A 57117-nucleotide genomic window follows, 5' to 3' on the forward strand; every position below is an offset into this window, starting at 1 on the left:
CTTACGTTGACATAAACCGTTTGTGGGTTAGAGATGTTTGTATAAGGTATTGGTAACGGATTTACTTGCGCATCGGCATCAGCTTGTGTTAAGTAATACGTTACGGAGTAGTTGGGATTACCTCCTGAGATTTCATTATTCTTGATACTTAAATCAATTTCTGTAAAACCATCTGGAGTTCCATCGTCACAAACACCTAATACTGTTGGCGCTACCACCGTTGGCAATGGATATGTTGTTAAACTGTAAATCTGAGTTGCTGGACAAGCACCATTAGTGGTATACTCTACACCATAGGTTGTGTCTGGCTGACCTCCTGTTACGGTTCCTGTTGTTGCATCTATCGTAGCACCATCGGTTGGCACAGGGTTTAAAGCATAAGTTCCTCCTGGTACCACTTCTGAATCTACAATTCCGCCGTCGCATGTTGGAGTCATTGTAATCGTTGGGTCATCTACTGATAATACTGTAAGATCGAAAGTAGAAGACGCTGGGCACGTACCATTTGTTGTGTATTCTATAGTATACGTTGTTCCCGATGTACCTCCCGTTACAGCTCCTGTTGAAGGGTCTATTACTGCAGCATCTGTTGGTACAGGGTTAAACGTATATGTTCCTCCTGCCATAGCAAAAGAATCTACAGTACCTCCGTCGCAGGTAGCCATCATAGAGAATGATGGGTCGTCAAGCTGGTTTACAACTAAATTAAAAACAGGAGTAGGTGAAACCACAAAACAACCTAAACCAGAAACACCATCTACACGAACATAAATAGGCTCTGGGTTCGTAACATTATTATATGGACTTACTAAAGCATTCGCACCTGCATTAGCATCAGCTAGTGTTAAATAATAGGTTACTAGATAATCAGTATTGGACTGAGCTCCTAGGATAATTGCATTTTGAGTCTCCAAATCAAATGGTTCAGTTCCATCATTAGAAGGGTCATCACAGGTTACCATATCCGGAGCTGGGTTAATAATAGGAGGTGCAATAACATTCAAGGTAAATGTTTCTGTTTCAAAACAACCTGAAGTTAGATATTCTATTCTTACATATATAGTTTGCGGTGTCCCTATTACAGCACTAGATGTGTAAGTATCTGGGTTAGGAATTGCATTAGTATTGGCATCTGCATCTGCTTGAGACTCAAAATAAGTTATAATTTGCTCAGTAGGATTCGCTGCTGGAGCATTAATAACCGTATCATTTTCTGTTAGGTCAAAAACATAAGGAGGCGTTCCTAAATCACAAGCATATAAATCATTGGGCTCATCGGTTACAATTTCCGGTAAAACGTCTATACAAACTACTTCTGTATATTCACATCCAAAATTGTCAGTTGTTCTATACGTATAACAGAACTGCCCAGCTGTTGGCGGTGTCACAGTAATGGTATTTCCAGCTGTAGCCGTAATTGTAGGATCTGGATCCCAAGCTTCAGTTACGGTTTGTGGTGTAAAAGATAACTCGGGTGGTTGTAATGCTGGATCAAATTGAATACTCCAAGAAAAGATATAACCATTATCAATGGACATATTATCAATTATTTGAATAGTCCAATCTCCATTTAAAGGACTTCCTAACAAGGATCCAAAACCACCTTCTGGCAAATACGTTCCAGGTGTTATAGAATTATTTGGTGGATTACTCCCTGCGGTAATAGTTGGTCCATTTTCTAAAGTAACTGTACCCGTCGTGGAAAAGCAATAGTCTGCTCCGATCCCTGGTGTTGCAGACCCATCATCGTTAGCTCCTCCTAAATAAGTTCCACCACCACCAGGATAGCCTTTTAACACGGCTATTTGTCCAGAAGGGCTAATTATATTAATATCTAAATCTCCCAAAAATGAATGCTCCATATTGACACAAATCGCGACTATTTGATTAACGTCAGTAAGTGTCTGAGCTGAATCATAACAGTCCACAGTAACAGAGGTTTCATAAGCAGCACCACTACCATCTGGTAAAAATGTAGTTCCACTTACAGGAGGCGTACAATCATTAAGAAACTCGGTAGGTGTTACCACACCGTTTAAGGTAGTAGACTCACCAAAACAAATGGTGGCGTCAACGGCTTCCGTACCCGTAAAATCGGGTTCAGTACCCACTTGAATAACTTGGTTAATTAAATTGGTATTAGTACAACCTGTTCCCGGATCAGGATCTGTATTTGAATCGGTAATATTTAAATTCACTAAATAAACACCTGGATTAGAGTAGGAAAAAGTTGCTGTTTGGCCAGGTACCGTATTACCATCGCCTAAATCCCATTCATAAGTCGCTCCCGTTCCATCGGCAGAAAAAACACCACTACCAGTAAACGTAACTTCTTCCCCAGGACAAAGCCATATATACCCATCTCCATTAGGCGTAACACTTGTACTGTCTAATTGGGATGTTATAGTTTGACAAGGAGCAAAACAAGAAATATCTGCTGCCCAACCTGATGTAGTAGCACCATCTCCATTAGATGTAAAAACAATAGTTATACACCCTGTAGGATTACTTGGTGTTGCAGAAACAAAACCTGGATTAGCAGCGGCTCCTCCTCCTGAAAAGCTACCAAAGGCATTTGCTGTAGTATCATCACCGTCATAAATGATAATAGAATCTAAATTTTGCTGGGTACTAAATGCAGTAAAATCTAGCTGGATTTGATTACCCGGTTCATCAGGACAAAGAGTTAGAGTAAAATCTTCATTATCACTGTAATTTGCGGCCGGACCACCAGAATCGTAAAAAGTTCCTGAACAAATACTTACAGTCCCATTTTGCATTAAAACATCTTGAGAAAACACAACAGTGCTTATAAAAATAAATGTGAGTAAAAAGGTGATTTTTTTCATTGTGTTATCTATTATTGATGTTGAGACTTAATATGAATAAAATAATTGGTGTTGTCTATACGATAAACACTAGACCTTTTTCCAAAAAATTGAAGATTATATTTCAAAACATTAAAAGAATCTTCATTATACGAGCTATCCATCGTTAAATTTGGATTATAAACTTTAATTAAACCTGTTTCACTTAATAATTTATATTTTTCAGGATAATTTACTAACGATGGCATTTGTTTAATAATCACTCTATTTCTTAGTAAGTTTTTAAAATCTTTGACGCGTTGTGGTCGACTTAAAACCTCTTTTTCTAAATTATTCCCATAAACTTCTTTCAACATTTTTAATTCTTTCGTTGTTAATGGAGCCTTAACATTGTCCTTGTATTTCACAAGCGCAAGAGGCTGCTTGGTTACCGATTGAGCCTTAACATTATAAGTGCTCAAAGTCAGCATAAACACTAAAGTGTAGAGTAATTTCATAGTTGTTTTTTATATTATAGGGTCTAAAAATAAGTAAAATATCTTTAACATTATGTTAATATAATATTCTGTTAATTATATAACAATTCAAATTTAAAAACCCCTACCTCTTATCTATGATTTTTTTATTACTTATCTTTGCTTTTTAATTATTTTACTGGATTAATGGAAATTGATAATACAACAAAAAATCACGATTCAATTGGTGAAAACCACGTAGGTACTTCAGCCGATACACCTATGAAAGCCGATGCTTTTAAATTAACAAGCGCCGAAAAAATTGAAATCATAAAAGACGATGTCCGTCATATCATGGAGACCTTAGGCCTTGATTTAACAGACGATAGTTTAAGTGGCACACCAAACCGTGTTGCAAAGATGTTTGTAAATGAGATTTTTGGTGGTTTAGACCCTCAAAAAAAACCTAGTGCATCGACTTTTGATAACAAATATAAGTATGGCGAAATGCTGGTAGAGAAAAACATTACGGTGTATTCTACTTGCGAACACCATTTATTACCTATTGTTGGTCGTGCGCATATTGCCTACATTTCTAACGGGACTGTCGTTGGTTTATCAAAAATGAATCGTATTGTAGACTATTTCGCTAAACGTCCGCAAGTACAAGAACGTCTAACAATACAAGTGGTTAAAGAATTACAAAAGGTATTAAATACCGAAGATGTCGCTTGTGTAATCGACGCTAAACACCTGTGTGTAAATTCGCGTGGTATTAGAGATATCGAAAGTAGCACTGTAACTTCAGAGTTTGGTGGTCAATTTAAAAATAAGGACATCAAAAGAGAATTCTTAGATTATATTAAATTAGACACAACCTTCTAGTTTAAACGTAACTTATTATAACGTATACCCAATGCAGCTTTATAAAAACCAAGATATTAAGATCTACAATTCGCTAAGCGGAAAAAAGGAACCTTTTCAAACTATTACCGACGGTTATGTGGGTATGTACGTTTGCGGCCCTACCGTCTATAGTCACGTACATCTTGGTAATGTAAGGACTTTTATGTCTTTCGATATGGTTTTTAGATACCTAAAACATTTAGGTTATAAAGTGCGTTATGTACGTAACATCACCGATGCTGGCCATTTAGAAAATGACGCGGACGCTGGTGAAGACAAAATAACCAAGAAAGCTCGTTTAGAGGAAATTGAACCTATGGAAGTTGTGCAACGTTACACCGTAGATTTTCATAATATTCTAAACCTTTTTAATTTTTTACCGCCAAGTATCGAGCCGACTGCTACAGGGCATATTATAGAGCAGATAGAATTAATCAAGACCATTATCGATAACGGTTTTGCTTATGAAGTTAACGGTTCGGTGTATTTTGATGTTCATAAATATAACGAGACCAATAACTACGGAATTTTAAGTAAACGTAAATTAGAAGACCTTATTCATAATACGCGTGAGTTGGACGGGCAAAGTGACAAAAAGAGCCCTCAGGATTTCGCGCTTTGGAAAAAAGCTGAACCGCAACATATTATGCGCTGGCCTTCACCATGGAGTGATGGATTTCCAGGTTGGCATTTGGAATGTACGGCGATGAGCACTAAATACTTAGGTGATCATTTTGATATTCACGGTGGTGGAATGGATTTAAAGTTCCCACATCACGAGTGTGAAATCGCACAAAACCAGGCTGCCAAAGGTCAATCGCCTGTTAATTATTGGATGCATGCCAATATGCTAGAACTTAACGGTGCTAGAATGTCTAAAAGCACAGGGAATATAATTAACCCTACCGAACTACTTACAGGTCATAACGACATCATGTCTAAAGCCTACAGTCCGAGTGTGATTCGTTTCTTTATGATGCAAGCTGGGTACCGTAGTGTTTTGGATTTAACAGATGCTGGCTTATCAGCAAGTGAAAAAGGGTTTAACCGTTTATTAGAAGCTATTTCAGAGTTAGAATCTTTAAATGCTTCAGAAAAATCAACTCTAGACATTGAAAGTTGGAAGCAGAAATGCTACGACGCCATGAACGACGATTTCAATACACCAATTTTAATCGCTCATTTATTTGATGCTGTCAAATACATAAACCAAATTAAGGAAGGGTCTCAAAGTATATCTGCTACAGATTTAAACACTTTTAAAACAACACTACACGCCTTTGTTTTTGAAGTCTTAGGACTAACTAACACAACAGAAGCTGCTGCAGATACAGATAAATTAACGGGCGCGGTAAACGTTTTAATTAAACTACGTCAAGAAGCTAGAGCCAATAAGAACTTTGCGCTTTCAGATCAAATACGTGATGAGCTTGCTGAAGCTGGTATTCAATTAAAAGACAGCCGAGACGGTACAAGTTTCTCGGTGAATTAATTGACCTCTAGTACGGCCTAAACTTCAACAACGTGAAAAAAATTCTAATCGCCCCTTTTTTATTTATAATTAAGGTGTATCAGACCTTTATTTCACCATTCACACCAGCCACTTGCCGGTACCAACCCACCTGCTCCCATTACACCAAGGAAGCTTTACAGGTGCACGGTTTATTAAAAGGTGGTACACTCGCATTAAAACGCATCTTTAGTTGTCATCCCTGGGGTGGCAGCGGGTATGATCCTGTACCTGAAAAGAAAAACGACAAGGATTAGCTGCACAACTTTTAGAAGTGATAACATCAGCCCATACTCTAGCTTGCATACACCAACAAACCAACTTATTAAACGGATAATATCTTTCACTAAAATAATTGGTGATTCCGTATTTAAAAACATAAAAAAGCACACTATATTAATGTATAGTGTGCTTTTTTTATTTGTAAAAGATTTGGGTTCTATAGTGCGAAAAAGTCGATGGTGTCCCCTACTTCAAGGTTCCATTTTTTAGACAGACCCGCATTAATTTCTAACACGTATTGTGCAGAGCCGTTAGAAGGTAAAGACGACTCATCCATTGGTTTCGCATCTTTTTGCATACTTATAATAGTGCTATTTTCATCCAAGAAAATAATATCCAGTGGTATATATGTGTTACGCATATAAAAGCCACGAGGTGCACTATTTGGAAAAACAAAAAGCATCCCTTGGTGGTCTTTTAATTCATTTCTATACATTAAACCTAGATCACGCTCTGTCTGTGATGTTGCTAACTCGATATCCAAACGTTGAATTAAAGAGTCCGTTCCTTTTTTTAACAAGCTTAACTCCCCTTCTTTAGTAAAAGGAACTTCTACTTGTTTAATAACTTGTTTCTCTTCTTTACAAGAAGTTGTTAACAAAGTAACACACATACTTAAAAGTAGAATATACATTGAATACACTTTCATAACTAACTCACTTTAGTTTTTGGCTTGTATACAAACATAAAATACAGACCGATAATTATAAAAGGAATACTTAACCATTGCCCTGTGTTTAATAACCAGTCGGCACGCTCTGCATTCTGTGGTTCTTTAACAAATTCAACAAAGAATCTTACCGACCAAAGCAGGACTAAAAAGAGACCGAATAAAAAGCCTGTTTGTTCTGATTTTTTGGTTTTTATATAGAAAAACAATAAGATTAAAAACACAAATACATAGCATGCAGCTTCGTATAATTGTGCGGGATGTCTAAACGGCACGGCTTCTAATAAACTTGCAAATTGCGGATTATCGGTTACTGCGGCATAGGCTTCCTTATAGTTTTTTATACCTGTAAGCTGAACAATTTCGCGCTTACCATAAAACTCCTGAACGAAACGCACCCCAAAAGGTGAGTCGGTAATTTTACCTATAATTTCTGAATTGATAAAGTTTCCAAAACGGATAAAAACGGCACCAGAAGCTACGGGAATCACAATGCGATCAAGAATCCACATAAGCGATTTATACTTGTATTTACGACGGTACAAGTACATACCTATAATTATACCTATTGCTGCACCGTGACTTGCTAATCCTGAGAAGCCTGAGAATTCAAACTCTGGGACGAAGTGAAACGGTAAAAACACACTAAAAAAATCTTGTGTAAACAATTCGGACTGATAAAATATAACATGCCCTAAACGCGCCCCTAGCATGGTCGCCAACACCGTATAAACAAATAACGGATCAAGATATTCGATATTTATTTTTTCTCTTATAAAAATGCGCTTCATGACCTGCCAACCTATAACAAAGGCAGCAACCCACATTAGACTGTAGAAATGAATTTTAAAATTACCTACGATATCTATTCCTGTTAAAGGATTCCAATCGAATGTTAGTAAGTACATAGATTTGTTTTTTGGTATGTAAATATAGTATTTATAGCTAATTTTTCATCGTTTCTTACCAAAGGATTAACGTTATTTATTATCTAAGCACTGTATTATTTATGTCTTATTAGTAAACCTTTTATAAACAGCTATTCGTTTTTGAGGAAGCTCGTATACTAGTTTGCTCTATAAAGTATGTACTAAATTAAGAAGTATCCATTTACTCCTGTTTTTTTTATAGGCATTCGTAGCTTATTTCGTAGTTGTAAGGTACGTTTGATCGCTCCTAATATTTTTGGGAAGCGATTAGTGAAAACCAGACTTGCATTTCGCATGGCACCCCTCTAATGTCTTAAAACTGGAGTATAAAAAAAGCCTTTCAAGATTACTCCTGAAAGGCTTTTATTTTTACAAATTGAGAATTATTAAGCGTTTACTTCAACGTCTTCTTCAGTTTCTACTACTTTATTTTTTAATGCATCTGCTGCATCTCCCTTTTTTACTGAATCGTACATGATAGGCGTTGCAATAAATAGTGATGAGTAGGTACCTACAATAACACCAACAATTAATGCGAACATAAAACCTCTAATTGATTCACCACCAAAAATAAAGATCGCTAATAACACGACTAAAGTCGTTAACGATGTATTTAAGGTTCTACTTAATGTACTACTTAAAGACCTATCGATAACATCTTCGAATTTCCATTCTGTATGCTCATTAAAGAACTCTCTAATTCTATCAAAAACAACCACGGTATCATTTAAAGAGTACCCAATAACGGTAAGAATCGCGGCAATAAATGCTTGATCGATTTCTAAAGAGAAAGGCATAAACTTGTATGTTAAAGAGAATACTCCTAATAATATTAATACATCGTGGAATACTGCTGCTACTGCACCAAGTGAGAATTGCCATCTTTTAAAACGGAATAAGATATATAAGAACACTACCACTAACGATCCTAAAACCGCCCAGAAAGAAGCCTTTTTAATATCGTCCGCAATTGTAGGACTTACTTTATATTTCTTCATTAATCCAGCAGTCTTAGACTCTTTATTTTCAATAAAGCTTTCATAATCCATACCATTCAGGTAAGGCTGTAAAGCATTAAATAAAGACACTCTAATTGCTTCGTCTGCTTCTTCAGAAGATTCGTCAATTCTAAATTTAGTTGTAATTTTTAATTGGTTATCATCACCAAAAGTTTTGGCATCGGCACTACCAAAAACAGCATCATCTGATAATACACTTGTAATTTCTGCTGCACTTACTGGTTGATCGAAACGCACTTGATAAGTTCTACCCCCAACAAAATCGACACCTTGATCTAATCCGTTGGTAAATAAAGATCCTAAACTCACTAAGATCATCACCCCTGAAATAACATAAGCCATCTTACGTTTCTTAAGGAAGCTAATATTAATACCTCTAAATAAATTTTTAGTAATTCCTGTAGAGAAATCTAATTTACCACCTCTAGTAACATACCAATCGATTAATAATCTAGTAATAAAAATCGCTGTAAATAATGACGTACCAATACCTACTAATAATGTCGTAGCAAAACCTTTAATTGGTCCTGTACCAAATAAGAATAAAATTAAAGCGGTTAAACCTGTTGTAATATTCGCATCTAAAATTGAAGATAAGGCATTACTAAATCCGTCTTTAATAGCCGACTTCTGATCTTTACCTTTACTCAATTCTTCTCGAATACGCTCGTAAATAAGTACGTTCGCATCTACCGACATACCAATAGTTAATACAATACCGGCAATTCCTGGTAAGGTTAATACCGCTCCTAATCCTGATAAGATACCAAAGATTAATAAAATGTTTAATAACATCGCGATATCTGCAAATATCCCGGCTTTACCGTAGTAGAAGAACATCCAAACTAACACTAAAGCTAATGCAATTAAGAAAGACATAGTACCACTCTCGATTGCTTCTTTACCTAATGTTGGTCCGATCTCATCCGATTGAATAATTTCTGCTTTTGCTGGTAAACGACCTGCACGTAAAACGTTTGCTAAATCGGTTGCCTCATTAAGTGTAAAGTTTCCTGAAATTTCAGAACGTCCTCCTGCAATTTTACCATTGTTAATACCCGGTGCAGAATACACTACATTGTCTAATACAATCGCAATTTGACTTCCTGTTTTAGAAGCTATATCGGTCATTTCCTCCCAAATCTTAGAACCTTGTGCATTCATTTGCATGGTTACTGTAGGCTTGTTCGTTGGGCTGTAAGACTGACGTGCATCATCTACTACTCCTCCACTTAGTGGTGGAATGTTATCTCTATTTCCTTTTAATACGTATAATTCTGTCAACTCACTATTTGGAGCTGGTTTCCCGAATACGAATTTTACATTTTTAAGCCCTGCTGGCAACAATGCTCTAACCTCACGCTTTTTTAATATTGTGTTTACTTTAGCTGTATCTGCAATATTAAACTGATAAACGATTGGTCCCCCTTGGTAACCTGGTCCTCTAATTAGATCTAATAGTGGATTTACCTCTTTAGTTGTAGCATCTTCCTCACCTGTTAGGTCACCAATTAAATCATCGGCCTCCTCTTCGGTAGTTTCTTGTGCAACAGCATCTTCTCCCTCTACTTTATTTTCTGCTTCTAACTCCGCTTTCAATAAACTGTTTACGTCGTTAAAGTACTGAAAAAACTGTTCTCCTTTTAAAGTATCCCAGAATTCTAATTCTGCTGTACTTGTAATTAATTCTTTAGCACGCTCTACATCTTTAACACCTGGTAACTCAACAAGGATACGTCCTGAAGTTCCTAAACGTTGGATGTTTGGTGACGCAACACCAAATTGGTCAATACGCGTACGTAATACTTGTAATGCAGAAGTAATAGATTCGTCTATTTTTTTAGATAAAACAACTTTTACTTCATCATCAGACATTCCTGGCTTAATTTCCTCTTCTAGAGAACGTGTCGCAAAAATATCTGGAGAGGCTAATTTAGTATCTCCTTTAATGGCATCGAAAGCGCTATAAAAATCATCAATAAAGTCATTCTGACTGTCTTTTTGAAGTTCTGATGCATCATCTAATGCTTTATTAAAGATAGGATCTTTACTATTATTAGCGAGTCCTTTTAAGATGTCTTTTACAGACACTTGTAAAATGGCTTCTAAACCTCCTTTAAGGTCTAGACCTAATTTCATTGAATTTTCTTTAACCTCAGCGTAAGTACTTCCTAAAAATACTGGCTCATTAGAGGTTGCTAACGAATCTAAATATTTAACTTCATAATCGTTAACTTTTTCTTTTCTGTCTTCTACTGAAGCATCAAATTTGCTTTCCGCAATAGCTAATGCATCACTCTCGATGGCACTATTTTTAAACGTGAAAGACAATTGGTAAAGACTTACCAATCCGAATAAAACTGCAAACAGCTTTATTAATCCTTTATTTTGCATGGTTTTGTTATTTTATTGTCGATTTTTTTTTACAACGAGCAAATATAAAATTTACGTCGATATACGACAATTATTTTAATAATTAAATAGGGTGATTTCACTTTTATAAAACGCTTATAAAAGTAATAGTGTAAGGCTTAAAAACGCAGTTGTCTTTAGGCTGTTATAAAGTTTGAGGGCCCTGCTCGAACTTCAGGAATAGTATATAGTCCCTTGCGCAAAGTGTGCACAACGGTCGAATTTACTTTATAGGCTACAGCTTCATCTTCCGATTTTAACTTGCTGTATTCTTGTTTTAAAAACGGGTTAAATGTTGGAGACTTAAAGCGATCTAAGTCGCGTTTTTCGGTTAATACCAAGGTTCCATTTAAGTCGATTTCAGAATCTACACTACTTGTAATTTCGTAAATATCAACATGGTAATGGCTTAACTTTTTCCCTAAAGGAAGCTGTGATGGCGAGGTTTTCGAACCCACACCTGCTAGTGATGGGGAGCTTGCTAAAATCGCTTTGATTTGAGAAACATCAGAGGCACTGTAATAGGTAATGCTATATTTCCCGTCGGACTCATTATGAACCTGAACCACGTGTACTCCGGCTTCTTTAAGCTGCTGCTTTACTGCCGTAATAGTATATTCTGTCTGACTTGCAGACACTTCTGTACTATCAAACTCAAGAATCAGCTCTTGATTAGGTACCACAGCATCGTCCCTAAACACACCTATACAGGTAAGGACAACTAATAAAATACTAAAGCACCATTTAGCCTTCATGCGCCAAATATATGATTTACAGTAGGAAATGCCAATATTATTACAGTTTTTTATACAAAAAAAAGAGCAACTTAAAAGTTGCTCTTTATATGATTTTATATAAACAATAAATGCTTATTGTTTCATTTCTTTATAGCCTTCTGGAGGAGTCATATTAAACTTATCACCAGAAACAGGACCTTCTTTAATATCAGTTACTGTATTTTCGATTGTGATGTTTTTACCCATTTGACTCATGTTCATTACGAAGTGCATTGGAAAACCTTCAATTTTATCACCATACATTTGTGATTGTTGAGAAAAAGCTTTGATTTTTTTAGTCGTATAAATTGTCATTTCTACTTCCTGACCTCCTGCCTTCATAGTTACATCGTAACCATCGCAGTCGTAACCTAGAACCGTTTTCTTATCATCTCTGTTTTTTACTTCAATGTTCTCTACTTGCGCTTGAGCTGGATCCATATCTATTGTCATATAGTTCTTTCCTCCCATTGGATCGTCCATAAGCATTAATAACTTTTTAGACTCATTATCAGATATAGTAACAACGTCTCCAGTCATTGGACTAGACACTTCCGATCTTGATTTCGTTCCTTTAACGTAAGTTGTAGTCACTACATCGCCAACCATTGCTAATTGCGAATTCATTGCCTCGTCATCACTAGACATTGTTTGTGTAGATACCACTTTACCCTCTTTAAATTCACCCTGTGCAAAACTGGTAAAACTTAAGGTTACCGCTAGTAATAAAAGTATTGATTTTTTCATGTTATTTTGATTTTTCACTTATTTAATTAATGTTTATAGTCTACTATTAGCAACAATAATACCAAATATTTTTTAATTTCTTTTTATGTCTTTTATAATATATTTAATAATTATTGAATTTATTGTAAAAAAAAACACCTTAAAGTTATAAAACCTTAAGGTGTTTACTATTTGTATTTGAAAGTAAATTATAGTTCTAATAAACCATTTGTAGCTTTTACACCTTCAGCACTTTCTTGCATATGTGCTTTTTCAGCATCACTTAAGTTAATTTCAACGATGCTTTCAATACCATTCTTACCTAAGATAACTGGTACTCCAATACATAAATCGTTTAAACCGTACTCTCCTTCTAATAATGTAGAACAAGGGAACATTTTCTTTTGGTCGCAAGCAATAGCTTGTACTAAACCTGAAACTGCAGCACCTGGCGCATACCAAGCAGAAGTTCCTAATAATTTTGTTAGTGTTGCTCCACCAACTTTAGTATCTTCTTTAACTTGCTCTAAACGCTCTTCAGATAAGAATTCTGATACTTTAATACTGTTTCTTGTCGCATGAGCTGTTAATGGCACCATACCTTTATCGCTATGACCACCAATTACCATTCCGTCTACATCGCTAATTGGAGCTTCTAAAGCTTCAGCTAATCTGTATTTAAAACGCGCTGAATCTAAAGCACCACCCATTCCGATAATTCTGTTTTTTGGTAATCCAGTAGTTTTATGAACTAAATACGTCATTGTATCCATTGGGTTACTTACCACAATGATTATTGTATTTGGAGAATGCTCGATTAAGCTAGCCGATACTGTTTTTACGATTCCTGCATTAATACCAATTAATTCTTCACGAGTCATACCTGGTTTTCTTGGAATTCCAGAAGTAATAACACAAATATCACTATTTGCTGTTTTAGAATAATCGCTAGTACTACCTGTTATTTTTGTATCGAAACCATTTAATGAAGCTGTTTGCATTAAATCCATTGCTTTACCTTCAGCAAAACCTTCCTTGATATCAAGAATAACAACTTCACTTGCAAAATTTTTAATGGCGATGTATTCTGCACAACTTGCACCTACTGCACCTGCTCCAACTACTGTTACTTTCATGTGTATTATATTTTAGTTTGTGTTAATTTTTATCCTACAAATTTAAGAAATTCTTAGGACCTATGTATTTTTTTAAGAAAGTTTTAAAATGAGAAATTCATACCTAAAGAGGCACTACTAAAATCGGCAATCGTATAGGCTGCATTTACACCAAAGAAACCAAGTTTAACTTGAGCTCCTACCGTAGCAACAACACCTGTTGTCTCTGATTCTACAGAAAAAGGATCTACTATTTCTTCTGTAAATAAAATCCCATCAGACACTCTATAACGTCCTAATAAATCGGTTTCATTTTGTCCATCTAAATACCCTACTGATCCGTAAACATTAAATATTTTTAAATTGGTCCCTACAATTAACTGATACAACATTGTTTTTGTTTCGGTCTCCACGCGTTGGTTTTCACCTTCCACATTACTAGTGTTAATTAAGTTATAACTACCATTAAGTTGCGTATAAGCCACCAGACCAGAAACTGCAACTGGAAAATTATTATCTGCCGGCAACCAAGAGGTAAACTCATGTTGTAATCCGAAGCCATACAAACCAACCTCTACATCTTCTTGTTCTACTTTAGGGAAGTATCGCGCTTTTATTTCTGTTCCTTTAAAAGGTGTAAAACTACCTTGTAAAAACACTGTTGGAATGAGATTAACATTGGCCGACCCTATTCCTGTAGGCAATATAATATCGGTAGTTTGTTCTCCAAAAATTGGATCGTCGTAAGTAACTTCCACAATAACATCTTCTTCATTGTGTCCTAAGGCCGTTGCCACAGGTTTCACAACACTACCATCTTTAAAGCGAATATTCTCGTAGTCATCAGTGTTCATAATAAACTGTTTATCTTCATCATTTATAAACGTCGCATTACCTACGAGTGATAACGTAAAACCAAATTTCTTTTGGGATTTCGCACTGTTAGACCAGTTATTATTAATCCCATAGGCTAAACCATCATTTGCTGGTTTAATATAATGCTCTGCAAACCGTTTGCTATCGTTTATTCCGGCTGCTAATAATTCATTTAAGTTTTCCTGAGCCGACACGTTTTGCAATGTGACTACGGCTAAAAGAAATAGAATGGCGTTTTTCATAAGGTCATTTTTTGTTTAATTATATAACAAAAGTAAGCAGCAGATATTGTCCGCAAGCGCTTTTGCCATTTTTTTTCACTTTTAAATATAAATAAAAAAACACCTTTAGCATGAGCCAAAGGTGTTTTTTCTAAAGTATATATTTATGTTTAGGCATCAATTTTTGCATAAACTGCGTTTTTCTCGATAAATTCACGACGAGGTGGCACCTCATCTCCCATTAACATTGAGAATACACGATCGGCTTCTATACCGTTATCTATTTGCACTTGACGAAGCGTTCTAAAGTTAGGATTCATTGTTGTATCCCAAAGTTGTTCGGCATTCATTTCCCCAAGACCTTTATAACGTTGAATTTTAGCACCATCGCCATATTCTTGCATTAGGGCTTTACGTTCATCATCACTCCAAGCGTATTGTTTTTTAGCGCCTTTTTTCACTAAATAAAGTGGTGGTGTTGCAATGTAAATATGTCCGTTTTCAATAAGTTCTTTCATATAACGGAAAAAGAAGGTTAAAATTAAAGTTTCAATATGCGCACCATCGATATCGGCATCACACATGATTACTACTTTATGGTATCTTAACTTAGAAAGGTTTAACGCTTTACTATCGTCCTCTGTTCCTATAGTAACTCCTAAAGCTGTGAAGATATTTTTTATCTCTTCATTTTCAAACACTTTATGCGTCATTGCTTTTTCCACGTTCAGAATCTTACCACGCAAAGGCAAAATAGCTTGAAAAGCTCTATCTCTACCTTGCTTAGCCGTTCCACCCGCCGAATCCCCCTCGACAAGGAACACTTCACATTTTGAAGGATCTTGCTCAGAACAATCCGATAATTTTCCTGGTAAACCACCAATACTCATTACGGTTTTACGCTGAACCATTTCACGTGCTTTTTGAGCAGCGTGACGTGCTTGAGCAGCTAAAATCACTTTTTGAACTATCGTTTTAGCATCGTCTGGATGCTCTTCTAAATAGTTAGAAAGCATTTCGGAAACCGCCTGACTCACAGAAGCCGACACCTCTCTGTTCCCTAATTTCGTTTTTGTTTGCCCTTCAAATTGAGGTTCTTGAACTTTTACAGAAATAATAGCTGTTAAACCTTCACGGAAATCATCTCCAGCAATATCGAATTTTAACTTATCCAACATACCAGATTCATCCGCATACTTTTTTAAAGTATGAGTTAACCCTCTTCTAAATCCTGATAAGTGCGTCCCCCCTTCGTGGGTATTAATATTATTTACATACGAGTGTAAGTTCTCGGCATAAGACGTGTTATACACCATAGCTACCTCAACAGGAACACCGTTTTTCTCTCCTTCAAAAAAGATAACATCTTTCATTAAAGGCTCTCTGTTTCCGTCTAAGAATTTTATAAATTCTTTTAAACCTTCTTCAGAATGAAAAGTTTCACCTTCAAAAGAGCCATCTTCTTTAACCGATCTTTTATCGACTAAATGAATAGTGATTCCTTTATTTAAATACGCCAATTCACGCATTCTACTAGAAAGCGTATCATAACTATACTCTAAGGTTTGAGTAAAAATTGTAGGGTCTGGCTTAAACGTTACTACAGTACCTCTTTTATCTGTTTCTCCAATACGTTTTACAGGATATAAAGCTTTACCATGTTTATACTCTTGTTCCCAGATTTCACCTTTTCTGTAAACGGTTGCTCTTAAATGATCTGATAAGGCATTCACACAACTTACACCAACTCCGTGTAATCCACCAGAAACCTTATAAGAATCTTTATCGAATTTACCTCCAGCTCCAATTTTAGTCATTACAACTTGTAAAGCTGAAACCCCTTCTTTCTTATGAAGATCTACAGGAATACCACGTCCATCATCCTCTGTGGTGATTGAGTTATCCTCGTTAATAGTCACTGTAATATTATTACAATGTCCGGCCATCGCCTCGTCAATAGAGTTATCCACAACCTCATATACTAAATGGTGAAGCCCACGGACTCCAACATCCCCAATATACATGGAAGGACGCATACGCACGTGTTCCATCCCTTCTAGGGCCTGGATACTATCCGCTGAATAATTCTCTTTGTTAAACTCTTCTTTCTTTTCGCTCATATTTATACTGTTTATGATCTCTTTTTAAACTTAATTAAAAGACATTTTTTAGTTGCTTGTTTTTTGTCATTAACCATGTGCTAATACTCAGGAACCAAAAGGTCTTAAACATAAAAAAAGATGCTTAATGCACCCTTTTGAACACTTACAAATATAAGCATTTTTAAATCTATTTTAAAGCTTTTTATTGAAAGACACTCATTTTTATTAACAATTGTTGATTTCCTTAAAACGCCTTAAACAGCCTAAAAACAGCCTTAAATCGCATTTTGACTAAATTTCAATTAATCTAAAATCACGAAAATGAAAAACGCGCTATAAAGTCAGATTTTGACGTTTTTTAAGATGAAGCCAAACGCTAAAAACGGCAAATTAACACCTCTAATACCCACAAAAAAGACAACTAGTCAAGTGGCTTTATTTCCACACTGAATTCAATTATCTTTCCAGTTAAACTATGACTCTAAATACCCAAACTTACCGCTATTAAAATCGTGTATTGCCTGCATCAGCTCTGCTTTAGTATTCATTACAAAAGGCCCTTGTGCTGCAATAGGCTCGTTTATAGGGGCTCCACTTAAAACCAAAACGACAGCATCACTTATCGCTTCTATAGTGAATTGCTCTCCTTTATTTTCAAACAGCACAAAATGATTGGTTGGCACAAGCTCCTCACTATTAACTTTTATCTGCCCTTCCAACACGAGTAACGCCGTATTAAAATGCGCTGGGAAAGAAAAATCAGTTTGTCCTCCTTCTAATAATTTAGCGTTTAACAGATGTACTTCCGAAAAGGTTGAAGCGGCTCCTTTTACCCCTTTATACTCACCCGAAATTACTTCTACAACCCCAAGATTATCTTGTAACTCGTAATTTTTAATATCTGAACTATCTAAGCCTTGATATTTTGGCGTAGTCATTTTATGTTTTTGAGGCAGATTCACCCATAATTGAACCATCTGAAAGTCACCACCAGCGGCACTAAATTCCTTATCGTGGTATTCTTTATGTAAAATACCTGAGCCTGCCGTCATCCACTGCACACCACCTTCTTGAATTACACCGCTATTCCCTGCACTATCATGATGCGCTATGCGTCCTTTATAAGCAATTGTTACGGTTTCGAAGCCGCGATGAGGATGCACACCAACACCACGGGGTTCTGGTGATGGTGGAAAATAAAACTTAGAATTATAATCCATTAAAATGAAAGGATCCATACGCTCCATATCCAAACGAAATCCGCTAGGTATAAAATTATGAACTCTAAATCCGTCACCCACAAAATGCGGAGCTCTAGGTGTCGCCACCAGCTCAATAGGCTTTATATTCATTAGTGTATGTTTTTATTGTGAAATACGGAGATCTCCTGAAATTCTGGGTGCCTATCTATATAGGATGAAATAAAAGAACATACCGGCTTCACTTTTAATTGATGCGTTTTCGCGTAATTCAAGACTCCTTTTGCTATAAAACTACCAACACCTTGACCAGACATTTCTTTTGGCACTTCGGTATGGTTAATACTTATACCTCCCTCAAACCGCTCGTAGGTTGCTAGCGCTTTACTCCCGTTAAGGTGTACTTCAAATTGATTCTCCTCGGCGTTATGAATAAGTGTATGTTCCATATAAATAGTCTGTGTTTAGTTCAAATTTAAAACATATCTGTCACAATTAAAACAAAAAGCAATAAGAAAAAATGTATTCATCAAGCGGTTAACCGTTTGTCATTTTTAAAATTAAAACCCCCCTTTTAATGATAAAAGGGGGTTTAATTATTTTGTACTATTAATACGCTGAGTCGTGGACATTGGCAATGGCCCGACCAGAAGGCTCATTCATGTTTTTAAAGGCCTCATCCCATTCTAAAGCTATTTTGGTGCTACAGGCAACACTAGGTTCTTGTGGCACACTCAGAGCAGCCGCATCGCTAGGAAAATGCTCCTCAAATATTGAGCGGTAATAAAACTCTTCTTTATTTTGTGGTGTTTGCAATGGGAATCGGTATTTTGCATTCGCCATCTGCTCATCGGTTACAGCTGTATTAACGACCTCTTTTAAAGTATCAATCCAACTGTACCCCACACCATCACTAAACTGCTCTTTCTGTCTCCACGCTACACTTTCTGGCAACATATCCTCAAACGCTTTACGAATCACCCATTTTTCCATACGCTCCCCATTAATCATTTTATCTTGCGGGTTAATACGCATTGCCACATCCATAAATTCCTTATCTAAAAACGGTACACGACCTTCAATTCCCCAAGCAGCTAGACTTTTGTTTGCTCTTAAACAGTCGTACATATGTAGCTTATCTAATTTACGTACGGTTTCTTCATGAAATTCCTTGGCGTTTGGTGCTTTATGAAAGTATAAATACCCTCCAAATATTTCATCGGCACCTTCACCAGACAACACCATTTTTATACCCATAGATTTAATTACACGCGCCATTAAATACATAGGTGTACTTGAACGAATCGTAGTAATATCATAAGTTTCTATGTTATAGATTACATCTTTTATAGCGTCTAACCCTTCTTGAATCGTGAATTTTATTTCGTGGTGAACCGTTCCAATATGATCGGCCACTTTTTGTGCTGCTGCCAAATCTGGTGAACCTTCCAATCCTACAGAAAAACTGTGTAATTGCGGATACCAAGCATCGCTAGTATCGTCACTTTCTATACGTTTTTGAGCATATTTTTTTGCAATAGCGGAAGTTACCGATGAGTCTAATCCGCCCGACAACAATACACCATAAGGCACATCGCTCATTAATTGTCTTTTTACAGCAGCTTCAAGCGCTTCTTTTATTTCAACAATACTCGTTTCGTTATCTTTTACTGCATCGTACTCACTCCAATCTCTGTGATACCATTTTACAAACTCACCATCAGTACTTGACATATAATGTCCAGGAGGAAACAATTCTATTTTTGTACAAATACCTTCGAGCGCCTTTAACTCGGATGCGACATAAAAGGTACCGTTTTGATCCCACCCAATGTATAATGGAATAATCCCCATATGATCGCGAGCAATAAAATACGTATCATTCTTTACATCATATATCGCAAAACCAAAGATACCGTTCATATCATCTATAAAATGAACACCCTTTTCTTGATACAGAGCGAGGATAACTTCACAGTCACTTTCTGTTTTAAATTCATACTTTCCTTCAAATTGCTTACGTAACTCTCTGTGGTTATATATTTCACCATTCGCAGCTAAAACAAGGGTGTTATCAGGACTTAATAAGGGCTGTTTCCCTGAAGCTGGGTCTACGATGGCCAAACGCTCATGGGCTAGGATCGCTTTATCGTCACTATAAATTCCACTCCAATCTGGTCCGCGATGTCTAATAGATTTTGACATCTCTAAAACCTGAGGTCTTAGCAAATCACTTTTTTGTTTTAAGTCGAAAGCACATACAATTCCACACATAATATATAGTATTAAAATTCTTATTCTATTTGTTCTACTAAGCAAATATTAGAATTTTGTTTCAAAATAAAAACAACAATCCTATAAACAGTTTCAGTTTATAACTTAACACCCAAAATAAACACACAAATGAAACATAACACCTTTAATTAAAGTATTCTCCTTAATAAATGTAAAGTTTAAAGATTTAATACGACCTTTATAACTAATCAATTACAAATAAACACTTAAGGATTATGAAAACAACAACTTTAATTACCACTTGCGCTTTAGCATTTACGACGTTATTCAGCCTAACAACTATTGCTCAAGACTTTCCTGACCTAGATAAAAGTCCGATGGACCGTGCTGCTTTTCCTACAAGCTATAAAGACGCTAACAAATTGGTAAAAATCACTTACAGCCGTCCGCAATTAAAAGGACGAGAAGTGTCAAAATTAGCTCCAGCAGACAAAGTATGGCGTGTCGGTGCTAACGAAGCTGCAGAAATTTCTTTTTATAAAGAAATGAAATTAGGCAATACAGTAATTAAACCAGGTACCTATACTTTTTACTTAATTCCGGGGGAAAAAGAATGGACTGCTATAATCAATACAGATATTAATGTTTGGGGAAGTTACTTTTATAATGAAGCCAATGATGTTGCTCGATTAACTATTCCTGCTCAACAAGGAGACCCTATAGTAGAAGCCTTCTCTATTGTTTTTGACGAAGCAAAAGACAAAATAAATATGCATATCGGATGGGGTAAAACGAGACTTGTGGTTCCTTTTACCAAATAGATTAAAAGGCTCCCTAATTATAAATACGTATAAAAAAAACCTTCAGAAATGAAGGTTTTTTTTATTTGATTAGGGTATATTTAAATACTTATGTGTTTGTAACGACACTTTCCACTTTGGATTTTTCATGACGTAATCTACAATTTCAGGAATCATTTTATCACTTTTACTCCATTCCGGCTGCATATATAAAATACAATCTTTTCCTACTCGTGCGGCCTGCTCTTCTGCAAACTTAAAATCGTCTTTATTATAGATAATTGTTTTTAATTCATTGGCAACATCATACACGCCTTGCGTTGGTAGCTTCAGTTTTTTAGGAGATAGGCACACCCAGTCCCAGGTCCCTGATAACTCATAAGCGCCTGAAGTTTCAATATGCACTTGCATACCTTCGGCTTTTAATTGTGTTGTTAAGGCAGTCATATCCCACATTAAAGGCTCTCCACCGGTCACCACAATTGTATCGCTATATTTTTTAGCCTGGGCAACAATGTCTTTGGTTAATGTTGGCGGATGCAATTCTGCATTCCAACTTTCTTTAACATCACACCAATGGCAACCAACATCACAGCCCCCTAAACGTATAAAATACGCCGCAGTTCCCTTGTGAAATCCTTCGCCTTGAATCGTGTAAAACTCTTCCATTAATGGAAGCATTTCACCTTTATTTACTAAATCTTTTACCTCTTCCGTCATAGCGGGCAAAGATAGTATATTTAGACCTTTTCGTTGTTAATATTTTCTAGTTTTCCAAGTCGTTTCATCTAAGATTACTATTTTTACCCAAACAAATGATATAACATGAGTAAACGCGACGCATTCTTCAACCATATTACAGAAGGAAACACTACAAAAGGCGACTATATTACTTTAGGTTCTGCTATGTTAGATGGTGAAACAATCACTAACGCCTATGTTAAATTACCTTTAAAGACCATGAATCGCCACGGCTTAATTGCCGGAGCTACTGGAACGGGTAAAACAAAAACCTTACAGGTATTAGCTGAAAATTTAAGTGAAAAAGGAGTCCCTGTATTGCTCATGGATATTAAGGGGGACCTTAGTGGTTTAGCCAAGCCCAGTCCAGGGCATGAAAAAATTGATGAGCGCCACGCGCAAATAGGGTTACCTTTCGAATCGAAAGCCTTTCCAGTTGAATTACTAACGCTTTCTGAGCAAGATGGTGTAAGGCTACGCGCTACTATTAGTGAGTTTGGCCCCGTATTACTATCCCGAATATTAGATTTAACAGAAACCCAGTCGGGTATCGTATCGGTTATTTTTAAATATTGCGATGATAATAAACTCCCCCTGTTAGACTTAAAAGATTTCAAAAAAATACTACAATACTGTACACAAGAAGGAAAAGCTGAATTTCAAGAGGAGTACGGACGGATCTCTACGGCTTCAACGGGTGCGATATTAAGAAAATTAATAGAGATTGAACAGCAGGGAGGCGACCTCTTCTTTGGAGAAAAAAGTTTTGAGGTTGAAGATTTAATGCGAACGACCCGAGATGGTAAAGGCTACATTAATATTCTTAGACTTACCGACATTCAAGACAGACCGAAACTGTTCTCTACATTTATGTTAAGCTTATTAGCAGAAATTTACGAAACGCTACCCGAACAAGGAGATTCTGGAAAACCAGAATTAGTACTCTTTATAGATGAGGCTCATTTAATTTTCAATGAAGCTTCGAAAGCATTACTTAATCAAATAGAAAGTATCGTCAAGCTTATTCGTAGTAAGGGTGTGGGTGTTTACTTTGTAACTCAAAACCCTACTGATGTTCCCGAAGGTGTACTGAGTCAGTTAGGATTAAAAATCCAGCACGCTTTAAGAGCGTTTACTGCTAAAGACCGCAAGGCAATAAAACTTACCGCTCAAAATTATCCGGACACCGAATATTATGATACGGCAGACATTTTAACTGCTTTAGGAACAGGAGAAGCTTTGGTCTCGGCACTTGACGAAAAAGGCCGTCCTACGCCACTAGCAGCAACACTAGTTCGAGCGCCAATGAGTCGCATGGATATTTTAACAGACAAAGAACTTCGTGAGGTTATTGACGATTCTAAGCTGGTACTAAAATATAACGATACTATAGATCGTGAAAGTGCATATGAAATTTTAAACAAAAAAATTGACGCTGCCGAAACAGTAAAAGCTGAACTTGAAAAACAAGAGGAAAGTCAGAAAAAATCAAGAACCTCAACACGTAGAAGTACGGCTCAAAACCCACTTATTAAAGTATTAACCAGCGCCACTTTTATTAGAAGCGTCTTTGGTATTATTAAAAAAGTAATATAATTACCCTAAAAACAAACTAAGAACAGTATACCATAATGAAGAAACTATTTATAACCCTTACCGTTGCTAGCTTACTTTTTACATCTTGTGAGAAAGAAGTCAATCCGTTTTTAATTAGCAGTCAAAACATTGGTTTGTTAACCGATTCGACACAGATTAAAGATTTAAAAACCATATTCGCAAATGACTCAATAGCGAATTTTACTACTACAGAGGCATATTTAAAAACTGGTGCGGATATTGAAATTTTTGAAAAAGGAGGAAAAAAACTCTTAGAACTAACACCAACGCATGTTATAGATTCTACAGCTACTATTGAAACCATAAAAATAGTTGACCCGAGATACAAAACAGAAAAAGGGATTAGCACCGAAAGTACATTTGGAGATATAAAGGCAAAATATAAAATTTCTAGCATTCAAAATACGATTAGAAATGTTGTGATTTTCGTTAATGAAAACAATACGTTTTTCACCATAGATAAAAAAGAACTGCCTTCCGATCTTCAGTTTAAAGTGTCTCAAAAAATTGAAGAGAGTAATATTCCTGATACAGCAAAAATTAAGTATTTCATGGTCGGTTGGAACGATTAGCGTTTCGACTACATAATAGTTCGATTTCAATAGTATTCATTTAAAAATAAAGAAGCGACATAATATATGATTCCATTTATAAAAAAAGTACTTACAAATGTTGCTAAAAAACGAATAAAAGATAGTGGTATAACCCCTAAAGACTCTAATAACCAAGTAGGGTCTATAGTAAAAAACTTAGAGATTGAATTATCTCACGGCCTAAAGGAAACCTTATTTATGGTCATTGGTGTTATCTCTGCTGGTTTTGGATTGAAAGGTTTTTTGCTACCCAATAACTTTATTGATGGAGGTGTTACAGGGATGTCTCTATTAATTCAAAATATGACAGGAATATCTTTAAGTATCTTACTTATAGTTGTAAACATTCCTTTTCTGGCTTTAGCGACACAAACCATTAGCATAAAGTTCGCTCTACGAAGCGTGCTTGCAATCACTTTATTAGCTTTAGTCGTACATTTTGTAGACTACCCTATTGTTACCGAAGACAAGCTACTCATCTCTATTTTTGGAGGGTTCTTTCTCGGTTTCGGGATTGGTATGGCTATGAGAGGTGGTAGTGTTATTGATGGTACTGAGGTTCTTGCTATTTATTTAAGTCGAAAGCTATCGTTAACTATTGGAGATGTCTTACTACTAATAAACATATTAATATTCTCTGTAGGCGCTTATATCCTATCGATAGAGACTGCGCTTTATGCGATTTTAACCTATTTAGCGGCGGCTAAAACCGTAGATTTTGTAGTCGACGGGGTTGAAGAGTATATTGGTGTGACTATTATTTCAAAGGAACACGAGGCTATTCGATTAATGCTAACCGAAAAAATGCGCCGTGCTTGTACTATATACGCAGGTAAGGGCGGGTATAAAACCGGAAAGGACGAATATGACAAACCTATTATTTTTATCATTATCACGCGTTTAGAGTTAGCACGATTTGAAACAGAAATAGACAAAATAGATCAAGAAGCTTTTATTATAATGAATGTTGTAAAGGATTTAAAAGGTGGAATGATTAAACGTAAACCCTTAAAATAATGAGTACAAAAAAGTATAAGATTCAGAACAGCCCTTTTGTAGTGCCTACTACAGATGGCAAACTTATTGAAGAGCACTTCGGACAAGCTTCGGACGGGAATTCAGAGATTAGCATAGCGCACATGGTAGCTCCAGCAAATTGGAAAGAACCGTTTCAAACTCCAGAATTTGATGAGTATACTTATATTATAAAAGGAAAAAAGCAATTTATAATAGACGGAGAAACAATAATACTAGAAGCTGGGCAATCTATTAAAATTGAAAAAAACACTAGAGTACAGTACTCTAATCCATTTACTATAGCTTGCGAATACCTATCGGTATGCACACCTGCCTTTTCTATAGATAAGGTAAACAGGGAAGACTAATTATATGTCTAAAACACTGATTAAAATAATAGGAAACACATTAAATGCAGTAAGCTACGCCTCGCAAGATTTCGCGACTTCGCAAGCATGGAAATTATTTGTTACCCCCCGAAAAGGGCGTATAAAAGACACTGAACTTCCTTTTTTAGACACAGCATCCCAAGGGGTAATTACCCATAACAGTACTGCTATTGCTACGTATCACTGGGAAGGCAGTAACAAAACGGTACTCCTTGCTCATGGATGGGAAAGCAATTCCCACCGTTGGGAGACACTTATTACAGATCTTAATACTTTAGATTATAATGTTATTGCTTTAGATGCTCCTGCTCATGGTAAGACTTCTGGGAAACATTTTAATGCTATCTTATATTCAGAATGCATTGATAAAGTCGCTCAAGTATACCAACCAGATATTATTATTGGACACTCGGTAGGTGGAATGGCATCCATGTTTTATCAATATCAGCATCAAAATCCGACAGTAGAAAAACTCATCCTTTTAGGTGCTCCATCTGAATTTACAGGTGTTTTTGAACGTTATGTAGATATGTTAGGCTTTAACAAACGTATTTCTCAAGGTTTAAATGACACCGTTTATAAAACTTTTAATAAAAGACCTGATTACTTTTCACTGGCACAATTTGTAAAAGACGTCTCGACCGAAACCCTGTTGATTCATGATAAAGAAGATAAAATCATTCCGTATAGTGATGCGGAGCTTATTATTGAAAACCTAAAAAAAGGACGCTTAATAACAACGGAAGGCTTTGGTCACAGCCTAAGAAAAAAAGAAATTAACAGTCACATTATAAAATTTATAACCCAATAAACTTTATTGTAGCTTTGCACTATGGAAGAAAAATTAACAAGACTGAATAAATACCTAAGTGAAGTGGGCTATTGCTCACGTCGAGAAGGGGACAGACTTATCGAAGCAGGACGCGTAACAATTAATGGTGAAGTCCCTGAAATGGGCACAAAAGTTAAAGAGAGTGATGTTGTAGAAGTCGACGGTAAACCCATTACAGAACGTAAAGATGATTACGTTTATTTGGCCTTTAATAAACCTGTAGGAATTGTGTGTACTACAGACACCTCGGTAGAAAAGGATAATATTGTTGATTATATAAATTACCCTAAACGTATTTTCCCTATAGGGCGATTAGATAAGCCTAGTGAAGGGCTTATTTTCATGACCGATGATGGCGATATAGTGAATAAGATTTTAAGAGGTAGTAATAACCATGATAAAGAGTACATTGTAACTGTAGACAAGCCTATTTCGCAAACCTTTGTAAAACGTATGTCTAGTGGTATCCCTTTAGAAGAATTAGGAAAAACCACAAAACCATGTGTTGTAAAACAAATCGATTCAACCACGTTTAGCATCATACTTACTCAAGGGTTAAACCGCCAGATTCGTAGAATGTGTGAATATTTAACATATGAAGTAACCTCATTAAAACGCGTTCGAATTATGAATATTAAATTGGACGTACCCGTGGGAAAATATCGCGAATTCACAAAAGAAGAACTTAAAACATTAAATATGCTTTTAGAAAATTCTGATAAAGACTATCATGAAGAGGCTAAGAGTAGTATACCTAAAAGAAGCAGACGATAGCTTGGGGTTAAACCTATAGAAGCGGTACTTTTCAAGTTCCGCTTTTTTTTATACCTGCTTTTCAATGTTTTTACTTTGCGATTTTTTATGCCTATTAGCTAGGTAGAACGGCAGATAGAGCAACAAAAAATACGGCAATAAAACAAGCTCAACAACTAGAATATAAAGTGGCCAATCGCCAAAATAATCCAGCACAGAGGCCGAAGTTGGTTTACGGTTTAAGTAAGAATAGTTAGAACCTAAAAGATAGTTTACGACTAGCATAATGAGCAAGTACACTTGTAAGCTTATAAAAGACTTAAAGACACTTCGCAACGTAGGACGCATATTAAGAACTAGAGAGGCATACAGCATCATTACAATAAGCCCTAAGTGAACAATCCAGTAGCGAAAGAAATCGAAACTAGGAAAACCTGTGGCTATATCTGGAGTTAACACCGCTTGAGTAGTACCGGCAAACACCCAAAATAATAATATTTCATACATCCAATACGAACGGTACTGGGTAAATACCATACTTATTAATCCCAGAAAACTACAAAGAAAGAGAGGTAAATCGGTAGTAATATTATAATCCGTTGTCAGTGCTAAATGGGTATGATACCCAATTATAGTAAAAGTAATTACCGCACCAATAAGCTTAAAAATTAAGATTTGAAATTTTAAAGACACTGTTTTAGCCCATGTAAAGAGCATAATGGATAATACAGCAGCGCATACAATAGGCAAAAAATGCTCATAACTCCCAATTTTTACCGGTGATAAAAAATATAAAAGAGGTATAAGCATTTTAAGGTATGATATAAATACGAAGTATTATTTTCTCGCTCTGTGACGTTCTCTTGCCAGCAAGGTGTTTTTAAGTAACATAGCAATCGTCATTGGTCCTACTCCACCAGGAACTGGTGTAATAAAACTTGCTTTTTTGCTTACATTTTCAAAATCCACATCACCAGTAATCACATATCCTTTTGGAGACGACTCGTCGGCTACCCTTGTAATTCCTACATCGATCACAACAGCATCTTCTTTTACCATTTCGGCTTTTAAGAAGTTAGGCACTCCAAGAGCAGATATTATAATATCGGCTTGAGAGGTGATTTGTGTAATATTTTTCGTGTGACTATGAGTTAATGTTACGGTTGAGTTTCCTGGAAAACCTTTACGCCCCATTAAAATACTCATAGGACGCCCTACAATATGAGATCGCCCGATAACTACTGTATGCTTCCCTTTTGTTGTTACATTATAGCGATCTAATAATTCTAAGATTCCAAAAGGAGTAGCTGGAATAAACGTAGACATATCTAATGCCATTTTACCAAAATTCATAGGATGAAAACCATCGACATCTTTATCGGGGTTTACTGCCATCAATACTTTTTGAGTATCAATTTGTGGTGGTAATGGTAATTGAATAATAAAGCCATCGATATCGTCATTATTATTCAACTCTTCAATTTTATCTAGGAGTTCAATTTCACTTGTAGTATTTGATAAACGCACCATAGTAGACTCGAAACCTACACGCTCACAAGCGCGTACTTTACTTCCTACATACGTTAAACTAGCGCCATCGCTACCTACAATTACAGCAGCTAAATGAGGAACTTTCTCTCCATTAGCTTTCATTTTTTTCACTTCCTCAGCAATTTCATCTTTGATGTCGTTGCTTACTTTTTTACCATCTAATAATGTCATTTTTTTGTTTTGTTGCGGTATTCTCATAAAACACAAAAACGTGGTGCTTTACTTCTAAATATCAGTTTTCATTTGTACCTATCTTTACAATAAGATAGGCTGGGTTTCAATTTATTATAAAATAAAAAACACGAGGGATTACCTCATGTTTTTCATTGCTTGCATCATACGTTTACCGCCTCCGCCTTGCATCATTTTCATCATTTTACTCATCTGGTCAAACTGTTTCAGGAGTTGGTTAACTTGTGTTACCGAAGTTCCTGAACCTTTTCCGATTCGTTTTTTGCGACTGGCATTAATTATTGAAGGGTTTGTTCTTTCTTCTACAGTCATCGAGTGTATAATAGCTTCAATATGTTTAAAAGCATCATCGTCGATATCAATATCTTTCATCATTTTTCCAGCGCCAGGAATCATTCCAACAAGGTCTTTCATGTTCCCCATTTTCTTGATTTGCTGAATTTGCTTTAAGAAATCGTCAAAACCAAATTGATTTTTAGCAATTTTCTTCTGTAGCTTTCTCGCTTCTTCTTCGTCAAATTGATCTTGTGCTCTTTCTACTAACGACACGACATCTCCCATTCCAAGAATACGATCGGCCATACGTGCCGGATAGAATATATCTATCGCTTCCATTTTTTCTCCTGTACCAATAAACTTAATTGGTTTATTAACTACAGACTTAATAGAAATCGCAGCCCCACCACGCGTATCACCATCTAGTTTTGTTAGGATAACCCCATCAAAATTTAATACATCGTTAAAGGCTTTTGCTGTATTTACTGCATCTTGCCCAGTCATAGAATCGACAACAAACAGGGTTTCTTGCGGTTCAATGGCTTTATGAATGTTCGATATCTCGGTCATCATCGCTTCATCTACAGCTAAACGACCTGCGGTATCGATAATAACAACGTTATGCCCATTCGCTTTTGCATGAGCAATACCTGCTTGCGCAATGGCAACAGGGTCGTTATTTCCTTTATCGCTATACACCTCTATGTTTAATTGATCTCCTACGACGTGTAATTGATCGATAGCTGCTGGACGGTAAACGTCACAAGCGACTAATAAAGGTTTCTTAGTTTTTTTAGTTTTTAAGAAATTGGCTAATTTACCAGAGAAGGTTGTTTTACCAGAACCTTGTAAACCAGACATTAAAATAACAGTTGGTGTTCCAGACAAGTTTAATCCTGCGGCATCACCACCCATTAATTCTGTTAATTCGTCTTTAACGATTTTAACCATTAACTGTCCTGGCTGTAACGTCGTTAAAACGTTCTGTCCTAATGCTTTTTCCTTTACTCTAACCGTAAATTCTTTAGCAATTTTAAAGTTAACATCGGCGTCTAATAAGGCACGACGTACTTCTTTTAAGGTCTCGGCAACATTTACTTCTGTAATGCTTCCGTGTCCTTTTAATACGTGTAACGCTTTATCTAACTTATCACTTAAATTATTGAACATAGTTTCTTGTCTTTTTAAGAGTTGCAAAAATAAGAATTTGACGCGTATTTTTAAAGTTTAAATACTATTTAATTAAAGCAAAAGAAAAGAGCTATCAAAAATGACAGCTCTTTTCAATCTAAAATCAACTAAAAAACTAAATAAAACTTTTATTAAGTGCTTATTAACTACAATCTTTATCTAAAACCAGTTCTATATTTGAATTGGTTTGGTCGTGAAAAATCATTTGATTTGGTGTACACTCGACTAAAATATAATTCCCTTCTAGAACCTGAACATTACCTCCTGAAATAGTCGATAAATCTAAATAAATATCACCATCTAATGAGATCATCCAGGTCATGGTATACGATTCGTTTGAAGAGGTAATCGTAGCATTGTTATTTTCCATAAAGTCGATGTTAAAAATAGCAAATCCATCATCGCCATTATAACTTGAAATGGTCCATTCACAGTCCAATAAATTATTTTCAGCTTGGTTAATATTGCACATACCATCTGGCGTACAATCGCGTTCCATAACCATAGTATTTGCTCCCATGGTCATTTCTAAACGTTCTGGATCGCAATCTATAATATGCCAGTTCCCTGTAATGGCTTGAATATTCGGCCCACTTACATTATCGAACTCTAAATACACACCATTTGCATCTTGTGTTACAGTGTATGTTGTTGTAATTGTATTCCCATTTCCTGTAATGACTACGGTGTTATTAATTTGAAATTCTAAATCGTAAATTATTAAATCGTCACTACCGTTAAAGTTTACAATATTCCACTCGCATTCTTGTAAATAATTAGTCAAATCAATTTCTGAACACCCGGTTGGATCACAATTTTCTAGAAATAATTCAAGTTCGTATATTTCATATTGATCTGGGTTGTTGTATACCTCTACCCGCACATAAATTGTAAATGGAGTGACTATTATATTGTTATAAGGGGAAATTAAAGGATTAGTACCAGCTTGGGCATCTGCCAATGTTTCGTAATAGTAAATATTATATTCTCCGTTTGCATTACAATCAGCAAAAGTGCCATTTAAATCAAACACCCCAAAACCATCGTTATCATCGTCGCAACCTATTAGTTCTCCATCAAAATCTTCAAAACAAGCAAACGGACCAGGGCTACAATCGCGATCTAGAACTAAAAACTCACCGTTATTCACCAATTCCAATTCATCATCATCACAATTTAAAATCAACCACTCCCCATTAATTACTTCTGTAAGGCTATTACCACTAATATTACTAAAGGCTACCATTAGACCCTCGTTCGTTTCTGATGTTTCCCAATTTCCATCTACATAATTGCCGTTTTCTGAAATTAAAACCGAACCATTACTATTAAATTCGAAAGTAAACACACTTAAATCAACGCTTCCTGTGTAACTAACAACACTCCAAACACATTCTACAATATTTGCATTTATGGTTTCTATATCGCAATCGTCTTCTTCATTATTATCATCGTCATCGCAAGTATCGTCTGCAGCCTCAATAGCGGCTTCTAATTCTGTGTTATTAGTCACTTCTATGGTAGATCCATCACTCAAGATCATAGTCACCGGGAAATTTAAACTCGCTAGAATACCACCTTCTAAATCCTCTATAAAATGATGTAGAGACTCATCATCTTGAATTGTGACTGTATCTGTAATTTGAAAATTAGAATTGTATACAGAAAACACTATGGGATATTGAAAATCGATACAATCAATAGCGTCTTCATAATCATCATCATTTAAGCAGGCCTCGACTAAAACGTCAAGATCTTCTTGGTTAGAGATAACCACTTCGGTATAATTATTAAATACAATAGTGATTGGAAACTGAATGCTTATGGTATCCTCTAGGACATCAAAAACAGCTTCAATAGCCTCATAATCCTCTACGCTAGTAATAACAATCACAGTGCCATTAACTTCTATGGTAACAGGTAAGGTCATCGTAAAACAGCTAGCATTATCAACACTATCATCTACAGAACCGTTTAATGCTGAGACGTTAGATAATAGGTTTGATAAGTTTGTATTTGCATTTATAGTATCCTGATTATTGGGTAGATTAACCTCTACAATTTCATTCTGACAGGAGGTGAATGTCAAGACCGTTATAAGCGATACAATTAATAATTTAGTTAAGACTGATAAGCGCAATAAAGTTTTCATGTTTTTCATGTTTTTGGGTGATCAATTTTAGAAGTATAGAACTTCTATACGGTTATTAAACAATTAAGTTATTAAAAGTCCTACCTTGTCTTTCTAAAAATAATGTTGCTACTTTGTATACAGTAACATATTAGTTATATGAATAAAAACCTTCACGAAGATATTTGCAACGAATCACTTTTTAATTCTATTTTTAAGAAGTACTCAAAAGATTTGCACGATTTTCTATACTATAAATTTGGGGCGCATTTAAATCCAAAAGACAAAGCACAAGAAGCGTTTATTAAGCTCTGGGAAAATTGTGGCAAAGTCTCTCCTGAAAAAGCAAAGAGCTATTTGTTTACGATTGGCAATAATTTAATGTTAAATGAAACCAAGCATCAAAAAGTCGTATTAAAATACCAGCAAAACAAACCACCTTCTCAGACTAACGAAACACCAGAATTTATTATGGAAGGTAATGAGTATATGGAGAAATTACAGAGAGCTATCTCTAATTTAACCGAAGCCCAACGTACTGCCTTTTTGTTAAACAGGGTTGAAGGTAAACGTTATAAAGAAATTGCGACACTTTTAGACATTAGCACTAAGGCCGTAGAAAAAAGAATTTATGGGGCCTTAAAAAAACTTCGAGAGGATCTCGACACAATTTAGAATATTACAAGGTAGGAATTTTTAGTAGGTAGTTGTTATATGAGTGAATACACAGTATGAAAAAAGAAGATTTAATATTAAAATGGTTAGATAATAATCTTAACACTGAGGAACTTGAAGCCTTTAAAAAGCTTGAAGACTATGCCGATTTGGTGAAGTTATCTCAAGCAATGACACGCTTTAAAACCGAGGAGTATGATCGTGAAGCGGCTTGGGCTGATCTACAAAGCCAATTAGAAACGAAACAAAAGGCCAAACAAAAAAAGAACTGGCTAAAACCTGTTTTACGCCTTGCAGCTGTTCTTGTAATAGGTTTAGGGACTTTATATTTTTCAATTACACAAGACACTAATTTTGAAACTTTAGCTGCTCAAAAAGACAGCATTACTTTACCCGATGAATCCGTAGTGACATTAAACGCATTATCATCAATCCGATTTAATACAAATAATTGGGACGATAAACGTGAGGTTGAATTAACCGGCGAAGGCTATTTTAAGGTTGCTAAGGGAGCTACTTTTAGTGTCCAGACCAAACACGGTCTTGTCACTGTTTTAGGTACACAGTTTAGTGTTAAACAACGCGATAACATCTTTGAAGTCTTATGTTTCGAAGGCTCGGTACGCGTTAATTACGAAACAGAATCTGTACTATTAAAACCTGGAGAAAGCTTTACTATAGTAGATGGTAAGCAACTCACAGAGCAAAGTATTACAAGCACACAACCACTGTGGTTAACTAACGAAAGTGCTTTTAAAAGTATGCCACTAAACCATGTCCTAGCTGAATTTGAAAGACAATACAACGTAAAAGTAAATGCTTCGGCAATAAATACTAAGCAATTATTTACCGGAAGCTTTACTCATGATAATATTAATATAGCATTACAAGCAATTACACTACCTTTACAACTAACATATAAAAAGGATAAAAACGTTATACTGCTAAGTAGTGATTACTAAGAGAACACTTGTTTCTTTATGGGTTTTAATTGTTTTTAATGTTTGCCATATGTTGGCTCAAAACATTACAAACGATAAGCAACCTCTTATCTCAGTTTTAGAAATTATACAAAAGCGCTATGATGTTCGTTTCTCTTATGCAGACATCACTATTGCAAATAAATCGAGTGTTGTTCCAGATATTAATTTGGAATTAAGCGAGGTTTTAAAAGCCTTAGAAGCTAGTTCACAATTAGAATTTAAAGTCTTGAATTCTAGGTTTATTGTAATACAACCAGCAAAATACACCTTTAAAGACATTCAGGAACTTGGCGAAGTACAACTTTCAGATTACCTAACATCGGGTATTTCAAAAACTAAAGCCGGGGCCATCGCCATACGAACCAAAAAATTCGGAATACTTCCGGGGTTAATAGAGCCCGACATATTACAAACTGTACAAGCACTACCGGGTGTACTTAGTACCGATGAGACGGTTTCTAATTTAAATGTCCGCGGTGGTACCCACGACCAAAACCTTATCTTATGGGACGGTATAAAAATGTATCAATCGGGACATTTTTTTGGTTTAATTTCTAGTTTCACTCCAAATTTAACTCGAAAAGTAATGGTCTCTAAAAATGGGACAAGCGCTCAATATGGAGATGCAGTTTCTAGCACCATTGCTATGGAATTGGATTCTGAATTAAATAGCGAAGCTTCCGGGGGACTCGGGTTAAACCTTATAAATTTTAGCGGGTTTGGAAAAGTCCCTATTAACAACAAACTGGAAATGCAGGTCTCGGCACGGCGCTCCATAACAGACGTATTCGAAACCTCTACCTATTCAAATTATTTTGACCGTGTCTTTCAAGACACAGATATTACAAATTCTGATAACCTTATAAAAAATGATGCGTTTTTCTTTTATGATATCAACTCAAAACTCATTTATAAACCATCAAAAAAAGACCAATTTAGCCTTAGTGCAACCACAACATACAATTCACTGAGTTATATTGAGAGTCCTCCTGAAACCATAGCAAATGTTTCCAATGGGATAGAACAAAAAAATCAAGCAGTAGGAATAACTTATCATAGAGATTGGAATTCTAAGTTCACGACAGACTTACAAGCTTATGTTACCCATTATAAATTAGATGCACGTAATTTCAGGTTTGAAAACAGTCAACAATTACAACAACAAAATCAAGTTTTAGAGACTAATTTCAAATTAAACACAACGTATTATGCACACCCTAATTTAATTTGGGTGAATGGTTTACAAGTTTTTGAAATCGGTATTTCTAATAAGGAAGAAACAACAACCCCTGCGTACCGTAGTCTTATAAAAAAGGTAGCGGTTAGTACGTCGGGATACAGTGAAGCTATTTGGAATTCTACTTCAAACGAGACGTTTATAAAAGCCGGAATCAGAGCCAATCACTACTCGCTATCGAATCACATATATTTTGAACCCCGATTAAGTTTTAGTCAGCGGTTTTTAAAGTATTTTAAAGTAGAACTATTGGGTGAATATAAAAGCCAAATTACCTCTCAGGTAATCGATAGGCAAAATGATTTTTTAGGTATTGAAAAAAGACGTTGGGTACTTGCTAATAACTCTACAATACCAACGCTAGAGAGCAAACAAGTTTCCTTAGGTCTTCAATACAAAAGAAATCAATTATTAGTGAGCGCCGAACTTTACCAGAAACAAGTTGATGGAATTACCACAAGAAGCCAAGGGATGCAAAACCAATATCAATTTATAAATGCTATAGGAAGTTATAAAGTACAGGGATTGGATGTTTTAATTCACAAGCGTATTACAAATTTAAGTATGTGGCTGAGTTATTCTTTAAGTGCTAATAATTACACTTTCCCTACTCTAAATAACGGAAACCCTTTTCCAAATACAACGGATATAACAAACGCTCTTACCTTTGCAAACACCTATACTGTAGACCAGCTAAAACTAGCCTTAGGGCTTAATTGGCGTACAGGAAACATTACTACAGCGCCAATTACCGGGAATGAAATTTTTGACAACTCCATAAACTATCAAGAGCCTAATGGAGACCATTTAGACGATTATTTTAGAGCAGACTTTTCAGCTATTTACAACTTTAAATTTACCGAAACTACTAAAGCTGACATAGGCGTTTCTATTTGGAATATTTTCAACACAAAGAATAACCTGAACACCTATTACTCCATAGAGCCTGATGATTCCATTTTAAAAATAGAAAAGAAATCGCTAGGTACCACACCTAACGTCAGTTTTAAATTAACCTTTTAATCGGTTCTGAGTTCATTAAAAATTAATATCTTCACCCTACACCAATTTGCTTTTATAATGACACGTGCTTTACTCCTTTTATCACTTTGTTTTTTAATGTTTACTAGCCACTCCACGGCACAAACCTATAATCCGTTTTATGGAGATATTGTCAATACCGTTTCTGCCTCAAACATCGTGGCCGACTTAACTACCTTTGAAAGTTTCGGCGTTAAGACAAATGGTTCGAGCGCTTTAAGCAACACACAAAATTGGATTGTTTCTAGATATCAATCTTTGGGATATACTACTATTGAAGAGCAAGCGTTTTCGTTTTCTGGAAATACAAGTCATAATATTATAATCACTAAGACTGGTAGTGTTTATCCGAATACATTTATAGTCATCGATGCACATTACGACACTATAAACGGACCAGGAACCAACGATAATGGTAGTGGGACTGTATTGCTTTTAGAGATGGCGCGTCTTTTAAAAAATGTCGATACGGAGTACTCTATAAAGTTCATTCATTTTAGTGGTGAAGAAGCCGGATTAATTGGTAGTAATTATTATGTCAACACTACAGTTATACCTCAAAATATGGATATCGCTTTAGTATTTAATATTGATCAAGTTGGTGGAGTTAGCGGGACTATAAACGACACTATTATCTGTGAATATGACACTACAGCACCAATTGAAAACAATGCTGAGTCATTAGCAGCCACAAACACGTTAGCGACCTGTATAGGTCTGTATTCTAATTTAGGTACTGAATTATCTAATGCGTATGGTTCAGATTACGTACCCTTTGAAAATGCAGGTAAAGTAATTACAGGACTTTATGAAAAGAATGAAACGCCACACTCCCATTCCCCAACAGATGTTTTAGCTAATATGGACCCCAATTATCTTTACGAGGTAACTAAAGGCAGTGTAGGTGCAGCCTTGGAGTTTGCTATAGGCATAAGCACTTTAAGTGCTCCTGAGACGGTTCCTACTGAAAAAAAAACTTTAAACTCTACCCCAATCCTTCAAATGGATTAATAACATTAGATTTTAAATCGCTTCATGCCGAGGAAAGTTACAGTCTACTTATTACTGACATTCTCGGTAAGGTTGTTTACAAAAAAACCCTTTATAAAAAGACTCAAGTTTTAGATTTAAGTCATTTACAAAAGGGTATTTATATGTTCACTCTTAAGAATACGACACAGCGTATTTCAAAAAAACTGGTATTATATTAGTCTCTAATTAAAGGCATTGTACTGCAACGTAACAACCCTTCTTGCTTAGCGATTTCAGCATAAGGTACTTCTTCGACTGTAAATCCTTTTTCTCGCAACCACGTATTTAAACGCGTAAAATTCTTTTCTGATATAATAACATCTTCAGCAATAGAAAATATATTACTATTCATATTATACATTTCTTCTTTCGAGATGATAAAACAATTCTCTTTACCAAAAAAGTCTAACAACCAGTTAAACTCATTTTCATCTCTAAATCCTTCTTTATGAAGAATCGCTTTATCTTTCCCTATAGGTTGGAAACAACAGTCTAAATGCAGAGCATTATCGCGGGGTTCGGTTTGAGACTTTACCAAATCGAAGCTTTTTACTGTTTTATGAGGAAATGATTCTGCAATAAAATCGACACCTGCTTTATTGGTTCGTGCCACGATATAATCAGAATAATCTGCCCCGCGATACGTTCCAATAAAAATATGATCGTTCCAAACCATAACATCACCACCTTCAATGTGGGCTTCTTCTGGCGGACGAATGACTTTTTTAGGATCTATCTTATCAATTATATATTGGATAGCATCTAATTCTTTCTCTCTATCTGGTAGAATGTTAGCTTTTACTAACACGTCATCAATTACAAAAGCAATATCTCTAGCAAAAATCTGGTTGTAGTCTTCAATAAGCTCCGGTCTGTAAACCGTAACGTTATACTTTTCTAAAACGGCGGCTACAGCCTCCATTTCTTTAACCATATCTTCTTCTATAGGATAGGTTCCTGCTTTAATATGCTCTAAGGATTTTGGGTCGTAGGCATCCTCAATCTTTGGCGTATCACCGCAACTTTTAGCCGTTCCTAAAATAACTGCTCTTAAACGAGACGTTTCGTTTTTTACATTTAGTTTCAACATAATTTATGATATAAAAAAGCTCCATAAAATTATTATGAAGCTTTGTGTGTTGTAAATTTATAGACTTATCGCTTATCGATAGCTTTAAAATCTCTTTGGTTTTCACCGATATATACTTGTCTAGGTCTTCCAATTGGCTCCTTACGTAAACGCATTTCTCTCCATTGAGCGATCCATCCTGGTAAACGTCCTAAAGCAAACATAACTGTAAACATTTCGGTTGGAATATCCATTGCTCTGTAGATTATACCTGAGTAAAAATCAACATTTGGATATAGCTTACGCTTCACGAAATAATCGTCTTGTAATGCTTCTTTTTCTAATCCTTTAGCGATATCTAAAATAGGATCTTCGATTCCTAAATCTTCTAACACTTCATCAGCAGCAACCTTAATAATTTTTGCTCTTGGATCGAAGTTTTTATATACTCTATGTCCGAAGCCCATTAAACGGAAAGGATCTTCCTTATCCTTAGCTTTCCCCATGTATTTCTTAGTGTCTCCACCATCTTCCTTAATAGCTTCAAGCATTTCTAATACCGCTTGATTAGCACCTCCGTGAAGAGGTCCCCAAAGTGCAGAAATACCAGCAGATAAAGACGTGAATAATCCAGCGTGAGAAGACCCTACAATTCTAACCGTAGATGTAGAACAGTTTTGTTCGTGATCTGCGTGTAAAATTAATAGTTTGTCTAAGGCGTTTATTAAAACTGGGTTTTGTTTATACTCTTCGTTAGGTTTTTTAAACATCATTTTAAGAACGTTTTCAACATAACCTAAAGAACGATCACCATAATCTAACGGTAATCCTTTTTTCTTACGCATAGTCCAAGCTACTAACACAGGAAATTTTCCTAATATTTTAACAATAGCTCTGTACATATCCTCTTCCGATTCTGTATTTACAGACGACGGATTAAAAGCTGTTAAAGCACTTGTTAAAGAAGCTAAAACACCCATTGGATGTGCTGTTTTAGGAAAGGCATCAATAATCTTTTTGATGTCATCGTCTACAACAGACTCGTCTTTAATATCTGAATGAAATTTATCTAATTGCTCCTTCGTTGGTAATTCACCAAAAATTAAAAGATAAGCAACTTCTAAAAAGTCTGCTTTTTCTGCTAATTCTTCAATCGAGTATCCTCTGTATCGTAAAATACCTTCTTCTCCATTTAAAAAAGTAATCGCACTTTCACAAGACCCTGTATTTTTATATCCTGGATCTATAGTTGTAACACCTCCTGTTACCCCTCTTAAATTTTTAATATCTATTGCGATTTCATTTTCAGTACCTTCTATTAAAGGAAACTCATGCTTTTGGCCATTAATTTCTAACGTAGCAGTTTTTGACATATTTACTTTTTGTTTTACTTGTTTTTGCGGAACGCTAAATTACAAAAAACCTCTGAATTTATGAAACGCATTAACAAAGGATTTAACAATTATAACATCACTAAAATTTATGATAGTTATGGGAATGCATCTCTCACATAATATCTCATTGAAAATACAATTTAAAATTAGAATATAAACGCTCGAATTAATAATTATTTTTCTATGTTATATGCTCGACCAATAAGTATAAAAAAACAAAGATTAGTGTGGTAGGTAGACTTCTAATCTATCTACAATTTTAAATAAAATAGCATAAAAAAACGGACGACACACCTTAGAAAGGTCTGTGGTCCGTTAAATATACAAATGAGGTATAAACTTTTACCTACTGCTTTACTTTAAACGCTTTGTTTTTTGGGTAGTAAGCAATATTTCCTAATTCCTCTTCAATACGTAATAACTGATTGTATTTCGCCATACGATCACTTCGTGAAGCAGAACCTGTTTTTATTTGTCCGCAATTTAATGCCACTGCTAAATCGGCAATAGTATTATCTTCTGTTTCACCTGAACGGTGAGACATTACAGAAGTATACCCTGCGTTATGCGCCATATTTACAGCTGCAATAGTCTCGGTTAGTGTTCCTATTTGGTTAACTTTAATTAAAATTGAATTGGCAATTTGTTCTGAAATCCCTTTCGATAAACGCTCTACGTTAGTAACAAACAAATCATCACCTACCAACTGCACTTTATCACCAATTTTCTCTGTTAAGTATTTCCATCCTTCCCAGTCATTTTCATCCATACCATCTTCTATAGAAATAATAGGATATTTAGAAGCTAATTCCGCTAAGTAATCAGCTTGTTCTGTACTGGTTCTTACTTTACCAGAATCACCTTCAAATTTTGTGTAATCGTACTTACCATTCACATAAAACTCGGCCGCTGCACAATCAAGTGCGATCATAACATCATCACCTAAAGTATAGCCTGCATTTTTAACAGCCATAGCAATCGTATCTAGTGCATCTTCGGTACCGTCTAAAGTAGGTGCAAAACCACCTTCATCACCTACAGCCGTACTTAAATTACGATCGTGTAATACCGCTTTTAAATGGTGGAATATTTCCGTACCCATTTGTAAACCGTGAGAAAAATTATTGGCCTTTACCGGCATAACCATAAATTCCTGAAAAGCAATAGGCGCATCACTATGCGATCCCCCATTAATAATATTCATCATAGGTACCGGCAAGGTATTTGCGCTCACCCCACCAACATATCTGTACAGTGGCATACCAAGCTCGGCAGCCGCCGCTTTAGCAACCGCTAAAGACACCCCAAGAATAGCATTAGCTCCTAATTTAGATTTATTTGGCGTACCATCAATCTCGCACATTAAGGTATCTATATAGTTTTGTTCGAAAACATTAACACCTAAAAGTTCTTGAGCTAAAATAGAATTTACGTTGTCTACGGCATTTAAAACACCTTTACCCATAAAATCTTTACCGCCATCTCTAAGCTCTACCGCTTCATGCTCTCCAGTAGAAGCTCCAGATGGAACTGCCGCTCTACCAAGGAATCCGTTTTCAGTTTCTACATCGACCTCTACAGTAGGATTACCTCTTGAATCGAAAATTTGTCTAGCGTGAACGTTAATTATAATACTCATAATATTTTTTTAAGTTGAACTTGTGCTCAAATTTACTATTTAATTTTAAGCTAAAAATAGTTATTACTATAGAAATCCTAAAATTATCTTGTTATTATTAAAGCAAAAAAGACAATGAAGTTTAGTTCATTGTCTTTTTAGTTATTTTGATTTTATATTCTCAATAAATTGATCGAATAAATACCTAGCATCATTTGGTCCTGGACTAGCCTCAGGGTGATATTGCACCGAGAAAACGTTTTTAGACTTCATTCTTATACCTGCAACGGTATTATCATTTAAATGAACATGAGTAATCTCTACATCTGGATGCGCCTCTGTTTCTTCTCTATTTATAGCAAAACCGTGGTTTTGAGAAGTAATTTCCCCTTTACCCGTCACTAAGTTCATAACCGGGTGATTAATACCGCGGTGTCCATTGTGCATTTTATAAGTCGAAATACCGTTAGCTAGGGCAATAACTTGATGTCCTAAACAAATACCAAAAAGAGGTAAATCGCGTTTAATAATCTCTTTAGCTAAGGCTTGCGCTTCGACTAATGGTTCTGGATCTCCAGGACCGTTCGACAAGAAGTAACCGTCAGGATTCCAACTACTCATTTCTTCGAAAGTAGCATTGTAAGGGAACACCTTAATATAAGCATCTCTATCTGCAAAATTGCGAAGAATATTCTTTTTGATACCTATATCTAAAGCGGCAATTTTAATTGATGCGTTTTCATTACCAAAGAAATAAGGTTCTTTAGTCGATACCTTAGAAGCCAGCTCAAGACCTTTCATATCTGGCGCCTCTTCTAAAAGTTTTTTCAAACCTTCGATATTATCTACATCGGTAGAAATCACAGCATTCATGGCTCCATTATCTCTAATATAGCTTACTAAGGCTCGTGTATCAACGTCTGATATAGCTAATAGATTATTATCATTCAAGAAATCTTCTAAAGACCCTGTTGCGATATCTCGTGAATAGTCGTAACTAAAATTTTTACATATTAAACCAGAAATCTTAATAGAATCGGATTCTGAATCTTGATCGGTAACACCATAATTACCAATATGAGCATTGGTAGCTACCATTAATTGGCCATAGTATGACGGATCGGTAAAAATTTCTTGGTACCCTGTCATTCCTGTGTTAAAACACACTTCACCAACAGCGTTACCTTCTTTGCCTACAGCTTTACCGTGAAAAATAGTACCATCTGCAAGTAAAATTATAGCTTTTTTAAGTTTTTGATATTTCATTGATTCGAAAAGTTTGACAAAATTGCATAAAAAAAAGGATAAACTAAAATAGTTTATCCTTTTATTTTAAATGCTTATTAACATTTTTATTCTTCTTCTTCGTTAGATGCTTTAGTAGCAGTGTCTGCAGCCGGTTTAGCTTTTCCACCTCTTCTACTTCTACGCGTCGTTTTCTTCTCAGCTTTTCCAGCGTTATAGATTTCGTTGTAATCAACTAATTCTATCATTGCCATATCAGCGTTATCTCCTAAACGATTTCCTAACTTAATAATACGTGTGTATCCACCTGGACGATCACCTACTTTAGCAGCTACATCTCTAAATAGTTCTGTAACGGCATCTTTTTGTCTTAATTTAGAAAACACAAGACGTCTGTTGTGTGTTGTATCTTCTTTAGACTTAGTGATCATAGGTTCAACAAATTGCTTTAAAGCTTTTGCTTTAGCTACAGTTGTATTAATACGTTTGTGTTGTATTAAAGAACAAGCCATATTTGCAAGCATAGCTTTTCTATGTGCTGTTTGTCTTCCTAAGTGGTTTACTTTTTTTCCGTGTCTCATGACATTTTGTTTTAATCACCATCTTGCTACTACCCGTTATAGAGGAGCAAAATATGATGTATTAGTCTTTATCTAGTTTGTATTTTGATAAGTCCATTCCGAAGTTTAAACCTTTAACATTTACTAGTTCTTCTAGCTCAGTTAATGATTTTTTACCAAAGTTACGGAACTTCATTAAATCATTTTTATTGAACGATACTAAGTCTCCTAAAGTATCTACTTCGGCAGCTTTTAAACAGTTTAGTGCACGTACAGATAAATCCATATCCACTAATTTTGTTTTAAGCAACTGTCTCATATGAAGAGATTCTTCATCATAAGTTTCAGTTTGTGCTATTTCGTCGGCCTCTAAAGTAATTCTCTCATCTGAGAATAACATAAAGTGGTGAATTAACGTTTTTGCTGCTTCTGTTAAAGCATCTTGAGGCGTAATAGAACCATCAGATTGGATTTCGAAAACTAATTTTTCGTAATCTGTCTTTTGTTCTACACGGTAGTTCTCGATACTGTATTTTACATTCTTAATAGGCGTATAAATCGAATCCGTAAAGATTGTCCCAATAGGCGCTGAAGCTTTCTTATTTTCTTCTGCAGGAACATAACCTCTACCTTTTTCGATAGTAAGTTCCATATTAAAATTGACTTTAGACTCTAAGTTACAAATAACTAAATCTGTATTTAATACTTGGAATCCTGAGATAAATTTCTGAAAGTCACCAGCTGTTATTTGATCTTGTCCTGAAATAGAAATTGAAACAGATTCGTTATCAACATCTTCAATTTGTCTTTTAAAACGAACTTGTTTTAAGTTTAAAATAATTTCAGTCACATCTTCTACTACACCAGCAAGTGTTGAGAATTCGTGGTCTGCACCTTCGATTCTAACTGATGTAATTGCAAATCCTTCTAGAGAAGATAGTAAAACTCTTCTAAGAGCATTTCCTATTGTTAATCCGTAACCTGGTTCTAAAGGTCTAAATTCAAATTTACCTTCGAAGTCGGTAGAATCAATCATGATTACTTTGTCGGGCTTCTGAAAATTAAATACTGCCATATTTGCGATTTGTATCAGTTATTATTTAGAGTATAATTCGACTATGAATTGCTCATTGATGTTTTCTGGGATTTGGATTCTAGCAGGAACAGAAACATAAGTTCCTTCTTTCTTCTCGCTATTCCAAGTAATCCACTCGTATACGTTACTTGAGCTAGATAAAGATCTATCGATAGCTTCAAGTGATTTTGATTTTTCTCTAACAGCAACAACATCTCCAGCTTTTAAGTTGTAAGATGGAATATTAACTAACTCCCCATTAACAGTAATATGTCTGTGAGAAACTAATTGTCTTGCTGCGCTACGTGTAGGTGCAACACCCATTCTAAATACAACGTTGTCTAATCTAGACTCACATAATTGTAATAAAACTTCACCTGTAATTCCAGGAGCTGCTGTAGCTTTTTTAAACATGTTTCTGAATTGTTTTTCTAAAATACCGTAAGTATATTTAGCTTTTTGCTTTTCCATTAACTGGATAGCATATTCAGATTTCTTTCCACGTCTTCTTGCGTTTCCGTGTTGCCCTGGAGGATAATTTCTTTTCTCGAAAGATTTATCGTCTCCAAAGATAGCTTCGCCAAATTTACGAGCTATTTTAGTTTTAGGACCAGTATATCTTGCCATTTCTAATTGTTGTTTAAAGAGTGATTATGAATTAAGGTCTAAATCTTATCCTTCGATAATCGTTGATCTCTTATTAATACTTGATTGTTTTTATAATTTGCAAATTTAAACATAAAAAATTAATACCAACTATAATTTAATTATAATTGATATTAATTCTAAATTATGAGTAAATTATACTCTTCTACGCTTTGGAGGGCGACATCCATTATGAGGTAATGGAGTAACGTCGATAATTTCAGTTACTTCAATTCCAGCATTATGGATAGAACGGATAGCAGATTCTCTACCGTTTCCTGGTCCTTTTACGTAAACTTTAACTTTTTTAAGTCCGGCTTCTTTAGCAACTCCAGATGCATCTTCCGCAGCTAATTGAGCAGCGTAAGGTGTGTTCTTTTTAGAACCTCTGAATCCCATTTTACCAGCAGATGACCATGAAATAACGTCACCTTTCTTATTTGTTAAAGACACAATAATATTGTTAAAAGAAGCAGTAATATGAGCTTCCCCAACCGCGTCTATTATAACTTTACGTTTTTTTGTGCTTTTAGTATTTGTCTTTGCCATACTACTTATTATTTAGTTGCTTTTTTCTTATTAGCAACTGTTTTTCTTCTACCTTTTCTAGTTCTAGAGTTGTTTTTAGTACGTTGTCCTCTCAATGGAAGACTAGCTCTATGACGGATCCCTCTGTAACATCCTATGTCCATTAATCGCTTAATGTTCATTTGAGTTTCAGAACGTAATTCACCTTCAATAGTAAAAGTTCCAACAGCTTCACGGATTGCTCCAATTTGATCATCTGTCCAATCTTGTACTTTGATGTTTTCATCAACTTTAGCCGTTGATAAAATTTCTTGAGCTCTACTTCTACCTACACCATAGATGTAAGTTAATGAAATGACTCCTCTTTTCTGTTTCGGTATGTCTACTCCTGCAATTCTTGCCATAATTATCCTTGTCTTTGTTTGAATCTAGGATTCTTTTTGTTAATGACGTAAAGTCTACCCTTTCTACGCACGATTTTACAATCTGCACTTCTTTTTTTAACTGATGCTCTTACTTTCATCGTAATTAGTATCTATAAGTTATGCGAGCCTTACTTAAGTCGTAAGGGCTCATTTCTAATTTTACTTTATCACCTGGTAACAACTTAATGTAATGCATACGCATTTTACCAGATATATGTGCAGTCACAATGTGACCATTTTCTAATTCTACACGAAACATCGCATTAGATAATGCTTCAATAATTGTTCCGTCTTGTTCTATTGCTGCTTGTTTTGCCATAGTATAATAATTAAGCTACTGCCTTTCTATTTTTACCCGTTTTCATCAAGCCATCATAGTGTCTATTTAACAAGTATGAATTTACTTGTTGCATAGTGTCAATTGCAACTCCAACCAAAATTAATAATGATGTACCACCAAAAAATAAGGCCCATCCAGATTGTACGTTTAAGAACTTAACTATAAATGCTGGGAACACAGCTATTAGTGCTAAGAAAATAGAACCTGGTAAGGTAATTTGTGACATGATTTTATCTAGATACTCCGAAGTTTCAGATCCTGGGCGAATGCCTGGGATAAATCCTCCACTACGTTTTAAATCATCAGCCATTTTATTCGTTGGTACTGTAATCGCCGTATAAAAATAAGTAAAAACTATAATTAAGAAAGCGAATAACACATTGTACCACAGTCCGAAAATGTCTGAGAAATTAGCTTGCATCCATTGACCAGTAGAGGTACCTTCTAAGAAAGAAGAACTTCCAATAAGTCCAGGAACAAACATAATTGCCTGAGCGAAGATAATTGGCATCACTCCAGAAGCATTAAGCTTAAGAGGGATAAATTGTCTAGCACCACCAAATACATTTTTCTCATAACCACCAGTTGCAGAACGTCTTGCATACTGAACAGCTATTTTTCTAACAGCCATTACTAACATTACACATGCTAAAATAATTGCTAACCAAATTACAAATTCGAAAAGAATCATCATTACGTTATTTCCAGTTTCTATTCTAGACACTGCATTTTGTAAAAATGACTTTGGCATTGTTGCGATAATACCCACCATAATTAATAATGAGATACCGTTACCAATTCCTTTATCTGTAATTTTTTCTCCTAACCACATCGCGAAGATACACCCTGTAACTAAGATCACTATAGAAGAGAAATAGAATACCCCACCTTGACCTAATAAGAAAGCCGATTCAGGGATTCCAAACATGGTACTTAAACTTGCTAAATAACCAGGCGCTTGTACTAAACAAATTGCAATGGTTAACCATCTAGTAATTTGAGTAATTTTTTTCTGACCACTCGCTCCTTCTTTTTGTAGTTTTTGTAAATACGGAATAGCAATTCCCATTAACTGAACTACAATGGAAGCAGATATATAAGGCATAATACCTAATGCAAATACAGAAGCATTAGCAAAAGCTCCTCCTGTAAAGGCATTTAGTAACCCCATTATACCATTCTCAGTACCTGTTTGCAAGTTTTCCAACTGTGCGGCATCGATTCCTGGTAAAACGATTTGGGCTCCAAAACGGTAAACTAATAATAGACCAAGTGTTACTATGATTCTATTTCTTAGTTCTTCAATTTTCCAAACATTTTTTAAAGTCTCTATAAATTTCATACTCTAGATTGGTCTTATAAAGTTACAGCTTCTCCACCAGCAGCTTCTATTGCAGCCTTTGCTGAAGCAGTAAATTTATGAGCTGTTACATTAAGTTTTGCTTTTAATTCTCCACGTCCTAAAATTTTAACTAGTTCGTTTTTACCAACTAATCCTAAATTCACAAGAGTTTCAAAGTCTAATGTAGTTTCGATTTTTTTCTCATCAACTAATTTCTGTAACGTATCCAAGTTAACACCTTGATAGTCTACTCTGTTGATATTTGTAAAGCCAAACTTAGGTACACGTCTTTGAAGTGGCATTTGCCCTCCTTCAAATCCTACTTTCTTAGAATAACCAGAACGAGATTTAGCTCCTTTGTGACCACGTGTTGCCGTACCCCCTTTTCCAGAACCTTGTCCTCTACCTATTCTCTTACCTTGAGTTTTAACTGAACCTTCTGCAGGTTTTAAATTACTTAAATCCATTTTTCAGTATTGTTTTTTAAGCTTCCTCAACAGAAACTAAGTGATTTACTTTTCTTACCATTCCTAGTATACTAGAAGTGTTTTCGTGCTCTACAGTTTGCCCAATCTTTTTAAGACCTAAAGCTAATAAAGTTTGCTTTTGACTTTTAGTACGATTGATTGCGCTTTTAACTTTTGTTACTTTTATTTTTGCCATTGCTTTAAATATTAACCGTTAAAAACTTTTTCTAAAGAAATTCCTCGTTCACGAGCAATTGTATTCGCATCTCTTAACTGTAATAAAGCATCAAATGTTGCTTTTACTACGTTATGTGGGTTTGATGAACCTTGAGATTTAGATAAACAATCATGTACACCTACTGCCTCAAGAACTGTTCTTACAGCTCCACCAGCGATAACCCCTGTACCAGGTGCTGCAGGTATAATGTTTACTCTCGCTCCACCATACTTCCCTTTTTGTTCGTGTGGTAATGTTCTTTTCACTATTGGAATACGAACTAAGTTTTTCTTAGCGTCTTCGATACCTTTAGCAATTGCACTAGCTACATCTTTAGATTTCCCTAAACCGTGACCTACTACACCTGCCTCGTCTCCTACAACAACAATTGCTGAGAATCCGAAGGCTCTACCTCCTTTAGTTACTTTTGTTACTCTTTGTACACCAATTAAATGATCTTTAAGATCTAATCCACTTGGTTTTACTAACTCTGCACTTTTGTATTTATGATACATAATTTCTTAGAATTTAAGTCCTGCTTCTCTAGCTCCTTCAGCTAATGATTTTACTCTACCGTGATATAAATAACCACCTCTATCAAAAGTGATTGTCTCTACACCTGCTTTTAAAGCTTTTTCAGCAACTGACTTACCTACTAATGCAGCTATTTCAGATTTGCTTCCTGTTGCAGTACTAATGTCTTTATCTCTTGAAGATGCTGCACTGATAGTTTTACCAGATACGTCATCGACTAATTGAGCATAAATTTCTTTATTACTTCTAAAAACAGACAATCTTGGCTTTGATTCAGTACCAGAGACAATTTTGCGAATTCTGTTTTTAATTCTTATTCTTCTTTCGTTTTTTGTTAACGCCATAACTTAATTATTAAGCTGATTTACCTGCTTTTCTTCTTAACTCTTCACCTACAAATTTAATTCCTTTTCCTTTGTAAGGCTCTGGTGGTCTAAATCCACGGATTTTCGCCGCGATTTGTCCTACCAATTGCTTATCGTAAGAAGTTAATTTAATAATTGGGTTTTTACCTTTATCTGAAACTGTTTCAACTTGTACTTCCGGTGCTAAGCTCATAACGATGTTATGAGAAAAACCTAAAGCTAAATCTAGTTTTTGACCTTGGTGACTTGCTCTGTAACCAACACCAACTAGTTCTAGTTGTTTAGTCCAACCTTTAGATACTCCTTCTATCATATTGTTAACTAAAGATCTGTATAAACCGTGTTTAGCTTTGTGATCTTTAGACTCAGATGGACGTGTAACTATAACTTTTCCTTCTTCTACCTTAACCTCTACAGCATCGAAATTCTGAGTTAATTCTCCTAATTTCCCTTTTACTGTGATGACGTTATCTTTTACTTCTACAGTAACTCCTTCTGGAATTACTACTGGATTATTTCCTATTCTTGACATTTCTTCTCCTTTTTAGATTAGTAAACGTAACATAAAACTTCACCACCAACGTTTTCTCTTTGTGCTTGCTTACCAGTCATTACACCGTGAGATGTAGATACGATAGCAATACCAAGACCGTTAAGAATACGTGGTAATTCGCTTGAACTAGAATATTTACGTAAACCAGGTTTACTTATTCTCTGGATCTTTCTAATCACAGGTTCTTTTGTGTCTTTATTGTACTTAAGGGCTATTTTAATAGTTCCTTGTACTTTTGACTCTTCGAACTTGTAACTTAAAATATATCCTTGATCGAATAATATTTTAGTAATGTCCTTTTTTAAATTTGATGCAGGGATTTCAACTACTCTGTGGTTAGCACGCACTGCGTTTCTAACTCTAGTAAGATAATCTGCAATTGGATCTGTATACATATGTATTGATTTGCGGACTTGGTTTTTAAGCGTCGTTGCTTAAACCTTAGCCCAATTTATAATTTTACCAGCTTGCTTTTCTAACTCCTGGTATTAAACCTTGGTTCGCCATTTCTCTAAACATAACACGAGAGATACCAAAGGTACGCATGTATCCTTTTGGTCTTCCCGTTAACTTACATCTATTGTGTTGACGTACCGGAGAGGCATTTTTTGGCAACTTTTGTAATGCTTCGTAATCGCCAGCTGCTTTTAAAGCTTTACGTTTCTCTGCATACTTAGCTACTGTTTTAGCTCTTTTCACCTCGCGGGCTTTCATTGATTCTTTAGCCATAACTTAGTTTTTTTGAAAAGGTAATCCTAATTCAGTTAATAATGATTTAGCTTCTTTGTCTGTATCGGCTGTTGTTACAAATGTAATATCCATTCCTGAGATTTTATTAACTTTGTCAATATTTATCTCTGGAAAAATAATTTGCTCAGTAACTCCTAAATTGTAGTTACCTCTTCCGTCAAATCCAGTCGCTTTAATTCCATTAAAATCTCTTACACGTGGTAAGGCTGAAGTGATTAAACGGTCTAAAAAGTCGTACATTTTTTCACCACGTAAAGTTACTTTAGCGCCAATTGGCATTCCTTTACGTAATTTAAATGTTGCAACATCCTTTTTAGATAACGTTGCTATAGCTCTTTGTCCTGTTATAGTTGTTAATTCCTCAACTGCGTGATCAACTAATTTTTTATCTGCTACTGCAGCACCAACTCCTTTAGATAATACTATCTTAGTAAGTTTTGGTACTTGCATCACATTACTATAACCAAATTCTTCTGTAAGAGCTGCAATTACTTTGCTTTTATACTCTTCTTTGAGTCTAGGTGTATATGCCATAACTATATTACTTCATTAGATTTTTTAGAAAATCTTACTTTCTTGTCTCCTTCTACTCTAAAACCTACACGTGTAGCTTCTCCTTTCGAAGTAAGCAAAGATAGGTTAGAGATTTGAATTGGAGCTTCTTTTTCAACGATTCCTCCTTGCGGATTTTGTGCGCTAGGTTTGGTATGTTTTTTTACCATATTAACACCTTCAACGATCGCTTTGTTCTTATCTGTTAATACCTTTTGTACTACACCTTCAGATCCTTTGTGATCTCCAGCTATTACTTTTACAGTATCCCCTGATTTTATTTTAAGCTTTGTCATCTTTTTTATCAATTAAAGCACTTCTGGTGCTAATGATACAATTTTCATGAATTGTTTATCACGAAGTTCTCTAGCAACCGGTCCGAAAACACGTGTTCCTCTCATTTCCCCTGTTGGGTTTAAAAGTACACAAGCGTTATCATCGAATCTAATATAAGATCCATCTGGACGTCTTACTTCTTTCTTAGTACGAACAACTACTGCTGTTGAAACTGCTCCTTTTTTAATGTTTCCATTAGGAGTAGATTCTTTAACTGTAACAACAATTTTGTCTCCTACAGAAGCATATCTTCTTTTAGTACCACCTAGAACACGTATTGTTAATACTTCTTTTGCTCCAGTGTTATCTGCTACTTTTAGTCTTGATTCTTGTTGTACCATAATTACTTCGCTCTTTCAATTATTTCAACTAATCTCCAACATTTAGATTTACTTAAAGGTCGTGTTTCCATGATCTTTACCGTATCTCCAATATTACAGTCGTTTGTTTCATCGTGTGCAACATATTTCTTTGTTTTTAACACGAATTTACCGTACATAGGGTGTTTTACTTTTTTCACTTCAGCAACTACAATAGATTTTTGCATCTTGTTACTAGTAACTACTCCTATACGTTCTTTTCTTAAGTTTCTTTTTTCCATCATTAAGCAGAATTATTGTAATTCTCTTTTAGTTATTTCTGTTGCCAATCTCGCTACATCACGTCTTACAGAGCGTAATTGAATTGGGTTCTCTAAAGGAGATATTGCATGTGCCATTTTTAGGTCTGAATAACTCTTCTTTGTTTCACTAAGTTTCTCTTGTAACTCAGCTACAGATAATTCTTTAATTTCTGATTGTTTCATAATATCAAATAAATTATGCTTCGTAATCTCTAGCGATTAAAAACTTTGTTTTTACAGGTAATTTTTGAGCCGCTAAACGTAAAGCTTCTTTAGCTACGTCTAATGGTACTCCTCCTACTTCAAAAAGTATTCTACCTGGCTTAACTACTGCTGCCCAATATTCTACTGCTCCTTTACCTTTACCCATACGTACTTCTAGAGGTTTCTTTGTAATAGGCTTGTCTGGAAATATTTTAATCCAAAGTTGCCCCTCTCTTTTCATATGACGAGTAGCTGCAATACGAGCTGCTTCTATTTGACGCGACGTTAAAAAACTCGAGTCTAGTGATTTTATTCCAAAGGTTCCGTTTGAAAGTTGGTGTCCTCTACCAGAGTTCCCCTTCATACGGCCTTTTTGCATTTTACGAAATTTTGTTCTTTTAGGCTGTAACATTTTCTCTTTTCTTTAAAAAATTACTTTCTACGACGAGATTGGTTTTTATTATTTCCACCTGTTCGTCCACCTTTTCCTTGCTTCTTAGATAATCCAACAAGAGGAGAAAGCTCTCTTTTACCATATACTTCACCTTTCATGATCCACACCTTAACACCTAATCTACCATAAGTAGTATGTGCCTCAACAAGTGCATAATCAATATCGGCTCTAAAAGTTGATAAAGGAATACGTCCTTCTTTGTAGTGCTCAGAACGTGCCATTTCAGCACCATTTAAACGACCACTAATCTGGATTTTAATTCCTTCAGCGTTCATACGCATTGTTGCCGCGATAGCCATTTTTATTGCTCGTCTGTAAGAGATTCTGTTCTCAATTTGACGTGCAACACTAGTAGCTACTAAGAATGCGTCAAGCTCAGGTCTTTTGATTTCAAAAATATTAATCTGAACTTCTTTACCAGTAATTTTCTTAAGCTCTTCCTTTAACTTGTCTACCTCTTGACCGCCTTTACCAATAATGATACCTGGACGAGCCGTAGTGATAGTAACGGTTACAAGTTTAAGTGTTCTCTCGATAATTACTCTACTTACACTAGCTTTAGATAAACGCGCGTGAACGTATTTTCTGATCTTATCGTCTTCGGCAAGTTTATCACCATAATCGTTTCCTCCATACCAGTTAGATTCCCATCCTCTGATAATCCCTAAGCGATTTCCGATTGGATTTGTCTTTTGTCCCATATCTATCTTAGCTTTGTGTATTATTGTTAGCTCCTACCACGATAGTCACGTGGTTTGAACGTTTTCTTATTCTGTGTGCACGACCTTGTGGTGCTGGACGTAATCTTTTTAACATAGATCCGCCATCTACTCTGATCTCTTTAACAAAAAGTTCTGCTTCTTCGATGCTTGCGTCTTCGTTTTTAGCTTGCCAGTTAGCGATAGCTGATACTAACAAGGTCTCTAAACGATTTGAAGCTTCTTTAGAACTAAACTTTAAAATGTTAAGTGCTTTTTCTACGCGTTCACCTCTTACTAAATCGGCTACTAAACGCATTTTTCTCGGTGATGTAGGACAGTTATTAAGCTTTGCAAAAGCGATGTGCTTTTTACTTTCCTTAATAGCGTCTGCCATTTGTTTTTTACGACTTCCCATAGCTTACTACTTTTTACCTTTATTTTTAGCACCAGCGTGACCTCTAAAAGATCTTGTTGGTGAAAATTCTCCTAACTTGTGACCTACCATGTTCTCTGTTACGTAAACAGGTACGAACTGGCGACCGTTATGCACTGCGATTGTTTGTCCAACAAAATCCGGTGTAATCATACTAGCTCTAGACCAGGTTTTGATTACCGTTTTTTTGTTAGTTTCTACGTTAGCAGCAACTTTTTTCTCTAGTTTATAATGAACGTAAGGTCCTTTTTTTAGTGATCTTGACATATCTTATTTCTTTCTACGTTCTACAATATATTTATTACTCGCTTTTGTTTTAGAACGGGTTCTATAACCTTTAGCAGGTACTCCATTTCTAGAACGTGGATGTCCACCAGAAGACTTACCTTCACCACCACCCATTGGGTGATCGACAGGGTTCATCACTACTGGTCTAGTACGAGGTCTTCTACCTAACCATCTGCTTCTACCAGCTTTTCCAGAAACTAATAATTGATGATCTGAGTTAGATACCGCTCCTACTGTAGCCATACATGTAACCAAGATTAATCTTGTTTCTCCAGATGGTAATTTAATAGAGGCAAACTTTCCTTCTCTCGCCATTAACTGTGCGAATGATCCAGCACTACGAGCCATAACAGCTCCTTGACCTGGACGTAATTCTACACAAGATATAATAGTTCCTAATGGAATATTAGCTAGAGGCATAGCGTTTCCAATTTCTGGAGCAACACCTTCGCCTGAAACCACGGTTTGTCCAACTTGTAAACCATTTTGAGCAATGATATAAGCTTTCTCACCATCTTGGTAATTTAACAACGCAATAAACGCTGTTCTGTTTGGATCGTACTGAATAGATTTCACTTCCGCAGGAATTCCTGTTTTGTTTCTTTTGAAATCGATAATACGATACCTCTTCTTATGACCACCACCGATGTAGCGCATAGTCATACGACCTTGACTGTTTCTACCACCTGAACGTTTTTTCGGAGCTAATAAACTCTTCTCCGGCTTATCAGTAGTAACGGCGTCAAATCCATTTACTACTCTAAATCGCTGTCCTGGTGTGATTGGTTTTAATTTTCTTACTGACATTTGTCTTTAATTACATGTTAGTGTATAAATCAATTATCTCACCTTCCGCCAGTTGTACAATTGCTTTTTTAAGAGCATTTGTTTTACCATGTTGAATACCAGTTTTTGTAAACTTAGTTTTTCTATCTGGACGGACATTTATAGTACGAACTTTTTCAACAGAAACGCCATAAGCAGCTTCCACTGCTTTTTTAATTTCTACCTTGTTCGCCTTGGTATTCACGAAAAAACTGAAGCAGTTGTTTAACTCACTGTTTGCAGTTGCTTTTTCTGTGATTATAGGTTTAATTAAGATACTCATTGTTTCTCTATTTACTTAAATTCGTTTCAATTCCTTCTAAAGCACCTTCTAAAAGTATTACTTGATTTGCATTTAAAATCTTGTAAGTACTTAATTCTGAGCTAGTTATAACTTCAGATCCTTTTAAATTACGTGAAGACAAATATACGTTATTATTTGAATCACCCAACACAAAGAGGGCTTTTTTATTCTGTAAGTCTAAAGCTTTTAATATGTTAGTGAAGTTTTTTGTCTTTGGCGTATCGAATTTAAAATCTTCTAATACAACAATTGACTTCTCATTAGCTTTCATACTTAACGCTGATCTACGTGCTAAACGCTTCAGGTTTTTATTAAGTTTCATAGAGTAGTTTCTAGGTCTTGGTCCGAACATACGTCCACCACCTCTAAACACACCAGACTTAATACTACCTGCTCTAGCAGTACCTGTTCCTTTTTGCTTCTTAATCTTACGTGTACTTCCAGAAATCTCAGCTCTTTCTTTCGACTTGTGAGTTCCTTGTCTTTGGTTTGCTAAGTATTGTTTAACATCCAAATATACAGCGTGATTATTAGGCTCTATAGCAAAAACATCGCTAGAAAGGTTTGCCTTTCTACCTGTTTCTTTTCCGTTTATATCTAAAACTGCTATTTCCATTACTTTCTAATGATTACATAAGAATTTTTGTGTCCAGGTACACACCCTTTAACAACTAGTAGGTTCTTTTCAGCCACCACTTTTAAAACTCTTAAATTTTGAATTTTTACTGAGTCTCCACCCATTCTTCCTGCCATACGCATTCCTTTGAATACACGTGCTGGATAAGATGCAGCTCCAATTGATCCAGGTGCTCTTAAACGGTTATGTTGACCGTGAGTAGCTTGACCTACACCACCGAAACCATGACGCTTTACAACCCCTTGAAATCCTTTACCTTTTGATGTTCCTGAAACATCAACAAATTCACCTTCTGTGAAATGCTCTACAGTGATTGCATCACCTAAATTGTACTCCTTATCAAAACCTTGAAATTCTACGATTTTGCGTTTTACAGAAGTTCCTGCTTTCTTAGCGTGACCTAGGTCTGCTTTTGTAGCACTTTTTTCTGTCGCGTCATCGAAACCAAGTTGAATAGCTTCATAACCATCAACTTCTTCAGTTCTGACTTGGGTAACGATACATGGTCCAGCTTCGATTACTGTACATGGAATGTTCTTTCCATTTTCGTCGAAGATGCTGGTCATACCGATTTTTTTTCCAATTAACCCAGACATAATTATTGTTTATTATATTATGGACAACTCGCGATTTGTCCTGCTTATTTATTTGTAGACAAGTCGCGACTTGTCTTTAAAAACTCAAGGCCGAAAATACGTTTTCAGCCTTGAATTGTATTTTTACCGTTTTTCCTTAACCAGTCGTTAAGGACATGTAATTTCTGCAAAAGTAGAAATCTCTTCTTAGATAGCCTAAATAAATTTAGGTTATTTTAAAAGTACCTTACTTAAACTTTAATTTCAACTTCAACTCCACTTGGTAATTCAAGTTTCATTAACGCGTCAATTGTTTTAGAAGATGACGAGTAAATATCTAATAATCTCTTGTAAGAGCTTAATTGAAATTGTTCTCTAGACTTCTTGTTTACGTGTGGTGAACGTAATACAGTGAAAATTTTCTTGTGTGTTGGTAACGGAATTGGACCTGTTACTACAGCACCTGTACTTTTTACTGTTTTTACAATCTTTTCAGCAGACTTGTCTACTAAGCTGTGATCGTAAGACTTTAATTTTATTCTGATTTTTTGACTCATTTTCTTAAGATTTACGATTCAGTGCCTTTAGCAGCTTTGATTACTTCTTCTGATATGTTTGATGGTGTTTCAGCATAGTGTGAAAACTCCATAGTAGATGTTGCACGACCTGAAGATAATGTTCTTAATGTTGTTACATAACCAAACATTTCAGATAATGGTACTGTTGCTTTTACAGTTTTAGCACCTG

The 57117-nt window shown here is 35.6% G+C and carries 67 protein-coding genes (1 of these 67 only partly in view); 15 read left to right on the top strand and 52 right to left on the bottom strand.

Features of this window, described 5'->3' with window-relative positions:
* Nucleotides 1–2849 (bottom strand): PKD domain-containing protein (locus BLV64_RS07815; protein ID WP_143034139.1); only part of this gene is annotated, 2849 nt, incomplete at its 3' end.
* An 11-nt stretch (nt 2850–2860) separates the two neighbouring features.
* On the bottom strand, nt 2861–3325 hold the full coding sequence (locus BLV64_RS07820; RefSeq protein WP_092133758.1) for a hypothetical protein: 465 nt from the start codon (nt 3323–3325) through the stop codon (nt 2861–2863).
* A 165-nt stretch (nt 3326–3490) separates the two neighbouring features.
* Here BLV64_RS07820 and folE point away from each other — a divergent pair, with 165 nt between their 5' ends.
* From folE to yidD, 3 genes are read left to right on the top strand one after another with little or no spacing between them, the layout of a single operon-like run.
* Complete coding sequence (folE, locus tag BLV64_RS07825) at nt 3491–4168, top strand: GTP cyclohydrolase I FolE (protein ID WP_092133760.1); 678 nt, start codon at nt 3491–3493, stop codon at nt 4166–4168.
* A 31-nt stretch (nt 4169–4199) separates the two neighbouring features.
* Nucleotides 4200–5681, top strand: coding sequence for a cysteine--tRNA ligase (cysS, locus tag BLV64_RS07830; protein WP_092133762.1), 1482 nt, complete (start codon nt 4200–4202; stop codon nt 5679–5681).
* 32 nt (nt 5682–5713) lie between these two features.
* Nucleotides 5714–5956 carry a membrane protein insertion efficiency factor YidD gene (gene yidD, locus BLV64_RS07835; RefSeq protein WP_092133764.1) on the top strand — a complete coding sequence of 81 codons (243 nt, stop codon included), beginning with the start codon at nt 5714–5716 and terminating at the stop codon, nt 5954–5956.
* Nucleotides 5957–6138: 182 nt separating this feature from the next.
* Here yidD and BLV64_RS07840 read toward each other — a convergent pair whose 3' ends face one another.
* The 11 genes from BLV64_RS07840 to asnB all read right to left on the bottom strand — a co-directional run bounded on the left by BLV64_RS07840 (nt 6139) and on the right by asnB (nt 20300).
* Complete coding sequence (locus BLV64_RS07840; RefSeq protein WP_092133766.1) at nt 6139–6630, bottom strand: DUF192 domain-containing protein; 492 nt, start codon at nt 6628–6630, stop codon at nt 6139–6141.
* A gap of 2 nt (nt 6631–6632) precedes the next feature.
* Entirely contained in the window at nt 6633–7559 is a 927-nt protein-coding gene (lgt, locus tag BLV64_RS07845) for a prolipoprotein diacylglyceryl transferase (RefSeq protein WP_092133769.1), read from the bottom strand.
* A gap of 407 nt (nt 7560–7966) precedes the next feature.
* Nucleotides 7967–10993, bottom strand: a complete 3027-nt coding sequence (gene secDF, locus BLV64_RS07850) for a protein translocase subunit SecDF (protein ID WP_092133771.1) — start codon at nt 10991–10993, stop codon at nt 7967–7969.
* Nucleotides 10994–11148: 155 nt separating this feature from the next.
* Entirely contained in the window at nt 11149–11766 is a 618-nt protein-coding gene (locus tag BLV64_RS07855; RefSeq protein WP_092133773.1) for a hypothetical protein, read from the bottom strand.
* 114 nt (nt 11767–11880) lie between these two features.
* Complete coding sequence (locus tag BLV64_RS07860; protein WP_092133775.1) at nt 11881–12534, bottom strand: LolA family protein; 654 nt, start codon at nt 12532–12534, stop codon at nt 11881–11883.
* A gap of 188 nt (nt 12535–12722) precedes the next feature.
* Nucleotides 12723–13649, bottom strand: a complete 927-nt coding sequence (gene mdh / locus BLV64_RS07865) for a malate dehydrogenase (RefSeq protein ID WP_092133778.1) — start codon at nt 13647–13649, stop codon at nt 12723–12725.
* An 83-nt stretch (nt 13650–13732) separates the two neighbouring features.
* Nucleotides 13733–14746, bottom strand: coding sequence for a DUF6588 family protein (locus tag BLV64_RS07870; RefSeq protein WP_092133780.1), 1014 nt, complete (start codon nt 14744–14746; stop codon nt 13733–13735).
* Between the two features lie 149 nt (nt 14747–14895).
* Nucleotides 14896–16845 carry a DNA topoisomerase (ATP-hydrolyzing) subunit B gene (gyrB, locus tag BLV64_RS07875; RefSeq protein WP_092133782.1) on the bottom strand — a complete coding sequence of 650 codons (1950 nt, stop codon included), beginning with the start codon at nt 16843–16845 and terminating at the stop codon, nt 14896–14898.
* Between the two features lie 455 nt (nt 16846–17300).
* Nucleotides 17301–18179 (bottom strand): pirin family protein, encoded by an 879-nt coding sequence (locus BLV64_RS07880; protein WP_092133785.1) that lies wholly within the window; start codon nt 18177–18179, stop codon nt 17301–17303.
* Complete coding sequence (locus BLV64_RS07885) at nt 18179–18475, bottom strand: GNAT family N-acetyltransferase (RefSeq protein ID WP_092133787.1); 297 nt, start codon at nt 18473–18475, stop codon at nt 18179–18181. Before BLV64_RS07885 ends, BLV64_RS07880 begins: the two co-directional genes overlap by 1 nt.
* Before the next feature lie 160 nt (nt 18476–18635).
* Nucleotides 18636–20300 (bottom strand): asparagine synthase B, encoded by a 1665-nt coding sequence (gene asnB / locus BLV64_RS07890; protein WP_092133789.1) that lies wholly within the window; start codon nt 20298–20300, stop codon nt 18636–18638.
* 236 nt (nt 20301–20536) lie between these two features.
* Here asnB and BLV64_RS07895 point away from each other — a divergent pair, with 236 nt between their 5' ends.
* Nucleotides 20537–21082 carry a DUF2911 domain-containing protein gene (locus BLV64_RS07895; protein ID WP_092133791.1) on the top strand — a complete coding sequence of 182 codons (546 nt, stop codon included), beginning with the start codon at nt 20537–20539 and terminating at the stop codon, nt 21080–21082.
* Between the two features lie 69 nt (nt 21083–21151).
* On the opposite strand, the gene BLV64_RS07900 is transcribed toward BLV64_RS07895, so the two are convergent.
* The gene (locus tag BLV64_RS07900; RefSeq protein ID WP_092133793.1) at nt 21152–21781 is read right to left on the bottom strand and encodes a 7-carboxy-7-deazaguanine synthase QueE; all 630 of its coding nucleotides are present in this window, start codon (nt 21779–21781) and stop codon (nt 21152–21154) included.
* Nucleotides 21782–21886: 105 nt separating this feature from the next.
* Between BLV64_RS07900 and BLV64_RS07905 the strand changes: the two genes are divergently transcribed.
* The 6 genes from BLV64_RS07905 (at nt 21887) to rluF (ending at nt 27024) form a co-directional block, all read left to right on the top strand.
* Complete coding sequence (locus BLV64_RS07905) at nt 21887–23398, top strand: helicase HerA-like domain-containing protein (RefSeq protein WP_092133795.1); 1512 nt, start codon at nt 21887–21889, stop codon at nt 23396–23398.
* A 35-nt stretch (nt 23399–23433) separates the two neighbouring features.
* Complete coding sequence (locus BLV64_RS07910; protein WP_092133797.1) at nt 23434–23991, top strand: hypothetical protein; 558 nt, start codon at nt 23434–23436, stop codon at nt 23989–23991.
* Between the two features lie 66 nt (nt 23992–24057).
* Nucleotides 24058–25029 (top strand): YitT family protein, encoded by a 972-nt coding sequence (locus BLV64_RS07915; protein WP_092133799.1) that lies wholly within the window; start codon nt 24058–24060, stop codon nt 25027–25029.
* Nucleotides 25029–25397, top strand: coding sequence for a cupin domain-containing protein (locus tag BLV64_RS07920; RefSeq protein ID WP_092133801.1), 369 nt, complete (start codon nt 25029–25031; stop codon nt 25395–25397). Before BLV64_RS07915 ends, BLV64_RS07920 begins: the two co-directional genes overlap by 1 nt.
* A gap of 4 nt (nt 25398–25401) precedes the next feature.
* A complete protein-coding gene (locus BLV64_RS07925; protein ID WP_092133803.1) occupies nt 25402–26229 on the top strand; it encodes an alpha/beta fold hydrolase in 828 nt (275 codons plus the stop codon).
* 21 nt (nt 26230–26250) lie between these two features.
* A complete protein-coding gene (rluF, locus tag BLV64_RS07930) occupies nt 26251–27024 on the top strand; it encodes a 23S rRNA pseudouridine(2604) synthase RluF (RefSeq protein WP_092133805.1) in 774 nt (257 codons plus the stop codon).
* A 48-nt stretch (nt 27025–27072) separates the two neighbouring features.
* On the opposite strand, the gene BLV64_RS07935 is transcribed toward rluF, so the two are convergent.
* From BLV64_RS07935 to BLV64_RS07950, 4 genes are all read right to left on the bottom strand, one after another.
* Nucleotides 27073–27813: a YwaF family protein gene (locus BLV64_RS07935; protein ID WP_092133807.1), complete on the bottom strand. Its 741-nt coding sequence runs from the start codon at nt 27811–27813 to the stop codon at nt 27073–27075.
* A 27-nt stretch (nt 27814–27840) separates the two neighbouring features.
* The gene (locus tag BLV64_RS07940) at nt 27841–28725 is read right to left on the bottom strand and encodes a bifunctional 5,10-methylenetetrahydrofolate dehydrogenase/5,10-methenyltetrahydrofolate cyclohydrolase (RefSeq protein ID WP_092133809.1); all 885 of its coding nucleotides are present in this window, start codon (nt 28723–28725) and stop codon (nt 27841–27843) included.
* Between the two features lie 138 nt (nt 28726–28863).
* Nucleotides 28864–30192, bottom strand: a complete 1329-nt coding sequence (gene ffh / locus BLV64_RS07945) for a signal recognition particle protein (RefSeq protein ID WP_092133811.1) — start codon at nt 30190–30192, stop codon at nt 28864–28866.
* 163 nt (nt 30193–30355) lie between these two features.
* Nucleotides 30356–32365, bottom strand: a complete 2010-nt coding sequence (locus tag BLV64_RS07950; RefSeq protein WP_143034140.1) for a hypothetical protein — start codon at nt 32363–32365, stop codon at nt 30356–30358.
* Between the two features lie 138 nt (nt 32366–32503).
* Between BLV64_RS07950 and BLV64_RS07955 the strand changes: the two genes are divergently transcribed.
* The 5 genes from BLV64_RS07955 to BLV64_RS14885 all read left to right on the top strand — a co-directional run bounded on the left by BLV64_RS07955 (nt 32504) and on the right by BLV64_RS14885 (nt 37491).
* A complete protein-coding gene (locus tag BLV64_RS07955) occupies nt 32504–33019 on the top strand; it encodes an RNA polymerase sigma factor (RefSeq protein WP_092133815.1) in 516 nt (171 codons plus the stop codon).
* A 56-nt stretch (nt 33020–33075) separates the two neighbouring features.
* A complete protein-coding gene (locus BLV64_RS07960) occupies nt 33076–33981 on the top strand; it encodes a FecR family protein (RefSeq protein ID WP_092133817.1) in 906 nt (301 codons plus the stop codon).
* Complete coding sequence (locus tag BLV64_RS07965; protein WP_245705886.1) at nt 33971–36262, top strand: TonB-dependent receptor plug domain-containing protein; 2292 nt, start codon at nt 33971–33973, stop codon at nt 36260–36262. Before BLV64_RS07960 ends, BLV64_RS07965 begins: the two co-directional genes overlap by 11 nt.
* A 96-nt stretch (nt 36263–36358) precedes the next feature.
* Nucleotides 36359–37291, top strand: a complete 933-nt coding sequence (locus BLV64_RS07970) for a M28 family metallopeptidase (protein ID WP_177165309.1) — start codon at nt 36359–36361, stop codon at nt 37289–37291.
* The gene (locus BLV64_RS14885; protein WP_092134039.1) at nt 37291–37491 is read left to right on the top strand and encodes a T9SS type A sorting domain-containing protein; all 201 of its coding nucleotides are present in this window, start codon (nt 37291–37293) and stop codon (nt 37489–37491) included. Before BLV64_RS07970 ends, BLV64_RS14885 begins: the two co-directional genes overlap by 1 nt.
* On the opposite strand, the gene BLV64_RS07980 is transcribed toward BLV64_RS14885, so the two are convergent.
* The 34 genes from BLV64_RS07980 to fusA form a co-directional block, all read right to left on the bottom strand.
* Entirely contained in the window at nt 37488–38402 is a 915-nt protein-coding gene (locus BLV64_RS07980; protein WP_092133821.1) for a dimethylarginine dimethylaminohydrolase family protein, read from the bottom strand. The two genes, BLV64_RS14885 and BLV64_RS07980, sit on opposite strands and share 4 nt — an antisense overlap.
* Nucleotides 38403–38467: 65 nt before the next feature.
* Nucleotides 38468–39754, bottom strand: a complete 1287-nt coding sequence (locus tag BLV64_RS07985) for a citrate synthase (RefSeq protein WP_092133823.1) — start codon at nt 39752–39754, stop codon at nt 38468–38470.
* A gap of 367 nt (nt 39755–40121) precedes the next feature.
* Nucleotides 40122–41414 (bottom strand): phosphopyruvate hydratase, encoded by a 1293-nt coding sequence (gene eno, locus BLV64_RS07990; RefSeq protein WP_092133826.1) that lies wholly within the window; start codon nt 41412–41414, stop codon nt 40122–40124.
* 141 nt (nt 41415–41555) lie between these two features.
* Nucleotides 41556–42659: a glutamine-hydrolyzing carbamoyl-phosphate synthase small subunit gene (gene carA, locus BLV64_RS07995; RefSeq protein ID WP_092133828.1), complete on the bottom strand. Its 1104-nt coding sequence runs from the start codon at nt 42657–42659 to the stop codon at nt 41556–41558.
* 86 nt (nt 42660–42745) lie between these two features.
* On the bottom strand, nt 42746–43219 hold the full coding sequence (gene rplQ / locus BLV64_RS08000) for a 50S ribosomal protein L17 (RefSeq protein WP_092133830.1): 474 nt from the start codon (nt 43217–43219) through the stop codon (nt 42746–42748).
* 61 nt (nt 43220–43280) lie between these two features.
* The gene (locus BLV64_RS08005; protein ID WP_092133832.1) at nt 43281–44273 is read right to left on the bottom strand and encodes a DNA-directed RNA polymerase subunit alpha; all 993 of its coding nucleotides are present in this window, start codon (nt 44271–44273) and stop codon (nt 43281–43283) included.
* Nucleotides 44274–44294: 21 nt separating this feature from the next.
* Entirely contained in the window at nt 44295–44900 is a 606-nt protein-coding gene (gene rpsD, locus BLV64_RS08010) for a 30S ribosomal protein S4 (protein WP_092133834.1), read from the bottom strand.
* 174 nt (nt 44901–45074) lie between these two features.
* Complete coding sequence (gene rpsK / locus BLV64_RS08015; RefSeq protein ID WP_092133836.1) at nt 45075–45467, bottom strand: 30S ribosomal protein S11; 393 nt, start codon at nt 45465–45467, stop codon at nt 45075–45077.
* A gap of 8 nt (nt 45468–45475) precedes the next feature.
* On the bottom strand, nt 45476–45850 hold the full coding sequence (gene rpsM, locus BLV64_RS08020) for a 30S ribosomal protein S13 (RefSeq protein ID WP_092133838.1): 375 nt from the start codon (nt 45848–45850) through the stop codon (nt 45476–45478).
* Between the two features lie 2 nt (nt 45851–45852).
* On the bottom strand, nt 45853–45969 hold the full coding sequence (ykgO, locus tag BLV64_RS08025) for a type B 50S ribosomal protein L36 (protein ID WP_013305171.1): 117 nt from the start codon (nt 45967–45969) through the stop codon (nt 45853–45855).
* Nucleotides 45970–45974: 5 nt separating this feature from the next.
* On the bottom strand, nt 45975–46190 hold the full coding sequence (infA, locus tag BLV64_RS08030) for a translation initiation factor IF-1 (RefSeq protein WP_028289261.1): 216 nt from the start codon (nt 46188–46190) through the stop codon (nt 45975–45977).
* A 10-nt stretch (nt 46191–46200) separates the two neighbouring features.
* Nucleotides 46201–47553 carry a preprotein translocase subunit SecY gene (gene secY, locus BLV64_RS08035; RefSeq protein WP_092133840.1) on the bottom strand — a complete coding sequence of 451 codons (1353 nt, stop codon included), beginning with the start codon at nt 47551–47553 and terminating at the stop codon, nt 46201–46203.
* A gap of 14 nt (nt 47554–47567) precedes the next feature.
* A complete protein-coding gene (gene rplO / locus BLV64_RS08040) occupies nt 47568–48020 on the bottom strand; it encodes a 50S ribosomal protein L15 (protein WP_092133842.1) in 453 nt (150 codons plus the stop codon).
* 16 nt (nt 48021–48036) lie between these two features.
* Nucleotides 48037–48216 (bottom strand): 50S ribosomal protein L30, encoded by a 180-nt coding sequence (rpmD, locus tag BLV64_RS08045; protein ID WP_092133844.1) that lies wholly within the window; start codon nt 48214–48216, stop codon nt 48037–48039.
* Nucleotides 48217–48227: 11 nt separating this feature from the next.
* Complete coding sequence (gene rpsE / locus BLV64_RS08050) at nt 48228–48752, bottom strand: 30S ribosomal protein S5 (RefSeq protein ID WP_092133846.1); 525 nt, start codon at nt 48750–48752, stop codon at nt 48228–48230.
* A 6-nt stretch (nt 48753–48758) separates the two neighbouring features.
* Nucleotides 48759–49115: a 50S ribosomal protein L18 gene (gene rplR / locus BLV64_RS08055; RefSeq protein WP_092133848.1), complete on the bottom strand. Its 357-nt coding sequence runs from the start codon at nt 49113–49115 to the stop codon at nt 48759–48761.
* 10 nt (nt 49116–49125) lie between these two features.
* Nucleotides 49126–49668 (bottom strand): 50S ribosomal protein L6, encoded by a 543-nt coding sequence (gene rplF, locus BLV64_RS08060; protein WP_092133850.1) that lies wholly within the window; start codon nt 49666–49668, stop codon nt 49126–49128.
* A 17-nt stretch (nt 49669–49685) separates the two neighbouring features.
* On the bottom strand, nt 49686–50084 hold the full coding sequence (gene rpsH, locus BLV64_RS08065; protein ID WP_092133852.1) for a 30S ribosomal protein S8: 399 nt from the start codon (nt 50082–50084) through the stop codon (nt 49686–49688).
* A gap of 64 nt (nt 50085–50148) precedes the next feature.
* On the bottom strand, nt 50149–50418 hold the full coding sequence (gene rpsN, locus BLV64_RS08070) for a 30S ribosomal protein S14 (RefSeq protein ID WP_092133854.1): 270 nt from the start codon (nt 50416–50418) through the stop codon (nt 50149–50151).
* Nucleotides 50419–50421: 3 nt separating this feature from the next.
* A complete protein-coding gene (rplE, locus tag BLV64_RS08075) occupies nt 50422–50973 on the bottom strand; it encodes a 50S ribosomal protein L5 (RefSeq protein ID WP_092133856.1) in 552 nt (183 codons plus the stop codon).
* Nucleotides 50974–50975: 2 nt separating this feature from the next.
* The gene (gene rplX / locus BLV64_RS08080) at nt 50976–51287 is read right to left on the bottom strand and encodes a 50S ribosomal protein L24 (protein ID WP_092133858.1); all 312 of its coding nucleotides are present in this window, start codon (nt 51285–51287) and stop codon (nt 50976–50978) included.
* Nucleotides 51288–51299: 12 nt separating this feature from the next.
* The gene (rplN, locus tag BLV64_RS08085) at nt 51300–51668 is read right to left on the bottom strand and encodes a 50S ribosomal protein L14 (protein WP_092133859.1); all 369 of its coding nucleotides are present in this window, start codon (nt 51666–51668) and stop codon (nt 51300–51302) included.
* Between the two features lie 2 nt (nt 51669–51670).
* Complete coding sequence (gene rpsQ / locus BLV64_RS08090; protein ID WP_006988541.1) at nt 51671–51928, bottom strand: 30S ribosomal protein S17; 258 nt, start codon at nt 51926–51928, stop codon at nt 51671–51673.
* Between the two features lie 12 nt (nt 51929–51940).
* The gene (gene rpmC / locus BLV64_RS08095; protein WP_092133862.1) at nt 51941–52132 is read right to left on the bottom strand and encodes a 50S ribosomal protein L29; all 192 of its coding nucleotides are present in this window, start codon (nt 52130–52132) and stop codon (nt 51941–51943) included.
* 13 nt (nt 52133–52145) lie between these two features.
* Nucleotides 52146–52565, bottom strand: a complete 420-nt coding sequence (rplP, locus tag BLV64_RS08100; RefSeq protein ID WP_092133864.1) for a 50S ribosomal protein L16 — start codon at nt 52563–52565, stop codon at nt 52146–52148.
* Nucleotides 52566–52585: 20 nt separating this feature from the next.
* Nucleotides 52586–53308 carry a 30S ribosomal protein S3 gene (gene rpsC / locus BLV64_RS08105; protein ID WP_092133866.1) on the bottom strand — a complete coding sequence of 241 codons (723 nt, stop codon included), beginning with the start codon at nt 53306–53308 and terminating at the stop codon, nt 52586–52588.
* Nucleotides 53309–53315: 7 nt separating this feature from the next.
* Nucleotides 53316–53723 (bottom strand): 50S ribosomal protein L22, encoded by a 408-nt coding sequence (gene rplV / locus BLV64_RS08110; RefSeq protein ID WP_092133868.1) that lies wholly within the window; start codon nt 53721–53723, stop codon nt 53316–53318.
* 6 nt (nt 53724–53729) lie between these two features.
* Nucleotides 53730–54008: a 30S ribosomal protein S19 gene (gene rpsS / locus BLV64_RS08115; RefSeq protein WP_092133870.1), complete on the bottom strand. Its 279-nt coding sequence runs from the start codon at nt 54006–54008 to the stop codon at nt 53730–53732.
* 3 nt (nt 54009–54011) lie between these two features.
* A complete protein-coding gene (gene rplB, locus BLV64_RS08120) occupies nt 54012–54836 on the bottom strand; it encodes a 50S ribosomal protein L2 (protein ID WP_092133872.1) in 825 nt (274 codons plus the stop codon).
* 10 nt (nt 54837–54846) lie between these two features.
* Nucleotides 54847–55137: a 50S ribosomal protein L23 gene (gene rplW, locus BLV64_RS08125; protein ID WP_092133874.1), complete on the bottom strand. Its 291-nt coding sequence runs from the start codon at nt 55135–55137 to the stop codon at nt 54847–54849.
* A 7-nt stretch (nt 55138–55144) separates the two neighbouring features.
* Nucleotides 55145–55774 (bottom strand): 50S ribosomal protein L4, encoded by a 630-nt coding sequence (rplD, locus tag BLV64_RS08130; protein WP_092133876.1) that lies wholly within the window; start codon nt 55772–55774, stop codon nt 55145–55147.
* Nucleotides 55774–56391 (bottom strand): 50S ribosomal protein L3, encoded by a 618-nt coding sequence (gene rplC / locus BLV64_RS08135; RefSeq protein ID WP_092133878.1) that lies wholly within the window; start codon nt 56389–56391, stop codon nt 55774–55776. The genes rplD and rplC overlap by 1 nt, the downstream gene beginning before the upstream one ends.
* Nucleotides 56392–56621: 230 nt before the next feature.
* Nucleotides 56622–56927, bottom strand: coding sequence for a 30S ribosomal protein S10 (gene rpsJ, locus BLV64_RS08140; protein WP_092133880.1), 306 nt, complete (start codon nt 56925–56927; stop codon nt 56622–56624).
* An 11-nt stretch (nt 56928–56938) separates the two neighbouring features.
* Nucleotides 56939–57117, bottom strand: partial view of an elongation factor G gene (fusA, locus tag BLV64_RS08145; RefSeq protein WP_092133882.1) — the 3' portion only. It continues 1948 nt past the right edge of the window; 179 of the gene's 2127 nt are visible here — the last part of the coding sequence; its start codon lies off the right edge, out of view; it ends in the stop codon at nt 56939–56941.

The organism is Bizionia paragorgiae (assembly GCF_900107625.1).
Lineage (GTDB): Bacteria > Bacteroidota > Bacteroidia > Flavobacteriales > Flavobacteriaceae > Bizionia > Bizionia paragorgiae.

What these genes read in the sequence shown, in the direction of transcription:
- BLV64_RS07820 (WP_092133758.1), bottom strand. Translation starts at nt 3,325, where the DNA reads ATGAAATTACTCTACACTTTAGTGTTTATGCTGACTTTGAGCACTTAT.
- folE (WP_092133760.1), top strand. Translation starts at nt 3,491, where the DNA reads ATGGAAATTGATAATACAACAAAAAATCACGATTCAATTGGTGAAAAC.
- cysS (WP_092133762.1), top strand. Translation starts at nt 4,200, where the DNA reads ATGCAGCTTTATAAAAACCAAGATATTAAGATCTACAATTCGCTAAGC.
- BLV64_RS07840 (WP_092133766.1), bottom strand. Translation starts at nt 6,630, where the DNA reads ATGAAAGTGTATTCAATGTATATTCTACTTTTAAGTATGTGTGTTACT.
- lgt (WP_092133769.1), bottom strand. Translation starts at nt 7,559, where the DNA reads ATGTACTTACTAACATTCGATTGGAATCCTTTAACAGGAATAGATATC.
- secDF (WP_092133771.1), bottom strand. Translation starts at nt 10,993, where the DNA reads ATGCAAAATAAAGGATTAATAAAGCTGTTTGCAGTTTTATTCGGATTG.
- BLV64_RS07855 (WP_092133773.1), bottom strand. Translation starts at nt 11,766, where the DNA reads ATGAAGGCTAAATGGTGCTTTAGTATTTTATTAGTTGTCCTTACCTGT.
- BLV64_RS07860 (WP_092133775.1), bottom strand. Translation starts at nt 12,534, where the DNA reads ATGAAAAAATCAATACTTTTATTACTAGCGGTAACCTTAAGTTTTACC.
- mdh (WP_092133778.1), bottom strand. Translation starts at nt 13,649, where the DNA reads ATGAAAGTAACAGTAGTTGGAGCAGGTGCAGTAGGTGCAAGTTGTGCA.
- BLV64_RS07870 (WP_092133780.1), bottom strand. Translation starts at nt 14,746, where the DNA reads ATGAAAAACGCCATTCTATTTCTTTTAGCCGTAGTCACATTGCAAAAC.
- gyrB (WP_092133782.1), bottom strand. Translation starts at nt 16,845, where the DNA reads ATGAGCGAAAAGAAAGAAGAGTTTAACAAAGAGAATTATTCAGCGGAT.
- BLV64_RS07880 (WP_092133785.1), bottom strand. Translation starts at nt 18,179, where the DNA reads ATGAATATAAAGCCTATTGAGCTGGTGGCGACACCTAGAGCTCCGCAT.
- BLV64_RS07885 (WP_092133787.1), bottom strand. Translation starts at nt 18,475, where the DNA reads ATGGAACATACACTTATTCATAACGCCGAGGAGAATCAATTTGAAGTA.
- asnB (WP_092133789.1), bottom strand. Translation starts at nt 20,300, where the DNA reads ATGTGTGGAATTGTATGTGCTTTCGACTTAAAACAAAAAAGTGATTTG.
- BLV64_RS07895 (WP_092133791.1), top strand. Translation starts at nt 20,537, where the DNA reads ATGAAAACAACAACTTTAATTACCACTTGCGCTTTAGCATTTACGACG.
- BLV64_RS07900 (WP_092133793.1), bottom strand. Translation starts at nt 21,781, where the DNA reads ATGACGGAAGAGGTAAAAGATTTAGTAAATAAAGGTGAAATGCTTCCA.
- BLV64_RS07905 (WP_092133795.1), top strand. Translation starts at nt 21,887, where the DNA reads ATGAGTAAACGCGACGCATTCTTCAACCATATTACAGAAGGAAACACT.
- BLV64_RS07910 (WP_092133797.1), top strand. Translation starts at nt 23,434, where the DNA reads ATGAAGAAACTATTTATAACCCTTACCGTTGCTAGCTTACTTTTTACA.
- BLV64_RS07915 (WP_092133799.1), top strand. Translation starts at nt 24,058, where the DNA reads ATGATTCCATTTATAAAAAAAGTACTTACAAATGTTGCTAAAAAACGA.
- BLV64_RS07920 (WP_092133801.1), top strand. Translation starts at nt 25,029, where the DNA reads ATGAGTACAAAAAAGTATAAGATTCAGAACAGCCCTTTTGTAGTGCCT.
- BLV64_RS07925 (WP_092133803.1), top strand. Translation starts at nt 25,402, where the DNA reads ATGTCTAAAACACTGATTAAAATAATAGGAAACACATTAAATGCAGTA.
- rluF (WP_092133805.1), top strand. Translation starts at nt 26,251, where the DNA reads ATGGAAGAAAAATTAACAAGACTGAATAAATACCTAAGTGAAGTGGGC.
- BLV64_RS07935 (WP_092133807.1), bottom strand. Translation starts at nt 27,813, where the DNA reads ATGCTTATACCTCTTTTATATTTTTTATCACCGGTAAAAATTGGGAGT.
- BLV64_RS07940 (WP_092133809.1), bottom strand. Translation starts at nt 28,725, where the DNA reads ATGACATTATTAGATGGTAAAAAAGTAAGCAACGACATCAAAGATGAA.
- ffh (WP_092133811.1), bottom strand. Translation starts at nt 30,192, where the DNA reads ATGTTCAATAATTTAAGTGATAAGTTAGATAAAGCGTTACACGTATTA.
- BLV64_RS07950 (WP_143034140.1), bottom strand. Translation starts at nt 32,365, where the DNA reads ATGAAAACTTTATTGCGCTTATCAGTCTTAACTAAATTATTAATTGTA.
- BLV64_RS07955 (WP_092133815.1), top strand. Translation starts at nt 32,504, where the DNA reads ATGAATAAAAACCTTCACGAAGATATTTGCAACGAATCACTTTTTAAT.
- BLV64_RS07960 (WP_092133817.1), top strand. Translation starts at nt 33,076, where the DNA reads ATGAAAAAAGAAGATTTAATATTAAAATGGTTAGATAATAATCTTAAC.
- BLV64_RS07970 (WP_177165309.1), top strand. Translation starts at nt 36,359, where the DNA reads ATGTTTACTAGCCACTCCACGGCACAAACCTATAATCCGTTTTATGGA.
- BLV64_RS07980 (WP_092133821.1), bottom strand. Translation starts at nt 38,402, where the DNA reads ATGTTGAAACTAAATGTAAAAAACGAAACGTCTCGTTTAAGAGCAGTT.
- BLV64_RS07985 (WP_092133823.1), bottom strand. Translation starts at nt 39,754, where the DNA reads ATGTCAAAAACTGCTACGTTAGAAATTAATGGCCAAAAGCATGAGTTT.
- eno (WP_092133826.1), bottom strand. Translation starts at nt 41,414, where the DNA reads ATGAGTATTATAATTAACGTTCACGCTAGACAAATTTTCGATTCAAGA.
- carA (WP_092133828.1), bottom strand. Translation starts at nt 42,659, where the DNA reads ATGAAATATCAAAAACTTAAAAAAGCTATAATTTTACTTGCAGATGGT.
- rplQ (WP_092133830.1), bottom strand. Translation starts at nt 43,219, where the DNA reads ATGAGACACGGAAAAAAAGTAAACCACTTAGGAAGACAAACAGCACAT.
- BLV64_RS08005 (WP_092133832.1), bottom strand. Translation starts at nt 44,273, where the DNA reads ATGGCAGTATTTAATTTTCAGAAGCCCGACAAAGTAATCATGATTGAT.
- rpsD (WP_092133834.1), bottom strand. Translation starts at nt 44,900, where the DNA reads ATGGCAAGATATACTGGTCCTAAAACTAAAATAGCTCGTAAATTTGGC.
- rpsK (WP_092133836.1), bottom strand. Translation starts at nt 45,467, where the DNA reads ATGGCAAAGACAAATACTAAAAGCACAAAAAAACGTAAAGTTATAATA.
- rpsM (WP_092133838.1), bottom strand. Translation starts at nt 45,850, where the DNA reads ATGGCAAGAATTGCAGGAGTAGACATACCGAAACAGAAAAGAGGAGTC.
- ykgO (WP_013305171.1), bottom strand. Translation starts at nt 45,969, where the DNA reads ATGAAAGTAAGAGCATCAGTTAAAAAAAGAAGTGCAGATTGTAAAATC.
- infA (WP_028289261.1), bottom strand. Translation starts at nt 46,190, where the DNA reads ATGGCAAAACAAGCAGCAATAGAACAAGACGGAACAATTATTGAAGCA.
- secY (WP_092133840.1), bottom strand. Translation starts at nt 47,553, where the DNA reads ATGAAATTTATAGAGACTTTAAAAAATGTTTGGAAAATTGAAGAACTA.
- rplO (WP_092133842.1), bottom strand. Translation starts at nt 48,020, where the DNA reads ATGGATTTAAGTAATTTAAAACCTGCAGAAGGTTCAGTTAAAACTCAA.
- rpmD (WP_092133844.1), bottom strand. Translation starts at nt 48,216, where the DNA reads ATGGCAAAAATAAAAGTAACAAAAGTTAAAAGCGCAATCAATCGTACT.
- rpsE (WP_092133846.1), bottom strand. Translation starts at nt 48,752, where the DNA reads ATGTATCATAAATACAAAAGTGCAGAGTTAGTAAAACCAAGTGGATTA.
- rplR (WP_092133848.1), bottom strand. Translation starts at nt 49,115, where the DNA reads ATGGCGTTAACAAAAAACGAAAGAAGAATAAGAATTAAAAACAGAATT.
- rplF (WP_092133850.1), bottom strand. Translation starts at nt 49,668, where the DNA reads ATGTCAAGAATAGGAAATAATCCAGTAGTAATTCCAGAAGGAGTTACT.
- rpsH (WP_092133852.1), bottom strand. Translation starts at nt 50,084, where the DNA reads ATGTATACAGATCCAATTGCAGATTATCTTACTAGAGTTAGAAACGCA.
- rpsN (WP_092133854.1), bottom strand. Translation starts at nt 50,418, where the DNA reads ATGGCTAAAGAATCAATGAAAGCCCGCGAGGTGAAAAGAGCTAAAACA.
- rplE (WP_092133856.1), bottom strand. Translation starts at nt 50,973, where the DNA reads ATGGCATATACACCTAGACTCAAAGAAGAGTATAAAAGCAAAGTAATT.
- rplX (WP_092133858.1), bottom strand. Translation starts at nt 51,287, where the DNA reads ATGACAAAGCTTAAAATAAAATCAGGGGATACTGTAAAAGTAATAGCT.
- rplN (WP_092133859.1), bottom strand. Translation starts at nt 51,668, where the DNA reads ATGGTACAACAAGAATCAAGACTAAAAGTAGCAGATAACACTGGAGCA.
- rpsQ (WP_006988541.1), bottom strand. Translation starts at nt 51,928, where the DNA reads ATGGAAAAAAGAAACTTAAGAAAAGAACGTATAGGAGTAGTTACTAGT.
- rpmC (WP_092133862.1), bottom strand. Translation starts at nt 52,132, where the DNA reads ATGAAACAATCAGAAATTAAAGAATTATCTGTAGCTGAGTTACAAGAG.
- rplP (WP_092133864.1), bottom strand. Translation starts at nt 52,565, where the DNA reads ATGTTACAGCCTAAAAGAACAAAATTTCGTAAAATGCAAAAAGGCCGT.
- rpsC (WP_092133866.1), bottom strand. Translation starts at nt 53,308, where the DNA reads ATGGGACAAAAGACAAATCCAATCGGAAATCGCTTAGGGATTATCAGA.
- rplV (WP_092133868.1), bottom strand. Translation starts at nt 53,723, where the DNA reads ATGGGAAGTCGTAAAAAACAAATGGCAGACGCTATTAAGGAAAGTAAA.
- rpsS (WP_092133870.1), bottom strand. Translation starts at nt 54,008, where the DNA reads ATGTCAAGATCACTAAAAAAAGGACCTTACGTTCATTATAAACTAGAG.
- rplB (WP_092133872.1), bottom strand. Translation starts at nt 54,836, where the DNA reads ATGTCAGTAAGAAAATTAAAACCAATCACACCAGGACAGCGATTTAGA.
- rplW (WP_092133874.1), bottom strand. Translation starts at nt 55,137, where the DNA reads ATGAGTATCTTAATTAAACCTATAATCACAGAAAAAGCAACTGCAAAC.
- rplD (WP_092133876.1), bottom strand. Translation starts at nt 55,774, where the DNA reads ATGGAAATAGCAGTTTTAGATATAAACGGAAAAGAAACAGGTAGAAAG.
- rplC (WP_092133878.1), bottom strand. Translation starts at nt 56,391, where the DNA reads ATGTCTGGGTTAATTGGAAAAAAAATCGGTATGACCAGCATCTTCGAC.
- rpsJ (WP_092133880.1), bottom strand. Translation starts at nt 56,927, where the DNA reads ATGAGTCAAAAAATCAGAATAAAATTAAAGTCTTACGATCACAGCTTA.